At 70.5% G+C, this 56,705-nt stretch carries 52 protein-coding genes and 1 tRNA gene (2 of these 53 cut by a window edge); 16 read left to right on the top strand and 37 right to left on the bottom strand.

The genetic code is table 11. The annotated features are described in order from the left end of the window. Positions 1–1,053: the 5' portion of a tRNA 2-thiouridine(34) synthase MnmA gene (gene mnmA / locus AC3RXY_RS06070; RefSeq protein ID WP_491509997.1), read on the bottom strand. The gene continues 54 nt to the left of window position 1, outside the view; 1,053 of the gene's 1,107 nt are visible here — the first part of the coding sequence; it begins with the start codon at positions 1,051–1,053; its stop codon lies beyond the left edge, outside the window. Between the two features lie 115 nt (positions 1,054–1,168). Continuing rightward, the gene (locus AC3RXY_RS06075) at positions 1,169–2,323 is read right to left on the bottom strand and encodes a cysteine desulfurase family protein (protein ID WP_491509998.1); all 1,155 of its coding nucleotides are present in this window, start codon (positions 2,321–2,323) and stop codon (positions 1,169–1,171) included. A 99-nt stretch (positions 2,324–2,422) separates the two neighbouring features. Between AC3RXY_RS06075 and glgX the strand changes: the two genes are divergently transcribed. The 3 genes from glgX to glgB all read left to right on the top strand — a co-directional run bounded on the left by glgX (position 2,423) and on the right by glgB (position 8,902). Then, the gene (gene glgX, locus AC3RXY_RS06080; RefSeq protein ID WP_491509999.1) at positions 2,423–4,525 is read left to right on the top strand and encodes a glycogen debranching protein GlgX; all 2,103 of its coding nucleotides are present in this window, start codon (positions 2,423–2,425) and stop codon (positions 4,523–4,525) included. 109 nt (positions 4,526–4,634) lie between these two features. Next, entirely contained in the window at positions 4,635–6,710 is a 2,076-nt protein-coding gene (locus tag AC3RXY_RS06085) for an alpha-1,4-glucan--maltose-1-phosphate maltosyltransferase (protein ID WP_491510000.1), read from the top strand. A gap of 5 nt (positions 6,711–6,715) precedes the next feature. After that, complete coding sequence (gene glgB / locus AC3RXY_RS06090) at positions 6,716–8,902, top strand: 1,4-alpha-glucan branching protein GlgB (protein WP_491510001.1); 2,187 nt, start codon at positions 6,716–6,718, stop codon at positions 8,900–8,902. 42 nt (positions 8,903–8,944) lie between these two features. Here the strand turns inward: glgB and AC3RXY_RS06095 are convergent, their stop codons facing one another. Together AC3RXY_RS06095 and AC3RXY_RS06100 are read right to left on the bottom strand one after the other, a co-directional pair. Continuing rightward, positions 8,945–9,865 carry a tetratricopeptide repeat protein gene (locus AC3RXY_RS06095; RefSeq protein ID WP_491510151.1) on the bottom strand — a complete coding sequence of 307 codons (921 nt, stop codon included), beginning with the start codon at positions 9,863–9,865 and terminating at the stop codon, positions 8,945–8,947. Positions 9,866–9,870: 5 nt separating this feature from the next. Then, entirely contained in the window at positions 9,871–11,736 is a 1,866-nt protein-coding gene (locus tag AC3RXY_RS06100; protein WP_491510002.1) for a DUF8094 domain-containing protein, read from the bottom strand. Between the two features lie 173 nt (positions 11,737–11,909). Here AC3RXY_RS06100 and AC3RXY_RS06105 point away from each other — a divergent pair, with 173 nt between their 5' ends. Next, positions 11,910–12,959 (top strand): AI-2E family transporter, encoded by a 1,050-nt coding sequence (locus tag AC3RXY_RS06105; RefSeq protein ID WP_491510003.1) that lies wholly within the window; start codon positions 11,910–11,912, stop codon positions 12,957–12,959. Positions 12,960–12,997: 38 nt separating this feature from the next. On the opposite strand, the gene AC3RXY_RS06110 is transcribed toward AC3RXY_RS06105, so the two are convergent. The 9 genes from AC3RXY_RS06110 to rpsB all read right to left on the bottom strand — a co-directional run bounded on the left by AC3RXY_RS06110 (position 12,998) and on the right by rpsB (position 19,579). Beyond that, positions 12,998–13,729 (bottom strand): alpha/beta hydrolase, encoded by a 732-nt coding sequence (locus AC3RXY_RS06110; protein ID WP_491510004.1) that lies wholly within the window; start codon positions 13,727–13,729, stop codon positions 12,998–13,000. After that, entirely contained in the window at positions 13,726–14,013 is a 288-nt protein-coding gene (locus tag AC3RXY_RS06115; RefSeq protein ID WP_491510005.1) for an Rv1322 family protein, read from the bottom strand. Before AC3RXY_RS06115 ends, AC3RXY_RS06110 begins: the two co-directional genes overlap by 4 nt. A gap of 12 nt (positions 14,014–14,025) precedes the next feature. Continuing rightward, complete coding sequence (locus AC3RXY_RS06120; protein ID WP_491510006.1) at positions 14,026–14,715, bottom strand: aggregation-promoting factor C-terminal-like domain-containing protein; 690 nt, start codon at positions 14,713–14,715, stop codon at positions 14,026–14,028. A 47-nt stretch (positions 14,716–14,762) separates the two neighbouring features. Then, complete coding sequence (locus AC3RXY_RS06125; protein WP_491510007.1) at positions 14,763–15,317, bottom strand: DivIVA domain-containing protein; 555 nt, start codon at positions 15,315–15,317, stop codon at positions 14,763–14,765. Then, positions 15,314–16,324, bottom strand: coding sequence for a phosphatidate cytidylyltransferase (locus tag AC3RXY_RS06130; RefSeq protein ID WP_491510008.1), 1,011 nt, complete (start codon positions 16,322–16,324; stop codon positions 15,314–15,316). Before AC3RXY_RS06130 ends, AC3RXY_RS06125 begins: the two co-directional genes overlap by 4 nt. A 6-nt stretch (positions 16,325–16,330) precedes the next feature. Further along, on the bottom strand, positions 16,331–16,885 hold the full coding sequence (gene frr, locus AC3RXY_RS06135; protein ID WP_491510009.1) for a ribosome recycling factor: 555 nt from the start codon (positions 16,883–16,885) through the stop codon (positions 16,331–16,333). A gap of 67 nt (positions 16,886–16,952) precedes the next feature. Next, a complete protein-coding gene (gene pyrH / locus AC3RXY_RS06140; protein WP_491510010.1) occupies positions 16,953–17,669 on the bottom strand; it encodes a UMP kinase in 717 nt (238 codons plus the stop codon). A gap of 155 nt (positions 17,670–17,824) precedes the next feature. Next, positions 17,825–18,652, bottom strand: coding sequence for a translation elongation factor Ts (tsf, locus tag AC3RXY_RS06145; protein ID WP_491510011.1), 828 nt, complete (start codon positions 18,650–18,652; stop codon positions 17,825–17,827). Positions 18,653–18,697: 45 nt separating this feature from the next. Further along, positions 18,698–19,579 (bottom strand): 30S ribosomal protein S2, encoded by an 882-nt coding sequence (gene rpsB / locus AC3RXY_RS06150; RefSeq protein WP_491510012.1) that lies wholly within the window; start codon positions 19,577–19,579, stop codon positions 18,698–18,700. 309 nt (positions 19,580–19,888) lie between these two features. On the opposite strand from rpsB, the gene AC3RXY_RS06155 reads away from it, so the two are divergent. After that, the gene (locus AC3RXY_RS06155; RefSeq protein ID WP_498224480.1) at positions 19,889–20,413 is read left to right on the top strand and encodes a murein hydrolase activator EnvC family protein; all 525 of its coding nucleotides are present in this window, start codon (positions 19,889–19,891) and stop codon (positions 20,411–20,413) included. A 42-nt stretch (positions 20,414–20,455) separates the two neighbouring features. On the opposite strand, the gene AC3RXY_RS06160 is transcribed toward AC3RXY_RS06155, so the two are convergent. The 9 genes from AC3RXY_RS06160 to AC3RXY_RS06200 form a co-directional block, all read right to left on the bottom strand. Beyond that, complete coding sequence (locus AC3RXY_RS06160) at positions 20,456–21,364, bottom strand: tyrosine-type recombinase/integrase (RefSeq protein ID WP_491510014.1); 909 nt, start codon at positions 21,362–21,364, stop codon at positions 20,456–20,458. 106 nt (positions 21,365–21,470) lie between these two features. After that, positions 21,471–22,730 (bottom strand): DNA-processing protein DprA, encoded by a 1,260-nt coding sequence (gene dprA, locus AC3RXY_RS06165; RefSeq protein ID WP_491510015.1) that lies wholly within the window; start codon positions 22,728–22,730, stop codon positions 21,471–21,473. Beyond that, positions 22,727–24,259 carry a YifB family Mg chelatase-like AAA ATPase gene (locus AC3RXY_RS06170; RefSeq protein WP_491510016.1) on the bottom strand — a complete coding sequence of 511 codons (1,533 nt, stop codon included), beginning with the start codon at positions 24,257–24,259 and terminating at the stop codon, positions 22,727–22,729. The genes dprA and AC3RXY_RS06170 overlap by 4 nt, the downstream gene beginning before the upstream one ends. Continuing rightward, a complete protein-coding gene (locus AC3RXY_RS06175; protein ID WP_491510017.1) occupies positions 24,256–24,618 on the bottom strand; it encodes a YraN family protein in 363 nt (120 codons plus the stop codon). Before AC3RXY_RS06175 ends, AC3RXY_RS06170 begins: the two co-directional genes overlap by 4 nt. A 134-nt stretch (positions 24,619–24,752) precedes the next feature. After that, entirely contained in the window at positions 24,753–25,079 is a 327-nt protein-coding gene (locus AC3RXY_RS06180; RefSeq protein ID WP_491510018.1) for a DUF2469 family protein, read from the bottom strand. A gap of 60 nt (positions 25,080–25,139) precedes the next feature. Then, entirely contained in the window at positions 25,140–25,814 is a 675-nt protein-coding gene (gene rnhB, locus AC3RXY_RS06185; RefSeq protein ID WP_491510019.1) for a ribonuclease HII, read from the bottom strand. Further along, positions 25,811–26,551 carry a signal peptidase I gene (gene lepB, locus AC3RXY_RS06190; RefSeq protein ID WP_491510020.1) on the bottom strand — a complete coding sequence of 247 codons (741 nt, stop codon included), beginning with the start codon at positions 26,549–26,551 and terminating at the stop codon, positions 25,811–25,813. The genes rnhB and lepB overlap by 4 nt, the downstream gene beginning before the upstream one ends. A gap of 85 nt (positions 26,552–26,636) precedes the next feature. Beyond that, positions 26,637–26,984, bottom strand: coding sequence for a 50S ribosomal protein L19 (gene rplS, locus AC3RXY_RS06195; protein ID WP_491510021.1), 348 nt, complete (start codon positions 26,982–26,984; stop codon positions 26,637–26,639). 172 nt (positions 26,985–27,156) lie between these two features. After that, positions 27,157–27,639: an MFS transporter permease gene (locus AC3RXY_RS06200; protein ID WP_491510022.1), complete on the bottom strand. Its 483-nt coding sequence runs from the start codon at positions 27,637–27,639 to the stop codon at positions 27,157–27,159. Positions 27,640–27,712: 73 nt separating this feature from the next. On the opposite strand from AC3RXY_RS06200, the gene map reads away from it, so the two are divergent. Both map and AC3RXY_RS06210 read left to right on the top strand, forming a co-directional pair. Further along, the gene (gene map, locus AC3RXY_RS06205; RefSeq protein ID WP_491510023.1) at positions 27,713–28,495 is read left to right on the top strand and encodes a type I methionyl aminopeptidase; all 783 of its coding nucleotides are present in this window, start codon (positions 27,713–27,715) and stop codon (positions 28,493–28,495) included. Positions 28,496–28,575: 80 nt separating this feature from the next. Then, positions 28,576–29,934: an acyltransferase family protein gene (locus AC3RXY_RS06210; RefSeq protein WP_491510024.1), complete on the top strand. Its 1,359-nt coding sequence runs from the start codon at positions 28,576–28,578 to the stop codon at positions 29,932–29,934. Between the two features lie 16 nt (positions 29,935–29,950). Here the strand turns inward: AC3RXY_RS06210 and pepN are convergent, their stop codons facing one another. Beyond that, a complete protein-coding gene (pepN, locus tag AC3RXY_RS06215) occupies positions 29,951–32,449 on the bottom strand; it encodes an aminopeptidase N (protein ID WP_491510025.1) in 2,499 nt (832 codons plus the stop codon). A 239-nt stretch (positions 32,450–32,688) separates the two neighbouring features. Next, positions 32,689–32,761, bottom strand: a tRNA-Glu gene (locus AC3RXY_RS06220). Between the two features lie 153 nt (positions 32,762–32,914). Here AC3RXY_RS06220 and AC3RXY_RS06225 point away from each other — a divergent pair. Then, a complete protein-coding gene (locus tag AC3RXY_RS06225; RefSeq protein WP_491510026.1) occupies positions 32,915–33,568 on the top strand; it encodes an MBL fold metallo-hydrolase in 654 nt (217 codons plus the stop codon). 33 nt (positions 33,569–33,601) lie between these two features. On the opposite strand, the gene AC3RXY_RS06230 is transcribed toward AC3RXY_RS06225, so the two are convergent. The 8 genes from AC3RXY_RS06230 to AC3RXY_RS06265 all read right to left on the bottom strand — a co-directional run bounded on the left by AC3RXY_RS06230 (position 33,602) and on the right by AC3RXY_RS06265 (position 42,912). After that, positions 33,602–34,060: a hypothetical protein gene (locus tag AC3RXY_RS06230; RefSeq protein ID WP_491510027.1), complete on the bottom strand. Its 459-nt coding sequence runs from the start codon at positions 34,058–34,060 to the stop codon at positions 33,602–33,604. Between the two features lie 138 nt (positions 34,061–34,198). Then, on the bottom strand, positions 34,199–35,575 hold the full coding sequence (locus AC3RXY_RS06235; protein ID WP_491510028.1) for an MBL fold metallo-hydrolase RNA specificity domain-containing protein: 1,377 nt from the start codon (positions 35,573–35,575) through the stop codon (positions 34,199–34,201). 174 nt (positions 35,576–35,749) lie between these two features. Beyond that, complete coding sequence (locus AC3RXY_RS06240; RefSeq protein WP_491510029.1) at positions 35,750–38,257, bottom strand: DEAD/DEAH box helicase; 2,508 nt, start codon at positions 38,255–38,257, stop codon at positions 35,750–35,752. Between the two features lie 58 nt (positions 38,258–38,315). Then, a complete protein-coding gene (locus AC3RXY_RS06245) occupies positions 38,316–38,816 on the bottom strand; it encodes a phosphoribosyltransferase (RefSeq protein WP_491510030.1) in 501 nt (166 codons plus the stop codon). 86 nt (positions 38,817–38,902) lie between these two features. After that, positions 38,903–39,550, bottom strand: a complete 648-nt coding sequence (locus AC3RXY_RS06250; RefSeq protein WP_491510031.1) for an SOS response-associated peptidase family protein — start codon at positions 39,548–39,550, stop codon at positions 38,903–38,905. Between the two features lie 93 nt (positions 39,551–39,643). Beyond that, positions 39,644–40,483 (bottom strand): aldo/keto reductase, encoded by an 840-nt coding sequence (locus AC3RXY_RS06255; RefSeq protein WP_491510032.1) that lies wholly within the window; start codon positions 40,481–40,483, stop codon positions 39,644–39,646. A 159-nt stretch (positions 40,484–40,642) separates the two neighbouring features. After that, on the bottom strand, positions 40,643–41,785 hold the full coding sequence (locus AC3RXY_RS06260) for a M20/M25/M40 family metallo-hydrolase (RefSeq protein ID WP_491510033.1): 1,143 nt from the start codon (positions 41,783–41,785) through the stop codon (positions 40,643–40,645). Next, complete coding sequence (locus AC3RXY_RS06265) at positions 41,782–42,912, bottom strand: diaminopropionate ammonia-lyase (protein ID WP_491510034.1); 1,131 nt, start codon at positions 42,910–42,912, stop codon at positions 41,782–41,784. Before AC3RXY_RS06265 ends, AC3RXY_RS06260 begins: the two co-directional genes overlap by 4 nt. 239 nt (positions 42,913–43,151) lie before the next feature. Here AC3RXY_RS06265 and AC3RXY_RS06270 point away from each other — a divergent pair, with 239 nt between their 5' ends. Further along, positions 43,152–44,021: a LysR family transcriptional regulator gene (locus tag AC3RXY_RS06270; protein ID WP_491510035.1), complete on the top strand. Its 870-nt coding sequence runs from the start codon at positions 43,152–43,154 to the stop codon at positions 44,019–44,021. 19 nt (positions 44,022–44,040) lie between these two features. Here the strand turns inward: AC3RXY_RS06270 and AC3RXY_RS06275 are convergent, their stop codons facing one another. After that, positions 44,041–44,403 (bottom strand): DUF1801 domain-containing protein, encoded by a 363-nt coding sequence (locus tag AC3RXY_RS06275; RefSeq protein ID WP_491510036.1) that lies wholly within the window; start codon positions 44,401–44,403, stop codon positions 44,041–44,043. Between the two features lie 399 nt (positions 44,404–44,802). Here AC3RXY_RS06275 and AC3RXY_RS06280 point away from each other — a divergent pair, with 399 nt between their 5' ends. The 5 genes from AC3RXY_RS06280 (at position 44,803) to AC3RXY_RS06300 (ending at position 50,159) form a co-directional block, all read left to right on the top strand. Then, complete coding sequence (locus AC3RXY_RS06280) at positions 44,803–45,762, top strand: PhnD/SsuA/transferrin family substrate-binding protein (protein WP_491510037.1); 960 nt, start codon at positions 44,803–44,805, stop codon at positions 45,760–45,762. A 57-nt stretch (positions 45,763–45,819) separates the two neighbouring features. Further along, positions 45,820–46,701: a phosphonate ABC transporter ATP-binding protein gene (phnC, locus tag AC3RXY_RS06285; protein WP_491510038.1), complete on the top strand. Its 882-nt coding sequence runs from the start codon at positions 45,820–45,822 to the stop codon at positions 46,699–46,701. Continuing rightward, complete coding sequence (locus AC3RXY_RS06290; protein WP_491510039.1) at positions 46,698–48,530, top strand: PhnE/PtxC family ABC transporter permease; 1,833 nt, start codon at positions 46,698–46,700, stop codon at positions 48,528–48,530. The genes phnC and AC3RXY_RS06290 overlap by 4 nt, the downstream gene beginning before the upstream one ends. A gap of 76 nt (positions 48,531–48,606) precedes the next feature. Next, complete coding sequence (locus AC3RXY_RS06295) at positions 48,607–49,761, top strand: alcohol dehydrogenase catalytic domain-containing protein (RefSeq protein WP_491510040.1); 1,155 nt, start codon at positions 48,607–48,609, stop codon at positions 49,759–49,761. A gap of 176 nt (positions 49,762–49,937) precedes the next feature. Further along, a complete protein-coding gene (locus AC3RXY_RS06300) occupies positions 49,938–50,159 on the top strand; it encodes a hypothetical protein (protein ID WP_491510041.1) in 222 nt (73 codons plus the stop codon). A gap of 203 nt (positions 50,160–50,362) precedes the next feature. Here the strand turns inward: AC3RXY_RS06300 and AC3RXY_RS06305 are convergent, their stop codons facing one another. The 3 genes from AC3RXY_RS06305 to AC3RXY_RS06315 are packed head-to-tail and all read right to left on the bottom strand — an operon-like array spanning position 50,363 to position 53,988. Beyond that, positions 50,363–51,397 (bottom strand): ABC transporter ATP-binding protein, encoded by a 1,035-nt coding sequence (locus AC3RXY_RS06305; RefSeq protein WP_491510042.1) that lies wholly within the window; start codon positions 51,395–51,397, stop codon positions 50,363–50,365. Beyond that, positions 51,387–52,931: an ABC transporter permease gene (locus tag AC3RXY_RS06310; RefSeq protein ID WP_491510043.1), complete on the bottom strand. Its 1,545-nt coding sequence runs from the start codon at positions 52,929–52,931 to the stop codon at positions 51,387–51,389. The genes AC3RXY_RS06305 and AC3RXY_RS06310 overlap by 11 nt, the downstream gene beginning before the upstream one ends. 1 nt (position 52,932) lies before the next feature. Then, positions 52,933–53,988 carry an iron ABC transporter substrate-binding protein gene (locus AC3RXY_RS06315; protein ID WP_491510044.1) on the bottom strand — a complete coding sequence of 352 codons (1,056 nt, stop codon included), beginning with the start codon at positions 53,986–53,988 and terminating at the stop codon, positions 52,933–52,935. Positions 53,989–54,106: 118 nt separating this feature from the next. Here AC3RXY_RS06315 and AC3RXY_RS06320 point away from each other — a divergent pair, with 118 nt between their 5' ends. Together AC3RXY_RS06320 and AC3RXY_RS06325 are read left to right on the top strand one after the other, a co-directional pair. Further along, positions 54,107–54,700 carry a response regulator transcription factor gene (locus AC3RXY_RS06320; RefSeq protein WP_491510045.1) on the top strand — a complete coding sequence of 198 codons (594 nt, stop codon included), beginning with the start codon at positions 54,107–54,109 and terminating at the stop codon, positions 54,698–54,700. Further along, positions 54,697–56,034, top strand: a complete 1,338-nt coding sequence (locus tag AC3RXY_RS06325; protein WP_491510046.1) for a sensor histidine kinase — start codon at positions 54,697–54,699, stop codon at positions 56,032–56,034. Before AC3RXY_RS06320 ends, AC3RXY_RS06325 begins: the two co-directional genes overlap by 4 nt. Positions 56,035–56,046: 12 nt before the next feature. Here the strand turns inward: AC3RXY_RS06325 and AC3RXY_RS06330 are convergent, their stop codons facing one another. Next, positions 56,047–56,705, bottom strand: partial view of a PQQ-dependent sugar dehydrogenase gene (locus tag AC3RXY_RS06330; RefSeq protein WP_491510047.1) — the 3' portion only. It continues 481 nt past the right edge of the window; only the last 659 of its 1,140 coding nucleotides appear in the window; its start codon lies off the right edge, out of view — the gene reads right to left on this strand; it ends in the stop codon at positions 56,047–56,049.

Below are 56,705 nucleotides of genomic sequence, written 5' to 3' on the forward strand. Positions count from 1 at the left end.
CTGGCCGAGCACGCGCGTGCCCGCATAGAGCACCGCGCTCTGACCGGGCGCGACGCCGTCGAGCGGTTCGCTGGGGACGATCCGCACCGAGGTCTGGTCCGTCCAGGCACGCGCCGGCACGGGGTCGGCGTGCGCACGGATCTGCACGTGACAGGGGAAGTCCGCCGTGTCCGGAGCCGCCCCCGCCCACGAGAATCGCGAGCCGGACAGCTCACCCACCGCGAGGGCCTCTTTCGGTCCGACCACGACCGTGTTGCTGACCGGACGCACCTCCAGCACGAAGCGCGGCTTGCCGTCGGGCGCGGGAACCCCCAGACGCAGTCCACGGCGCTGGCCGACGGTGTATCCCTGCGCGCCCTCATGGGTGCCGACCACCGCGCCGTCCTGGTCGACGATCGCCCCGGGGGTCTGTTCGATACGCTCGGCCAGCCAGCCACGGGTGTCGCCGTCGGGGATGAAGCAGATGTCGTGGCTGTCCGGCTTCTGCGCCACGGACAGGCCACGCTCAGCCGCCTCCGCACGCACGACGGCCTTCGACGGAGTCGAGCCGAGGGGGAAGAGGCTGTGAGCGAGCTGCTCTGCGGTGAGCACCCCCAGGACGTAGGACTGGTCCTTCGCCTCATCGGACGCGCGGTGCAGCTCCGGCCCGTCCGCTCCCTCGACCAGGGTCGCGTAGTGTCCGGTGCAGACGGCGTCGAAACCGAGTTCGATCGCGCGCTCGAGGAGCGCGGCGAACTTGATCCGCTCATTGCACCGCAGGCACGGGTTCGGGGTGCGCCCGGCGCGGTACTCGGCGACGAAGTCGGCCACGACGTCATCGCGGAAGCGCTCGGAGAAGTCCCACACATAGAACGGGATCCCGAGGAGATCGGCCGCCCGCCGCGCGTCCATGGCGTCTTCGATGGTGCAGCATCCCCGCGACCCCGTGCGCAGCGTGCCGCCGGCGCGCGAGAGCGCGAGATGCACGCCGACGACGTCGTGCCCCGCCTCGACCGCGCGCGCCGCGGCGACGGCAGAGTCGACGCCGCCGCTCATCGCCGCCAGAATACGCATGCCCCCAGTCTACGAGCCCTCCCCGGGGCCACGCCCCGCCTCCGCGCGTTCGCGCTGCCGGTGCCAGCCCTCTGTCTGGGCGGGCGCCGCCCGCGGGCCCGGCACCGGCGAGAGGTCAGCGGGGAGCGGCGCGGTGGTAGGCGTCGCCGATGATCCGGGTCACGGCATCAACGTCGGCGCTGGTCGAGGTTCGGCCCAGGGTGATGCGCAGCACGCTCCTGGCCTCCTCGACGCTGCGCCCCATCGCCTGCACGACGTGCGATGGCTCTTGCACCCCGGCCTGGCAGGCGGAGCCGGTGGACACCGCGATCCCGGCCTGATCGAGCAGGAACAGCAGGCTCTCCCCCGTTGCACCGGGGAAGAGCACGTGCGCGTTGCCAGCGAGGCGTCGCACCGGGTCGCCCAGAAGCTCCGCGGCGGGCACCGCCGCACGGATACCGGACAGCAGCCGCTCGCGCAGCGCGCTGAGCCGCACTCCCTCGGCCACGCGTTCCGCCTCGGCGAGCTCGACCGCGACGGCCAGCGCAGCTGCCCCCGCGACGTCCGGCGTGCCGGGGCGCAGTCCGCGCTGCTGCCCTCCGCCGTGCAGCAGGGGGGCGAGGCCGGCGGTCCGCGCGACCACCAGCGCACCGGTGCCGACCGGGGCGCCCACCTTGTGCCCGCTCACGCTGAGCGCGACGAGCCCGATACCCGCCGATGCGGCGGCGCGCAGGTCGGAGAACGCCAGCGGCACGTGTCCCAGCGCGGCGATCGCGTCGAGGTGCAGGGGCACGCCGGCCTCGGCCGCGGCTGCCGCCAGCGCGGGCGCGTCGTTGATCGTGCCGCACTCGTTGTTCGCCAGGAGCGCCGTCGCGAAGGCCGCACCGGGCAGGGCCTCGGCGAAGGCGCGCGCGTCGATCCGCCCCTGCCCGTCGATCACCACGGGGCGCACCGCGGCGCCCCCAGCGGCGAGGGCCGCCACGGTGTCGATCGTGGCGTGGTGCTCGCCATCGGGGAGCACCACGGCGTCGGTGCCACCGGCTCTGGCCTCCCACAGACCGCGGATGGCCGTGTTCACCGACTCCGTCCCGCCCGAGGTGAGGACCACCTCGACCGGTTCGCAGCCGAGGACGCGCGCGATCCGCTCGCGGGCCTCTTCGAGCATCCGCCTGGCCGTCTGTCCCGCCCGATGCACCGACGAGGCGTTGCCTGTTTCCGCGGTCGCGTCGAGCCAGGCATCCCGGGCCTCGGGGCGGAGCGGGGCGGAGGCCGCGTGATCGAGATAGTGCACCCGTCAACTCTCTCACCCGGCGCTCCGGCGGGCATCCGTGCAGCGCTGAGACCCGGTCTGCCGCAGTGTCGGACCGCATCCCGTCATAGGCTGTTGCGCATGTGCCCGCACACCGTGACAGAGGAAACCGACGAGTCCGTCGCCACGCGCGCCTGCGGCCTGTGCAGCAGCGCGTACGACGACCTCGGGGTCGTCGTCCGCGACGGGGTCGGGACGCTGCGCGTCTGGTCCTCCGATGCGACGGCGATGGACCTGGTGATCTTCGACGACGAAGACCTGGACTGGATCATCGAGACCGTCCGCCTCGACCCCGTCGGCGACGGTGTCTGGCAGGCCTCGACCCCGCTGCTCGTTCCCGGCGCACGCTACGCCATCCAGGTGACCGGTCCACAGGGAGCCGGGAACTCCTTCAACCCGAACGAACTGCTGCTGGAGCCGTACACGCGCGGAATCGTCCGCGGCACCGCCCCCGACGACTGGCGCTCGGTCGTCGTCGACGGCTCGTTCGACTGGGGCGGGGTCGCCAAGCCCGCGATTCCGATGACGGACACCGTCATCTACGAGGGTCACGTGAAGGGTCTCACGAAGCGGCATCCCGACATCCCGCCGGCGCTGCACGGCACATACGCCGGTCTCGCGCACCCCGCGATGATCGAGTACTTCCACCGGTTGGGCGTCACGTCCATTGAGCTGCTCCCGGTCCACGCCTTCCTCTCGGAGCCGTGGCTGGCCCGCCAGGGGCGCGCGAACTACTGGGGATACAACACGCTCAACTTCTTCACCCCCCACGCGCCGTACGCCTCTCGGGAGGCCCGCCGCCAGGGACCTGATGCGGTGCTGCGCGAGTTCAAGGGCATGGTGAAGCTCCTGCACGAGGCGGGGCTGGAGGTCATCCTTGATGTGGTCTACAACCACACCGCAGAGGGTGCCGAGGACGGACCTCGTTCGAGCCTGCGCGGAATCGACAACGGACGGTACTACCGCCAGCAGGACGACGGCACCTACATCGACACCACCGGGTGCGGCAACACGCTCAACACCTCCTCCGATGCTGCGGCCCGCCTGGTGCTCGATTCGCTCCGCTATTGGTCGCGGGAGGTGCAGGTCGACGGGTTCCGCTTCGATCTGGCCACGGCGCTCGGACGCGACGAGGGCCACGCGTTCACTCCGGATCATCCGCTGCTGCGCGCGATCGCGACGGATCCCGACCTCGCCGATGCCAAGATCATCGCGGAGCCGTGGGACCTGGGCTTCGACGGGTGGCAGACCGGCAACTTCGGCGCAGGCTGGCACGAGTGGAACGACCGATACCGCGACCGGGTGCGCAACTTCTGGCTGAGCGACATCGACTATGCCCGCCGCGCCTCGACCCCTCCCGTCGGCATCGGCGGTTTCGCCACCCGGCTCGCCGGATCGTCCAACACCTTCTCGGATGAGCGCGGTCCGCTTGCGAGCATCAACTTCATCACGGCGCACGACGGCTTCACCCTGCGGGATCTGGTGTCGTACAACGTCAAGCACAACGAGGGCAATGGCGAGGACAACCGCGACGGAACCGACAACAACCGTTCCTTCAACCACGGCGCGGAGGGTCCGACCCCCGATGCGGTGATCGAGGCGACGCGCCGCAAGGCGATGCGCAACCTCCTGGGCACCCTGCTGCTGTCGGCAGGAGTGCCGATGCTCACCGCGGGCGATGAGGTCGGCCGGTCGCAGGATGGCAACAACAACGCCTACGTGCATGATTCCCCGCTGACCTGGCTGGACTGGGAGCCGCTCCCCTGGCAGGAGTCGCTGCGGTCCCATGTGGAGACGCTCACCCGCCTGCGCCGCGAGAACCCGGCGTTGCGCCCCACGCACTTCGCTCGCCTGGGGGAAACGCGTCCAGGGGCGAGCCAGATGTACTGGTACAGCAACACCGGCGAGACCATGTCGATCGACGAGTGGACCGACGCCAGCCGGCGCACGCTGCAGTACTTCGCGGTGGAGGAACGGGAGGACGACCCCAACCGCGTGCTGCTCGTCGTGCACGGCAGGGAGACCTCCGTCGACGTGCGGCTGCCCGAGGTCGAGGGCGTCCGTCGCTATGTGCCGCTGTGGTCGAGCTCGGAGGAGATCCCGCGCGAGACGGACGCCGTGTTCGCGCCAGGGGATGTGATCCCGATGGGCGGCACGTCGATGCGGCTGTTCCGCGCGGAATGAGCCGTCGGCGCCGTTGTGGTTGCCTGCGCCGGCCGGGTGGTCGCACCGAGGGACGATGTGCACCGCGCGTTCCCTTTTCAGCGCCCTCCCCGGGCGATAGGTTCGGGGTGTGGCAGCAGCATCCGACGTCGTCTCCCCGTCCGGCACTCTGAGGAGCCCGGCACGGATCCCGCTGCGCAAGCAGCCCCCGGCCGGGCCTCAAGCGCCGCCGGCCCGCACCGGGCGCATCCCGCTGCTGGACCCCGCGCCGGCGGCGCCCGCCGGTTTCGCACCGAAGGCGTTCCTCGGCGAAGCGGTTCCGTTCCGCGTGGTGGCGTTCCGGGAGGGACACGATGCCATCGGGGTGCATGTTCGTCTGACCTCGCCCGGTGGAAAGAAGTCGCTGCACCGGCTGACTCCGCTCGGGGACGGCAGCGACCGGTGGGAGGCGTGGATCGCCCTCGACGAGCCGGGAACGTGGTCCTTCCGCTTCGAGGCCTTCTCTGACGACTTCGCCACCTGGGCCCACGCCGCGGCGCTGAAGATCGCGGCCGGCGTCGACGCCGATGTCATGACTACATCCGGGTCCCTCCTCCTGGCCCGCGCGGCCGCCGAGAGAGACCGTCCCGCCGCCGAGCGCGCACGGCTCACGCAGGACGCAGAAGCCCTCGCTGCGGGGGACGTCGCGGCCGCGCTCCGCGCATCGACGGACCCGGCGCTGGCGGCGCTGTTCGCCGACCGTCCGCTCATGTCCCTGCCGAGCCGCACCGGCGCGCACACCATCCTGGTCGAGCGCACACGCGCGGGCGTCGGTGCCTGGTACGAGTTCTTCCCCCGTTCCGAGGGCGCGGTGCGCCACCCCGACGGAACCGTCACCAGCGGCACGTTCCGCACGGCGGCGGAGCGGTTGCCTGGCGTCGCGGGGATGGGCTTCGAGGTCGTCTATCTCGTTCCGGTTCATCCGATCGGAGAGACCAACCGCAAGGGGCGCAACAACACCCTCACCGCCCAGCCGGGCGACCCCGGCTCGCCCTACGCGATCGGCGCAGCCGCGGGCGGACACGACGCCGTCCACCCCGACCTCGGCACCCTGGAAGACTTCCGCTCTTTCGTGGCGGCCGCCGCGGCGCACGGGCTCGAGGTGGCGCTCGACCTCGCCCTGCAGGCTTCACCGGACCACCCGTGGGTCACGGAGCACCCGGAGTGGTTCACGACCCTCCCCGACGGTTCGATCGCCTACGCGGAGAACCCGCCGAAGAAGTACCAGGACATCTACCCGCTGAACTTCGACAACGACCCGGACGGCATCTCCCAGGAGATGCTGCGCATCGTCCGGCACTGGGTCGACCAGGGGGTGAAGATCTTCCGGGTCGACAACCCGCACACCAAGCCGCTGCGCTTCTGGGAGTGGCTGATCGCCACCGTGAACGCGGAGGACCCCGACGTGATCTTCCTGGCGGAGGCCTTCACCCGGCCGGCGGTGATGCGGGCCCTCGCCGCGGTGGGGTTCCAGCAGAGCTACACCTACTTCACCTGGCGCAACACCAAAGCGGAGCTCGAGGAGTTCCTGACGTCGGTCTCGCACGACACCGCCGACTACATGCGGCCCAACATGTTCGTGAACACCCATGACATCCTCACCGAGTACCTGCAGTTCGGCGGCAGGGCCGCCTACCGCATCCGCGCGTGCATCGCCGCGACCGCCGCTCCCACGTACGGGGTCTACGCCGGCTTCGAGCTCTTCGAGAACGTCGCCAGACCGGGCTCGGAGGAGAACATCGACAACGAGAAGTACGAGTTCGCGTTCCGCGACTGGGAGGGCGCAGAAGCCGCGGGCGATTCTCTGGCGCCGCTGCTGCGACGGCTCAACGAGATCCGTCGCGAGCATCCCGCGCTCCGGCAGCTGCGCAACCTCGCCGTGCACTGGAGCGATGACGACGCCGTCCTCGTCTTCTCCAAGCATCTGGACGCCGCGTTCACCGGAACCGGCACGGACGACACGATCATCGTCGTCGCCAATGTCGACCCGCACTCCGTGCGGGAGACCACGATCCATCTCGACACCGCCGTGTGGGGTGTCGAGCCCGGTCACGCCTTCGAGGTCGAGGATCTCCTCACCGGACAGACATGGACCTGGAGCGACCACAACTACGTGCGCCTGGATGCCTTCACGGAGCCGGTGCACATCCTCCGGGTGAAGGGATGAGGATCATGAATGCACTCGACGAGGCCCTGGTGACGGCGGTGGCGAACGGTTCGCACCATGATCCCCATTCCTACCTGGGAACCCATCAGGACGGCGCTGGCCGCACGATCATCCGCGTCAGGCGCCCCCTCGCGGAGGCGGTCACCGTCCTGCTCTCCGACGGCAACGAGCTCGGGCTCGATCATGTCGCCGACGGCATCTGGGAGGGCGGGCACGCCGGTTCCCCGCAGCCGTACCGCGTCGAGACCCTCTACGACAACGGCGAGGAGTGGACCACCGGTGACCCGTACCGCCATCGGCCCACCATCGGAGAGCTCGACCTGCATCTGATCGGCGAAGGGCGCCACGAGCGACTCTGGACGGTGCTGGGCGCGCATCCGGTGCTGGTCGACGGCGACACGGGAACGGCGTTCGCCGTCTGGGCCCCCCACGCCCGTGCGGTTCGCGTCGTCGGCGATTTCAACGGCTGGGACGGCGCCGGCCATGCGATGCGCTCACTGGGCGGCAGCGGGGTGTGGGAGCTCTTCATCCCCGATGTGCTGGCCGGGACGCGTTACAAGTACGAGATCCTCACCGACGCCGGCGCCTGGATCGACAAGGCCGACCCGATGGCGCAAGCCACCGAGGTGCCGCCGGCGACCGCGTCCGTCGTGGGCGTGTCCTCGTATGCCTGGGGCGACGGGGCATGGATGACCCGGCGCGCGGCCACCCACGCCGTCGCCCAGCCGCTCTCCGTCTACGAGGTGCACCTCGGGTCGTGGCGGAACGGGCTCGGATACCGTGACATCGCTGACCCCCTCATCGCGCACGTGCAGGCGACGGGGTTCACCCACGTGGAGTTCATGCCGTTGTCCGAGCATCCGTTCGGCGGCTCGTGGGGCTACCAGGTGTCCGGCTACTACGCCCCCACCGCGCGCTACGGCTCCCCCGACGACCTGCGCTATCTGATCGACCGCCTCCACCAGGCCGGTATCGGCGTCATCCTCGACTGGGTGCCTGGGCACTTCCCGAAGGACGCCTTCGCCCTCGGCCGCTTCGACGGCCACCCCCTCTACGAGCACCCGGATCCTCGTCGAGGCGAGCACCGCGACTGGGGCACGTACATCTTCGACTACGGGCGCAACGAGGTGCGCAACTTCCTCGTCGCCAATGCGCTGTACTGGCTCGAGGAGTTCCACGTCGACGGCCTGCGCGTGGATGCCGTGGCATCGATGCTGTACCTGGACTATTCGCGCAACGACGGCGAATGGGAACCGAACGTCCACGGCGGGCGCGAGAATCTCGAGGCGATCCGGTTCCTGCAGGAGGTCAATGCCACCGCCTATCGCCGCCACCCCGGGATCATGATGATCGCCGAGGAGTCCACCAGCTTCCCCGGGGTCACCGCGCCCACCGACCACGCGGGACTCGGCTTCGGATTCAAATGGAACATGGGCTGGATGAACGACTCCCTCGTGTACATCCAGCGGGATCCGATCCACCGCTCTCACCACGAGGGCGAGATGACGTTCTCGTTCGTCTACGCCTTCGGCGAGAACTACCTCCTCCCGATCAGCCACGACGAAGTGGTGCACGGCAAGGGAAGCCTGCTGTCCAAGATGCCGGGAGACCACTTCCACAAGCTCGCCAACATGCGCGCCTACCTGGCGTACATGTGGGCCCATCCCGGCAAGAACCTGCTGTTCATGGGGCAGGAATTCGGTCAGCTCTCGGAGTGGTCAGAAAGCCGTGAACTGGACTGGTGGCTGCTGGACCAGCCTTCGCACGAACAACTGCTCGGCTTCATCGGCTCCCTCAACCGCACCTATCGCGGTCATGCGCCGCTGTGGGAGCGCGACAGCGACCGTACGTCGTTCACCCGCCTCGGCGCTCCGCGCTGGAACCCGAACGTCATCTCGTTCGTGCGGCGCGACGCCCACGGCGGTCATCTGGCCGTTGTCAGCAACTTCGCCGGGACGCCGCTCACAGGCTTCGAGCTCGACCTGCCCCTGCCGGGGATCTGGGAAGAGGTCCTCAACACCGACGCCGCGGAACACGGTGGCCGCGGGGACGGCAATCTCGGCATCGTGCACGCCGCAGAGAACGGCGACGACGGGCAGCCACGGGCGACCATGACGCTGCCGGCGCTGTCGACCCTGTGGCTGCGATACCAGCGCGAGCCGCACCTGTATCCGAAGGTCGGCCGGGGCTGATCCGCCCCGGCCCGCGCCCGGAGCCCGGAACGCTCCGGGCGCTCAGAACAGCAGCGAGGTGAGGCGCGTGCGCGCCGGCTGGACGCGCGGGTCACCCTCCCCCACGAGACCGAACAGCTCGACGAGGCGCTCGCGCACGCGCGTGCGGTCATCGCCGTCCCGCCGGGCGAACAGATCGAGCAGACGGTCGAACGCGTCGCTCACGTGCCCGCCGGAGACGTCCAGGTCTGCGACGAGGAACTGCGCATCGATGTCGTCGGGGGCCGCCGCCGCGGCCGCGCGCGCCTCCTGCAGATCAACGCCCTGCACACGCTGGAGCAGGCGCACCTGCCCGAGGCCGGCGCGCGCCTCCTCGTCGTGCGGGTTCTCGGCGATGGCCTGCTCATAGGCCGTCACCGCGCCGGCGTAGTCGCCCGCCTCGATGGCGGCGTACGCCTGCGCGTGCAGCGGCGGCAGCTCCGGCTCTGCCGGTTCCTGCTCCGCTGCGTCGTCCCCGGTGGGAACCGTCCCGGTCACACCGTTCTGCGCTGCGAGCTCCAGCAGCTGAGCGAACACCTGACGCACCTGATCCTCCGGCACGGCACCGTTGAAGAGCGGAACCGGCTGGCCGCCGACCAGAGCGACCACCATCGGGATCGACTGCGCCCGGAACGCCTGAGCCAGCTGCGGGTTGGCGTCGACATCCACCTTGCCGAGCACCACGCGTCCGCCGAGCTCGGTGACGACCTTCTCCAGAATCGGGCCGAGCTGCTTGCACGGGCCGCACCACTCCGCCCACAGGTCGATGACCACCGGAACCTGCCGCGAGAGCTCGAGCGCCTGCGGGAAGGTGGCATCGGTGAGGTCGAACACGAGGTCGATGCCCGCCAGGCCCGCGCCGTTCTCGCCACCCGGCTGCGCAGCCGTCGAGCGGTGACGGAGAGAGGACAGATCAACGGCACCGCGCAGTGCGGCAGCGGGCATATCGCTCACGGGACAACCTCCACGGATAGAAGATCCTGCTTGACGGCCAGGAGCTGGATGGGTGAACTCGATCCCTGTGCCGGGATCGCGAAGAAGAGCTGGATGCCGTAGGTTGTGACGAATCCCTTCGAGGATTCCTCGACCCCGGTCAGGACCTTGGCCGGAACGTTGTCGGAGAGACGGATGTCGGCGTCGCTCTGCGTCGGCACGATGGTCTCGACGTCGCGCAGCGAGACGGCGACGACCGCGCCGCTGTCCAGGCTCGACAGACCGATCGGCGCGACATCGCTGGCCTCGAGGTCGAACGAGGCGGACGATGTCTCCGCGGCGCCGTCCGCCGTGAGCCGGTCGGTGACGGCCTTCCTGCTCTCCCGGATCGAGGCGGCGAAGTCGTTGGCGACCGGATCGAAGAGCGCCGCATTGGCGCTGTCGGGTCCCTCGTCCACCAGGTCGGCGAAGGCCTGGGCGACCTCGTCCGGCTGCACAGCCAGGAAGGCCGAGTCCGGGGGGGTCAGCTTGGCGCCCAGCCAGGCAGGCGGCAGGTCCGGCGTGAGCGCCGATGCCTGCATCTCGCCGATGTAGGACACCTGATACTCGCTCCAGGGGTCGTTCTGCACCACCAGCATCATCACCGGGGGCACGGTCTCCTCCTCGCCCGCTTCGACGAGCATCATCGTGGTACGCGGCCACGAGTCGTACGCCTGCGGAAGGAGGATCTCGATGTCACCGGACGGGATCGCCACCGGGGCTGCCTGTTCCGAGGCCCCGGCGCGCACCGCATAGTTCGTCAGGCGCGCGCGCAGGGGGTCGCCGGTGAGGCGGGTCGCGGCGAGATCGCCGTCGCCCGCAGCGTCCGCGTCGGCCACGGTCTGCGCGATGCGCGCGAGGATGACCTTCGCCTGGGCCTCCGTCATCGCCGGAGCCTGCTGGTTCTCCGGCGCGACGACCTCTTCGGTCGGTGTCGGCGTCGGCGTGGATGCGAACTGCGGCCACGCCTCCGCCGTGCATCCGGTGGCGAGGAGGGCTGTGAGGCCGAGGGCCGGCAGCGCGAGCGCCAGGCGCGTGCGGCGCACCGGTGCCGCGGCACGATTCGACGTTCCCTCGCCCAGTTCGCGGCGGTCTGCGGCCGGGTCGAGCTCGATCGGCTCTGTCGGCGGCAGCGGCGGCGGGCCCTTGCGGCGCGGGCCGCGGCCGCGCCGGGAATGCCGGATCGCCAGGATGTAGAGCACCAGGCCGACGAGAATCAGCACGGACCCGGCGACGATCAGCGGTCCGGACCACGGCGTCGCGTTGGTCAGCGGCCAGCGGACGGCGATGGCCGCCGGCGCCGGGGCGGTGCCGTAGGAGGACACCAGCAGGCTCATGCCGTCGGGAACCTGCAGACGCAGCTCCTGAACACCATCACCCGGATACTCCTGGATCCACAGGTCGGAGCCCGCAGGGTTGCGCCCGGTGACCGCGCCGTCCGCGGCATCTGCTGCGGCGCCGTCCTCCGGCTCCGCAGCGGCTTCCGCCTCCGCCGGGTCTTCCGGCTGTGCGACGACGGCCGCGGGAACCAGGGTCGCCTGCGGCACACCCTCCTCGTCGGTCGTGATCGCGTTGTACTCCGCGTCGCTGAGCCAGGCGGTCATGTCGGCGCTGCGGCCGAGAGCCACCAGGAACTCGCCGTCGCCACGGATCTCCAGCGTCTGGGAGCCGGGCTGGGTGCGCAGCACCTCGCCGTCGATGACCGTGTAGAGCGCGGGCTGCTCCACCGTGAGGTCCTGCTGCGCCTCGGACGGACCGAGGAACATCGGCGTGCGCTGGATCGCTCCCCCGGCGATCAGCAGCGCAGCCAGGACGAAGGCGGCCACAGCCCAGACGAAACGCACGAAAAGCCTCCTCGGCGGCGCGCCCCTCGGATGGCCAGCACGCTCGACCGTTCAGCCTAGCGAAGCCTCCTGAAAGTTGCCCACGAGGCATCGTGGCTGCGCCACCAGCCGGTCGCTGCCGGATTCGGCGGGTCGCTCCGGATAGCCTGGGTCGAGACCTCCGAGGAGAATCGATGAAGATCCACAACCCGTTCCGAACAGCGCTGGTCGCAACGCTCGGCGTCGGTCTCGGCATCGTGCTCATCGGGAGCCTGGAAGCACTGTCGACGATCCTCCTCTACGTCGGAACGGCGCTGTTCCTGAGCCTCGGCCTGGATCCGGTCGTGTCGTTCCTGGAGCGTCGCAAGCTTCCCCGCTGGGCGGCCGTCATCGTGACGATCCTCGGGATGCTCGGCATCTTCGCCTCGATCATCCTGATGGTGCTCCCGGTGCTCGCCAGCCAGGTCACGCAGCTGGTCGATCAGGTGACCCGCCTGCTCAGCCGACCGCGGGTGTGGAACGACATCCAGGAATGGATGCTGGAGACGTTCCCGAACCTCGACGTGGAACGGGTGCTCGACGAGGCGCAGACGTGGTTGCTCGGCAACCTCGACGCGATCACGTCCGGTGTGATCGCCGTCAGCGTGGGAGTGGCGTCCGGTCTGATGGGCGCGTTCATCGTGCTGATCCTGACCATCTACTTCACGGCATCGACGCCGTCGCTGAAGGCCGCCGTGTACAGCGTCGTCCCGGCGTCCAAGCGCAGCAGGTTCGTCGATCTCGCCGAGCAGATCACGGCATCTGTGGGCTTCTACGTCATCGGGCAGCTCACCATGGGCGTGATCAACGGCGTGCTCAGCGCCGTGTTCCTCACCGTCATCGGCGCTCCCTTCCCCGCCGTGCTTGCCGTGGTGGCGTTCTTCTTCTCGCTGATCCCCCTGGTCGGAACGCTGACCGGCTCGACGATCATCGTGCTCGCCTGCCTCCTGCCCGGGGTCGGGTCGCCCACCACCGCGATCATCGCGGCGGTCTACTACCTGATCTACATGCAGATCGAGGCATATGTCATCTCCCCGCGCGTGATGAACCGCGCGGTCTCCGTGCCCGGCGCCGTCGTGGTGGTCGCTGCACTCGCCGGTGGCGCACTGCTCGGGCTGCTCGGCGCCCTCATCGCGATCCCGGTCGCAGCGAGCATTCTGATCATCATCCGTCAGGTACTGATCCCGCGGATGAACGAGCGGTAGTCCCGCGCCCGCGACCACATCCGGTCGCGGGAACGTCGTCAGCGCGGCCAGCGAGTGGGCAGCGGCAGAGCGGCCGGGTTGACCGCCCGGACGATCTCATCGAGCACCCGTCTGGTCTGGTTCTCGCCCACCCACAGATGCTTGCCGCCGTCGACCGCGATGAGCTCGGCGTGCGGGATCGCCGCGAAACGCTCCCGCGCCTCCTCCGGCCGCAGGTAGTCGTCGAACTCCGGCACCAGGATCACCACCCGGCGCTCATCGCCCGCCCAGGCCGCCACATCCGCGGCGGTCGCGCGGTGCAACGGCGGCGAGAGCAGGATCACGCCCTCGACATCGTGCTGTCGGCCGAACTTCAGCGCGAGCTCGGTTCCGAACGACCAGCCCACCAGCCACGGCCGCGGCAGATGGCGCTCGCGAACGAGGTCCATCGCCGCGGCGACGTCGTCCTCTTCGGCCACGCCGTCGCCGAAGGCACCCTCACTGGTCCCCCGCGGCGAGCGGGTCCCGCGGGTGTTGAAGCGCAGCACCGCGAGGTCGGCCAGCGCCGGGAGCCGGGCGGCGGCCTTACGCAGAATGTGGGAGTCCATGAAACCGCCGGCGGTCGGCAGCGGGTGCAGGGTCACCAGGGTCGCCACCGGGGCGACATCGGCGGGTTGCGCGAGCTCGCCGACCAACGAGAGGCCGTCCGCCGTGTGCAGCACGATCTCTTCCCGCCGAGCGGGAAGCTGCCGCGGACCGCGGATCTCGTTGGCGGTGTCTTCGTCGGTCATCCGATCCTCCAGCAGTGCGTATGCCAGTGTCGTCGCGCGGCGAGGTCCGCCGCCTCCCCCATCACGCCGTCCGCGCTCCACACCACGACATGCGGTGTCCCGGGGACGATCGATGCCACACAGCCAGGACAGACGTAATCCTTGACCGCCCGCACGCCAGAGACTGGCTGCACGTACCACTCGCGTCCGCGACGCGTCTCGGTGCGTTTCCAGCCGGCGAGAAGCCGCTCGAAGGAGTCGTCGCCCGGGGGCTCCGGCCGGCGACGTCGAGGAGAACGGGGCATCGGGCTATCCGCCTACCACCAGTGGTTGTTGGACCAGAACTCATAGGCGCCGGCCCAGCTGCCGTACCGGCCCACCGCATAGCCGTTCGCCCAGCGCAGGTTGTCGACCGGATCGAAGCAGTTGCCGGGAACCTTGCCGCAGGGCAGAGCCTGCACCAGCCCGCTTGCCCCCGACGAGGAGTTGACGGCGTTCGGGTTCCAGCCGCTCTCCCGGCTGACGATGTAGTCGACGTACTGCCAGTCGTTCGGATCGATCCCGGCGGCGGCAAGCCACTCGGACGACGAGCCGCTCCCGGTGTAGAAGGGCGCATCGGAGCCGCCGCCGGAGCCGCCGCTGTCACCGTCATCGCCGCCGGACGACGTCGTCGCCGGCTCAGGGGTGGGCGTCGGTGTCGGCGTGACGTAGACCTCGAAGGCACCACGCGTGATCGGCTGGGACTCGGAGCCCTCCACGGTCACCGTGATCGATTGCACTTCCCCGGCGGCGATCGCAAACGCCGTCGTCGCCGCCTCGGCGGGCGGGGGCTCCAGCAGGGAGAGCCCGGTGGGGGCGATGATCGCGGAGGCGAACCCGACCACCGCGATGCCCGCGAGAACGCCGCGGATGCCACGGCGATGCCCTCCGGACGGCGCTGCCCCCCGCGATGCGGTCAGGGCATCGGGGCGAGGGGTGCGTGAGAAGGAGTCGTTGCCAGAAGTCACAGTGCACCGATTCTACCGCTCGAAAGCTGGGCGCGTCATGGATCCGGTCAACGCACGGCGAGAATGACGTCGATCGCCGCATCGAGCAGCGCGTCGACCTGCTCCTCGCGGTAGCCGCCGTGCTGCATCCGGAACGCCGCAGAGCGCAGCTGCTCGGCCGACAGCGGCGTGCCGTCGCGCAGATACAGGGCGATACGGTCCGCGACGTGGTCGACCTCGTCGCGGCGGTACCCGTAGGCGAGCCGGCTCGTGCGATCGAACCGTTCCCCGACCGGGCGTCCCAGATGATCGAGGATCTCCTGAGCACGCTCACGCGCGGCGCGCACCCAGGCTTCTGCGCCGAACTCGGCGACGGCCCGCCCCCGCTCGCGCCGCGCGAAGGCCTCCTCCACCCGGCCGAGGGCCGCGTCGACGGCATCGATGCGATAGCCGTCGCGCACGATCGGGAAGGCTATCGCACGAATCTCCGCCGCGGTCATCTGGCCGCTGTGCTCGAAGCTCTCCTTCGCGCGGGCGAGGAAGGCGTCGACGGCTTCCCGGTCGTAGCCGCGGGCACGGTCGTCGGTCAGCGGGAACGCCGGAGCGGCGGCCGGATCGCTCACATCGCCCCCAGGGGGCTCAGCAGGAAGTAGAGCGCCAGAGCGGCGACCACCGACGGCAGGATGCTGTCCAGCCGGTCGAGCACACCGCCGTGCCCTGGCAGCAAGGAGCTCATGTCCTTGATCCCGAGATCCCGCTTGAGCATCGACTCGGCCAGATCGCCCAGCGTCGCCGTCGCGACGATCACGATGCCGAACACCGCACCGGCCCACCAGGGAAGGTCCAGCAGGAACATGCCCAGCGCGATCCCCACGACCAGGGAGGCCAGCACAGCGCCGGCGAACCCTTCCCAGGTCTTCTTGGGGCTGATCCGGGGGGCCATGGGGTGACGGCCGAAGCTCAGCCCGCTCGCGTAGGCGCCCGTGTCCGCGGCCACCACAACGGCGATGAAGGACAGCACCCACCACTCTCCGCCGTCCTGGCGCAGCAGCACGAGGGCCATTCCGGCCAAGAAGGGCACGTACACCTGCACGAGACCGCTCACCAGGACGTCGGAGAGCACGTCGGAATACGCCCGGCCGTCGCGCTCGACCATCTGCGCCACCAGGCGCCAGACCACCACGAACGCCACGGCGGCGAACAGCATCACCCAGCAGAACCAGATCTCGGCGACATAACCGGAGACGATCAGAGCCGCTCCCGCGATCACCTGCGGGACGACGTCTACCCGATACCCGCCGCCGCGGAGGGCGCGCGCGAGCTCATAGGTGCCGAGCGCGCCCACCAGCAGCGCGACGACGACGAACGCCCACTTCACGAAGATCAGCGATGCGAGCAGCACAGCGCCGGCCAGGACGCCCACGAGGATCGCGCCGATGAGGTCGCGGCCGGTGCGTTGCTTGATGCGCTCGTTGGCCTCTTCGAACTGCTCACGGGCGTAGCTGACGTGCTCCTCGACGTCGAGACGAGCCGCGTGGAGCCGCTCGTGCAGCCCACCCGTATCGGGGGGGCTCTGCCTGTCAGCGACAGGTCCGTCTTGCGACGGATCGGGCCCGGGAGAAGCGTTCATCCGGATTCAGACCTCGAGGAGCTCCGCCTCTTTGCGCTTGAGCGCCTCGTCGACCAGGTCGACGTGGCGGCGGGTCAAGGCATCGAGGTCCTTCTCGGCGCGGTTCACCTCATCCTCGCCGACCTCGCTCTTGAGGGCGTCGAGGTCGTCCTTGGCCTTGCGGCGGATGCCGCGCAGCTGGACCTTGGCGTCCTCGGCCTTGGTGCGGACGAGCTTGACATACTCCTTGCGACGTTCCTCGGTGAGCTCCGGCATCGTCACGCGGATGACGTTGCCGTCGTTGCTCGGGTTGGCGCCGAGGTTCGGCATGTCCCGGATCGCGTTCTCGATGTCCTTGATCGCCGACTTGTCATACGGGGTGACCACCAGGGTGCGCGCTTCCGGGTTCGCCAGCGAGGCGAGCTGGGCCAGCGGGGTGAGCGTGCCGTAGTAACCGACCATCACCTTCTGGAACATCTGCGGGTTGGCGCGGCCCGTGCGGACCGTTGAGAAGTCCTCCTTCGCGGCCTCGACCGCTCGGTTCATGCGGGCGGTGGTGTCGTCGAGGACGTCCGCGATCACGGTGACTCCTTCTTGTCGTCGGGGGTACGGGGGAATTCTACCCGGGACGGCCCCGGGGAATGACGGCTCAGGCGGTGACGCGCGTGCCGATGGGGTCGCCCAGCAGCGCCTTGGTGATGTTGCCGGACGGTTCCATGCCGAACACGCGCATGTCCATGCCGTTGTCCATGCAGAGGCTGAAGGCGGTCGAGTCGACGACCTTGAGCCCCTTCTGGAGGGCCTCACGGTAGGTCACGCGCTCGATGCGCTCGGCCGATGCGTCGGTCTTCGGGTCAGCGGTGTACACCGCGTCGACGCCGTTCTTGGCGACGAGCACCTCGTCCGCGCCGATCTCGAGCGCACGCTGCGCCGCCACGGTATCGGTGGAGAAGTAGGGCAGGCCGGCGCCGGCGCCGAAGATGACGACGCGACCCTTCTCCATGTGGCGCTCAGCGCGCAGCGGCAGGTAGGGCTCGGCGACCTGGGTCATCGAGATCGCGGACTGCACGCGGGGGCTCGCGCCGGCCTGCTCGAGGAAATCTTGCAGGGCGAGGGCGTTCATGACCGTGCCCAGCATGCCCATGTAGTCGGCCCGGCTGCGGTCCATGCCGCGTTGGCTCAGCTCAGCGCCGCGGAAGAAGTTCCCGCCGCCGACGACCACCGCGATCTGCACGCGATCGACCGCCGCGGCGATCTCGCGTGCGATCTGGCTGACCACGTCGGGGTTGACCCCGAGCTGTCCCCCGCCGAACGCCTCCCCCGAGAGCTTGAGCACCACCCGGCGCTTCTTGTCTGCCTCCGTCATCGGTCCTCCTGTGGTCCGCTGCCTGGCCGGACGCGATCGTGTCCGCGTCGGTCAGGGATGCCCGTGTTGATCAAAGATATGCCACCGTCCGGCAACCCGCCCGGTGGCACGACGAAGGGGTTCGGATCGCGACGATCCGAACCCCTTCTGACGTGCTAGGCGCCGACCTTGAAACGGACGAAGTCCGTGACGGTGATGCCGGCATCCTTCGCGACCTGCGCGACGGAGACCTTGTTGTCCTTCGCGTAGTCCTGCTCGAGCAGGGCGACCTGCTTGATGTAAGCGGCGACGCGACCCTCGACGATCTTCGGCAGGGCGGCTTCCGGCTTGCCCTCGTTGCGCGAGATCTCGGTCACGATCTGACGCTCCTTCTCGACGTCATCCGCCGGAACGTCCTCGCGGGACAGGTACGACGGGTTGGCGAACGAGATGTGCTGGGCGATGCTGCGCGCGGTCTCCGCGTCGTCGCCGGTGTAGGCGACGACGACACCGATCTGCGGCGGCAGGTCCTTGCTGGTGCGGTGCAGGTACACCTCGACGTTGTCGCCGGTGACGGTGCGCACCTGACGCAGCTCGACCTTCTCGCCGATGATGGCGGCCTCGTCGGAGATGAGCTCCCCGGCGGTCTGGTCGCCGGCCGGAGCCGCGAGAGCGGCCTCGACCGAGTCCGCCTCGACGGCGGACGCGGCGTCCGCGACCTTCTCGGCCAGGGCGATGAAGCGGTCGTTCTTCGCGACGAAGTCGGTCTCGCAGGCCAGCTCGATGAGCGTGACAGCGCCCGCCTTCTCGCGAGCGACCACGAGTCCCTCGCTGGTGGAGCGGTCGGCGCGCTTGGCGTTGCCCTTCGCGCCCTTCAGACGGAGGATCTCGGTCGCCTTGGCGACGTCGCCCTCCGCCTCCTCGAGCGCCTTCTTGGTGTCAACCATTCCGGTGCCGAGCTGCTCACGCAGCGCCTTGATGTCGGCGATGGTGAAGTTGGCCATGTGTGGTGGCTCCTTGCTTCGTTTGTGTGCGTGTGTGCGGTCTGCTTAGTTGGCCTCGGCCTCGGCGGCGGCGACCTCGGAGGCCTCCTCGCCGGACGCGGCGGCGATCGCCTCGTCGTGGGCAGCGGCGCCCGCGGCGTCCGCGGGGGTCTCGGCGGCGGCCTCATCGGCAGCGGCGCCGACCAGGAGCTCCTGCTCCCACTCGGCCAGCGGCTCTGCGTCGCCGGCCTCGGGGTTGTGCTTCTGCTGCAGGCCCTCGGCGGCGGCGTCTGCGATGATGCGCGTCAGCAGGGAGACCGAACGGATCGCGTCGTCGTTGCCCGGGATCGGGTACTGGATGTCGTCGGGGTCGGCGTTGGTGTCGAGGATACCGATCACCGGGATGCCCAGCTTCTTGGCCTCGTCGATCGCGAGGTGCTCACGCTTGGCGTCGACGACCCAGAGGGCCGACGGGGTCTTGGTGAGGTTGCGGATGCCGCCGAGCGACTTGTGCAGCTTGTCGAGCTCACGCTTCTTGAGCAGGAGCTCCTTCTTGGTGAAGCCGCTGGACGCGACGTCCTCGTAGTCGAGCTCCTCGAGCTCCTTCATGCGCGCGAGACGCTTCGACACCGTCGAGAAGTTGGTCAGCAGACCACCCAGCCAGCGCTGGTTGACGTAGGGCTGGCCGACGCGGGTCGCCTGCTCGGCGAGCACCTCCTGCGCCTGGCGCTTGGTGCCGACGAACAGAATGGTGCCGCCGTGGGCGACCGTCTCCTTGACGAAGTCGTAGGCGCGGTCGATGTAGGACAGCGACTGCTGCAGGTCGATGATGTGGATGCCGCTGCGCTCGGTGAGGATGAAGCGCTTGACCTTCGGGTTCCACCGACGGGTCTGGTGTCCGAAGTGGACGCCGCTGTCGAGCAGCTGGCGGATGGTGACGACGGCCATGACCGTTCTCCTTGTTCTGGCGCCGGAGCGCCGTTGCGGTTGTTGTTCCTAGTGCCCGGCGCACGCCCGCCCGAATCGATTTCTCGATCAGGGACCGGTGGGAGTGGATGCCGCGAATACTCGCTATGGGCACGCGTAGTCATCCGAGATCTCGGATGCCCTGCCATGTTATCAGGCGGCGGGGCCTGCCGCGGTTATGCGGCGCCCTCGGGCGAGCGGCACGGGTCCACATGACAGAGCCGCACCGTGCTTTCCACGTCTTCCGGGATCGGGACGCTCGGGCCGTCGACGGCGGCGGATCCTGGGCGCATGGTCGCCTCGCACCGCTTCGCCGTCGCTGCCCTGGTCATCGCCGCCGTCTTCGTCGCGCCCGCCGCCGGAGCACCCTCCGCGGCGGACGAGGCGCCTGCTCCCGGCTCGGCCGGCGCCGGGTGGGTCTGGCCGGTGACAGGGCAACGCCAGGTGGTCGAGCGCTTTCGCGCGCCTGCGCATGCTTACGGCCCCGGCCACCGCGGGATGGACATCGGCTCGGTCGCCGGTGCGACGGTGCGTGCACCGGCGGACGCGAAGGTCGCGTTCCGCGGTACCGTCGTCGATCGCCCGCTGCTCACGCTCGACACCGGAGACGGTCTCGTCATCACACTGGAGCCGGTCGACTCCGCCCTCTCCCCCGGCGACGCGCTGCGGGCCGGGCAGGAGGTCGGCACCGTATCGCTCGGCGGTCATGCCCCGACGGGCGCACTGCATGTCGGGGTCCGCGATCACGGGCGATACGTCGATCCGCTTCCGCTGTTCGCGCCGATCCCGCGGGCGATTCTGCTGCCCTGCTGCTGACGACAGCGGGCTGCGGCGGTGACGCCGGTCCGCCGTGGCAGGTCAGGCGCGCGGGTGCGCCAGGCGGTAGCTCTCCTTCAGGCGCTCGGCCGAGACGTGCGTGTAAATCTGGGTGGTGCCGAGACTGGCGTGCCCCAGGATCTCCTGCACGACACGCAGGTCGGCCCCGCCGTCGAGCAGGTGGGTCGCCGCGGAATGACGCAGCGTGTGGGGCCCGACCGCGTCCGCCCCGACAACCGGGCCGAGTGTGCGCGAGACCAGGTCGTACACCGCGCGCGGTCCGAGCGGCCCACCGCGCACCGCACGGAAGAGGCGTGCCGGGTCGCGGGGATTCTCGGCGCGGGCGATGAGGGCGGGGCGTGCCCGGGACAGATAGGCGCTGACGGCGGTACGCGCCGGAGCACCGAACGGAACCACGCGTTCTTTCGACCCTTTGCCCAGCACACGGGCGGTGCCGCGGTCGAGATCCAGGTCGTCGATGTCGAGACCGCACAGCTCCGACACCCGGATACCGGTGCCGTAGAGCATCTCGAGCACGGCATGGTCACGCAGGACGATCGGATCACCACCGTCCGCTGCCGTACGCTGCGCGTCGAGGAGGCCGGCCACTCCGTCGGCTGAGGCGACCGGCGGCAGCGAGCGCCCGCGTTTGGGGGCGATCAGACGCAGACTGGGATCGTGCGGCACACGCTCGGACTCCGCCGCCCACGCGAAGAAGCCGCGGGCGGCCGCGGTGCGCCGCGCGAGCGTGGCACGCGCGTCTCCGCGCTGCGTCGCTGCCCACAGCCAGTCGCGCAGGGTCTGGAGGGTGACATCGGCGATCTGCGGGTCGCCGGCGGCCGCGGCGAGGTCGGCGAGGTCGTTGCGGTAGGCACGCACGGTCGCGGGCGACAGCCGCCGCACCGTGGCGAGGTGCGCGGCGAAGACGGCCGCTTCCTCTGAGACTCGCATGAATCCAGCATGCCCGCGAGCGCCGGCAGCGTGCCCGCGCCTCGCCGCCGGACGACCGGTCCAGGATGCCCGCTGAACGGCTGCCGCGCGCCGTGCTCACCGACGCTCACCGGCGGGTATCCCGGTGATCCCGCTGCCACCCGCCTGCGGTTCGGACAACGCCGTCGCCGAGGGTGAGCATCCCGAGCACCTCCGTCACCCGTGCCGGCGCCAGCCCGCTCCGCGAGGCGATCTCGTCGACCGGGCGTGCGATGCGGGTGCTCAGCGCGTCGAGAACCCGATTCACCTCCGGCTCCTCGGTGGTGGTGGCGTCCGATGCGACCGTGGTCGTCCAGCCGATGAGCTCCCTCACCTCGTCAGCGCTCGTGACGCACTGGGCGTCGTATTCGCGCAGCAGCCGATGACACCCTGCCGATGCGGCGGACGTGACCGGCCCTGGCACGGCCCCCAGCGGCCGTCCGAGCGACGCAGCGTGCCCTGCTGTGTTGAGCGATCCGCTGCGCCAGCCCGCTTCGACGACGACCGTCGCCGCACCCAGCGCGCCGATCAGGCGATTACGCGCGAGGAAGCGCCATTTGGTCGGCGCACTGCCGCACGGCGTCTCCGCCACGAGCGCACCCACTTCGGCGATACGGCCGAGGAGGGCGGTGTGCCCGGCCGGATAGGGGCGGTCGACGCCACCGGCCAGGAACGCCGTTGTGCATCCGCCGGCACGCAGAGCGGCACGATGGGCCGCGCCGTCGACACCATAAGCGCCTCCCGAGTGAATGCCGAGGCCACCGGCCGCCAGCTCGCCGGAGAGCTCCGCCGCCATGTGCTCGCCGTAGGGCGTCGCCGCGCGCGCCCCCACGATGGACACCGCGCGGCCGGCGAGCACGGCCGGGTCTCCACGGACCCACAGCAGCACCGGCATATGCGGTCCGAGGTCGGCGAGCGGTTCCGGCCAGTCGCCGTCTCCCGGCAGAAGGATGCGCGCACCGAGGCGCCCGGCCGCACGCAGTCCCGCGGCGATGCGGGCCACATCCGCCCGGGCACGCCAACGTCGCCGGCCGTCGGCGAGCGCGCGCCGCGATGGCGTGTGCGACGCCGGATCCTCCAGCCCGGACCACCCGAGCGCGCCGTCGATGCCGACGTGCAGCGCCTCGACGGGGCCGAGGTTCTCGATGAGCGCACCGGCGATGCTGTCGCCTGGCTCAGCCAGCACGTTCCAGCACAGCCGCGCGATCGTCTCGTCGTCTGCGGCGGGCCGCAGCGCGGCGGTGAGGTCCCGAAGCTCCGTGCTGTCCAGAACCGCGTCACCGGGCGGCTTCCCCGTCCGACGCGCTGGAGCCGGGCCGCCCGGGCTCGGCGAGGGTGGCGCCGTCATGCGATGAGTCCGCTCTTCAGGAACAGCGCGCGCCCGACGTGTGCCGGAGACGGTCGATCCGCCGCCGCGAGGTCGCAGATGCTCCAGGCCAGCCGCAGGGTGCGGTCATAGCCGCGCAGTGTGATCCGCCCGCGCTGCAGGGCACGGTCCAGCGGGTCGCGGGTCTCCGGCGGGAGTCGATGCGGCCCCTGGCGGAGCCAGGCTCCGGATACCTCCCCGTTGAGACGCCACGGGGTCTCCCGCCATCGCTGCGCGGCACGCTCCCGTGCCTCGATCACGCGGTCACGCGCCTGCGCGCTGGTCACCCTGACGCGCTCGTCGCCGGCGCAATCGGCCGTGCCGACCCTGGTCATGCGCAGCTCGATGTCGACGCGATCGCGCAACGGCCCGGACAGGCGTCCGGTGTAGCGGCGGATCGACGCCGGCGGACACACGCACTCCCCGGCGCGGACACCGTGCTGTCCGCACGGGCAGGGGTTGGTCGCGAGCACCAGCTGGAATCGCGCCGGGAAGTCCGCCGAGACACCGGAACGATGGATGGCGATGCGGCCGGATTCGAGGGGCTGGCGCAGAGCATCCAGCGTGGTCCGAGCGAACTCGCCCGCCTCGTCGAGGAACAGCACGCCGCGGTGCGCGCGGGCGATCGCACCCGGCCGGATCTGCCGCGATCCGCCGCCGACGAGTGCGGCAAGCGAGATGCCGTGGTGCGGGGCCTCGAAGGGCGGCTCCCGCTCGAGATGCCCGACGACCGCGCCGGAGAGCGAGCGCACGGACGCCACCTCCAGTGCCTCGTCGTCGGTGAGCGGCGGCAGGATGCCCGGCAGGCGGCGAGCGAGCATGGTCTTCCCCGCCCCGGGCGGACCGCTCATCAGCACGTGGTGGCCACCGGCCGCGGCCACCACCAGCGCGTCGATCGCCTCGTCCTGCCCGACCACCTCGGCGATGTCGCTCTGCTCGGCCGCGCGCGACGGCGCGACGTTGACGCCGACGGGCTCGAGCACCGGCACGTCGACATCTGCCCCGTGCAGCAGCGCGACCTCGGCGAGGCTCACCGCGGCGTGCACGTGGATGCCTGCGACCAGGCGGGCCTCCTGCTCGTTCGCCGCCGGGACCACGACGTGATCGAAACCGGCCTCGCGCGCCGCGTAGACGGCCGGGAGAACGCCGGCCACCGGGCGCAGCCTCCCATCGAGACCGAGCTCTCCGAGGTGCACCGTTCTCGCGGCCGATGCGGAAGGCGTCGCGGCGTGTCCGGTGGCGATCGCCGCGACCGCGATCGCCACGTCGAATCCGGACCCCTGCTTCGGCAGGTTCGCCGGCGAGAGGTTGACGGTCAGGCGCCGCGGCGGCAGTTCGAGTCCGCTGTTGCGGCAGGCGTTGTGCACTCGCTGAACCGCCTCTGCGATGGCCTTGTCCGGCAGGCCGATGATGCGGAACTCGGGAGTCTGGGCCGAGAGATCTGCCTCGACCTCCACCATGCTGCCCGCGAGCCCGCTCAGCGCGACCGCCCACGTGCGCGCCACGGTCATCGCACATCGCGGAGGTGCTCGAGGCGCCCGCTCGCCGGTTCCTCGCCGATGATGCCGATGACATGCAGCTGCACCTCGCGTCCGCGCGCATGCTCCGGGTGCATCCGCAACCACGCCATCGCGAGCCGCCACAGCCGCCGGCGCTTGCGGTGGTCGACGGCGGCCAGCGGGTGCCCGAACGCGGCGGTACGCCGGGTCTTGACCTCGACGATCGCGAGCGCACGACCGCGCGCCGCGACGATGTCTATCTCGCCGAGCTCGCACCGCCAGTTGCGGTCGAGAATGTCGAAGCCGATCGCCCTGAGGTGCCGCGCGGCCCTGTCCTCCCCGGCCCTGCCGAGGTCGTCTTTCGCTGCCATGCCCCCACTCTGGGGTCGCGACCGTGGGGCATGGACCTGGCTCCCGGGGCCCGTGCAGAACCTCTCAGAGCACGCGGCTGGGGACAACCCCGATCAGCGCGCTCCCCCTGTTCGGCCGCAGATGCCGAGCAGGCTCACTGGCCGTCGAGCGACAGCTCCTCCGGGAGCTCGAACTCACGGCGCTGCAGCTCCTCGACGTTGACGTCTTTGAAAGTGAGCACGCGCACCGCCTTCACGAAGCGATCGGCCCGGTAGATGTCCCACACCCACACGTCGGTCATCGAGATCTCGAAGTAGAAGTCGTGCTCGGTGTCTCGTCGGACGACGTTCACCTCGTTGGCGAGGTAGAAGCGGCGCTCGGTCTCGACGACGTACTGGAACTGCGACACGACATCGCGGTACTCCCGGTACAGGGCGAGCTCGAGCTCGCGGTCGTAGTCGTCGAAAGCATCCTCGTCCATGGTGCCTCCATCCTATGAGCAAGCGGACAGACCGGAGGACCCCGGTCAGAACAGGGCCGGTCAGAACAGGGCGGGTGCGTCGGCGATCGCCCACGACGCCCGATGATGAGGGCTCAGCCCGAGCGCCCGGATCGCATCGCGATGCGCGGCGCTGGCATAACCCTTGTTGCGTTCCCAGCCGTACTGGGGGAACTCCTCGTGCAGCGAGACCATGAGGTCGTCACGCGCGACCTTGGCGATCACGGACGCTGCGGAGACCGATGCGCAGTCGCGGTCGCCCTTGACAACCGCCCGCACACGGATGCGCTCCGGGTGCACAGCGGAGACGTAGTCATGATTGCCGTCGAGGACCACGATCGCCTCGGCCGCGGCGTAGCCGTCGCTCTGCACCGAGAGGATCGCCCGGGAGGCGGCGAGGCCGAGCGCACGCATGATGCCGACCTCGTCGATCTCGGCCGCGCTGGCCCACCCGACGCTGCTCGACCTGACCCATGCCGCAGCGCGCAATGCCAGGTCGTGGCGGCGCTTCTCCGGAACGAGTTTGGAATCGCGGAGGCCGTCCGGGATCGGGCTGTCGACGATCGCGGCGTCGACCACCGCGGCGCCGACCGCCACCGGCCCCGCAAGCGCCCCGCGTCCGACCTCGTCGAGCGCGATGATGAGGCGGTGGGTCTCCAGCGCGCGTCGCTCCCAGTCGAGCGTGGGCGCGGCCGCGCCGAGGGTGCGCTGGCTCACCCCGCCTCGCCCTCGTCCGGTTCGCCGACGCCGTTGAACACGCCGTGGTGGGTGTCGATCATGCCGAATCGGTCGAATGGCCAGGTGATGAGGAAGGCGCGCCCGACGACGTTGTCCAGCGGCACGAAGCCGTCACCCGGTTGGTCCTGGTTGTAGCGGGAGTCCTTCGAGCGATCACGGTTGTCTCCCATGACCCACAGCCGCCCCGCGGGGACGACCACATCGAACGGGTCGTTGGAGGCGCTCGTATCACCCGGGGGGAGCTTGAGATAGGAGAGCTCGTCGATCGCCGTGCCGTTGACGGTGACCTGCCCGAGGTCGTTGCAGCAGACCACGTGGTCGCCGGGAAGGCCGACGATGCGCTTGATGACGTGGTCGTCCGAATCGGCGGCCGAAAAGCCGATGAGCGTGAGGAACCACTCGCCGGCCTCCGCGATCGCCGACCGCTCCGGCGCACTCGGCCGGGGCATCAGCCAACCACCCGGATCACGGAACACGACGACGTCGCCGCGGGCGTAGCCGTTCCACAACGGGGTCAGCTCATCCACCAGAATGCGGTCATCGACCTGGAGGGTGTCCTCCATCGAGCCGGACGGGATGTAGAAGCTGCGCACCACGAACGTCTTCACCAGGAACGAGACCAGGATCGCGATCAGCGCGATCACCAGCAGATCGCGGAGGAACAACAGCACACCCGACCGGCGTCGCTGCGGCACCCGCTCGGATTCGCTCGTCATCGCACCCCTTCGATCGTTTTCGCCCCAGTCTGATACACCGAACCCCGGGGCAGTGTGACCCCGGGGTTCGCGTGCGGATGGCGCGTCAGTTGTCGCGCTTCTCCTTGATCTTCGCCTTCTTGCCGCGCAGCTCGCGCAGGTAGTACAGCTTCGCGCGACGCACGTCACCACGGGTGACGACCTCGATGTGATCGATCACCGGGGAGTGCACTGGGAAGGTACGCTCGACGCCGACCTGGAAGCTGATCTTGCGGACCGTGAAGGTCTCGCGCACACCATCGCCCTGGCGGCCGATGACGACGCCCTGGAAGACCTGGATACGCGAGCGGTTGCCCTCGGTGATGTTCACGTGCACCTTGACGGTGTCACCGGGGAAGAACTCGGGGATGTCCGAGCGAAGGGAAGCCGCATCGACGGCGTCGAGGATCTGCATGATCGTCTCTCTCTGCACCCGCCTCAGGTCGGCTGCATGGAAGGGTTCGGGTCTCTGTTGTGCGGTGGCGCCGAGGCGCAGGCTCCCCTGAGGCAGAGCCGGTCATGGCACAAGCGTCTATTCTGCCACGGATGACGGGCGATCGAAAACCGCGTTCACCGCTGTGTCGCGATCACCGCAGCCGCTTGCGGGCGTCGCCCTCGGTGACGACGAAGACATCGGGCTCGGACGCCGCCGCCGGGCCATCCGCTGACCAGCTCTGAGCGATGATCACACCGCCGCTGCCTCGGGCCTCGCCCCACAGCTGACGCAGCACGACCCAGAACAGCACGGCCCACACGAGGATGGCCGCCGACAGCGCTGCGCCGAACCAGCCGCGGGGGAACAGGCCGACCACGACGACGAGCGCGTGCCAGATCAGCAGCCCCGCCGCGTCCGACCAGGAGACAGCGCGCTCGACGCGCACCGACGGACGCGCCCGGATCAGGAACGCGAGCAGGAGCTGCGCGACGAAGACGCCCGGGACAGCGAGCAGGAACACGCCGAGGAACTCCCAGCCGCCGCCCTGGAAGATCCCCCAGCCGAGCAGCAGCCAGGCGGGCAGCAGCAGCGCGAGCGGGAAGAGCGCCCGGAAATACAGCTGACGGAACCACATGCCACGATGCTACGCCCGTGAGGGAGGAGAATGGACCGGAACAGCTGTCAGAGCACCGTGAAGGAGACGCCAGATGATCGAACTGCGCACGCCCGCCGAGATCGAGGAGATGCGGGCTGCGGGCCGGTTCGTCGCCGAGACGCTGGCGACCCTCCGCGAGGAGACGAAGGTCGGCACCAACCTGCTCGCGATCGATCGCCGTGCGCACGATCTCATCCGGCGCGCCGGCGCGACCTCGTGCTATATCGACTACGCGCCGTCGTTCGGCAACGGGCCGTTCGGCAAGGTGATCTGCACGTCGATCAACGATGCTGTGCTGCACGGTCTCCCCCACGACTACACCCTGCGCGACGGCGACCTCGTCAGCCTCGATTTCGCGGTCTCCGTCGACGGATGGGTCGCCGACTCCGCGGTGTCCTTCGTGGTCGGCACCGCCCGCGAGGAGGACCTGCGGCTGATCGACACGACCGAGCGCGCCCTCGCCGCCGCCATCGGCGCCGCAACGTCCGGCAACCGCATCGGCGACATCTCTGCGGCGATCGCGGCGGTCGCTCACGGCGACGGCTACGCGATCAACACCGACTTCGGCGGGCACGGCGTCGGCCGGGAGATGCACGGAGATCCGCACGTGCCCAACGACGGGCGCCCCGGCCGGGGCTTCCCGCTGCGACCGGGTCTGGTCGTGGCGCTCGAGCCGTGGCTGCTCGCCACGACGGACGAGCTGATCACCGATGCCGACGGCTGGACGCTGCGCAGCGCGGACGGCTCGCGGGGCGCGCACTCCGAGCACACCGTCGCGATCACGGCCGACGGACCGATCGTCCTCACCGACCGGTCGTTCCTCGGCGTCGACTGACCGCACGCAGACTGGTCGGCTGACCGCACGCAGACTCACCGCCTCACTGCCTCACCGTGCGCAGGCGGTAGCCTCTCCGGATGACACGGATGCCGTCGCCGCCGTCTGACCGCGACCTCACGCTCGACCTGGCCCGGGTCGTCTGCGTGGTTCTCGTGGTCTTCGTGCACATCTTGTTCACCGGCGTTGGACGCTCCGACGATGGAGCGATGCTCATCGAACGGACGGTGGAAGCACAGCCCTGGTTCGACGCCGCGAGCTGGGTGGCCAACATCATGCCGCTGTTCTTCGTGGTCGGAGGGTTCGCGGCCAGCGCCGGGTGGCGATCGACCCTCGCCCGGGGCGGCACGGCCGACGACTTCGCGCGCCTGCGGCTGGCGCGGCTCGCCCGCCCCGCCGTGCCGGTCTTCGTGTTCTTCACCGTGGCGCTCGGCGGCGCCGGGCTGGCAGGGATCGATCCGGTCCTCGTCGACACGGTCGCGATCGGCGTCGGCTCCCCGCTGTGGTTCCTCGCCGCCTACGCGCTCGTGCAGACGCTCGCACCGCTGATGATGCGGTTGCACGCCCGCTTCGGCGCTCTCGTCCCGGTGGTGCTGCTGGCCGCTGCCCTCGCCGTCGACGCGCTCCGTTACGACGTGGCCGCCGGAATGCTCGGTGTCCCCCGCCTCGCGGCAGAGGGCTACGGCTTCGGCTCAGAACTGCTCGGGATCCCGAACGTGCTGTTCGTCTGGCTCTTCGCCCAGCAGGTGGGCTTCTGGATGTTCGACGGCTGGTTCGCCCGCCGTCCCGCCTGGCAGCTGCTCGCCATCGTCGGGGCGGGATACGGCGTGCTGTGGGTGATGGTTTCGGTCGGGGGCTACTCGTGGAGCATGCTCGGCAACCAGTGGCCGCCCACCGCGACGATGGCGGTTCTCGCCGTGGTGCAGGCAGCCGCCCTCACGCTCCTGCACGCGCCGCTGTCTGCCCTGATGAGCACCCGCCCCGCCCAGGCGGTGGTGTTCCTGCTCGGCTCGCGGCTCATGACCATCTACCTGTGGCATCTGCCGATGATCATGGTGCTCACCGGCGTTCAGCTGCTCCTGCCGTTGCCCCTGCCGGCACCGGGGAGCCCGGCCTGGTGGTGGACCAGGGCGCCGTTCCTGCTGATCGTCCTCGGAGGCGTCTGGCTGCTCTCGCTGTGGGCGGGACGCTTCGAGCGCGTCGCCCTGCCCGCCACGCCACGCGTGCGCGGAACGCCCGCGACGGTCGCCGCCGTCGTGGTGTTCGTGCTGCCCATTCTGGGCATCACCGCCTACGGCCTCGATCTGTGGCTCGCCGCCGCGGCGCTCGGCGGAACCCTTCTCGCGCTGCTGCTGATCGGCGGCCCGCAGACCGCGCAGGCCCCGGAGCAGCACGTGGACGCCGCCCCGGGCCGGCCGAACAGGACGCCCGCCGCCTGAGCTCGCGGACGGCGGCTCAGGCGGGCTGCGCCGCTCGCACCCGCAGAGCGCGGTCGAGGTCGTCGCGCTGCTCGACCACCAGGCGGCGGAGGGCCGCCGGAGCGTCGCCGTGGGCCGCGAGCCAGGCGTCGGCGAGCGCCGTGGTGTCGGACGCCGGGAAGAGCCCCTCCACCAGTCGTCTGGCGATCTCGATGCTGCGTTGCGCCCACGCATCGCGGATCCGCGCGAAGAACTCCTCGTCGAACGCACTGATGAGGTCACGACGCGCGCCGGCGCGGAACCCGCCGATCGTCGCGTCGAGATGATCGTTGGTGAGCGACCGGTCGTTCCACGCCGCATCCCATGCGGCCGCTCGCACCGCCGCTGCCGGGCGGGCGGCAAGCGCGCGCAATGCGGCGGTGCGCCCGGAGGCGGTGTCGTCGCGATCGCTCTCGGCCGCCACCTCCGCCGGGTCCGCTCGCCCCACGGTCACCAAGGCCGTCAGCAGGAGCCAGCGGAGGTCGGCGTCGACCGGAAGCCCCGCGGGGCCCTGACCGCCCAGGATCGCGCGGACGTCACCGGCGCGGGCATCATCGAACGCGGAGGCCGCAGCGAAGGCCCGCGCCCACGACAGCTGCGCATCGCTCCCGGGGGCCGCCGCCTGGAGAGCCGCCCACGTGGCGTCCAGCCATGCGCGCCGCATCTCCGGTCGGTCGTCATCCCGCGCATAGGCTCCGACGGCGGCAGCGGCATTGGTCAGCACAGCCGCCAGCAGCGCGGCGTTCGGCTCGGCGGGCGCGTGGCGACGCACGATCTCGACGTACCGGGCCGCCGGAAGTTCGCCGTCGCGGGTGGCGTTCCACAGCGATGACCAGACCAGGCCGCGCGCGAGGTCGTCGTCGAGCGTCGACAACGCCGCTTCGACGGTCGCCAGCGACCGGTCATCGAGGCGCGCCTTGGCGTAGGTGAGGTCATCGTCGTTGAGCAGCACCAGGTCTGCGTCTGCGATGTCGACCTCCGTCCGCTCCGCGGAGATCGCGACGTCGATCTGTTCCCGCCGCACGAGGCGATCGTCCCGGAGGTCGTAGAGCCCGATGCGGAGGCGCTGCGGACGCGGCGCAGCCGCCCCGGCGTCCTGCACGAGCCAGCGACGGCCCGCCCGGTCGGTCTCCACGCGCAGCGCCGCGACACCGCTGGTCTCCAGCCATGCCCGCGACCACGAGCGCATGTCCTGCCCCGAGACCTCTTCGAGAACGTCGAGCAGGTCGTCGAGGGTGGTGTTGCCGTAGGCATGCGCGGCGAAGTAACGGCGCGACGCCTCGAAGAACGCCTCGGCGCCGACGAACGCGACCAGCTGTTTGAGGACGGCGGCACCCTTGGCATAGGTGATGCCGTCGAAGTTGAGCTTCGCAGCCTCGAGGTCGGGGATGTCTGCGACGATCGGATGCGTGGTGGGCAGCTGGTCCTGCCGATAGGCCCACGCCTTACGCCCGTTGGCGAACCGCGCCCAGGCGTCGGTGAAACGGGTCGCCGCGGAGGACGCATGCGATCCCATGTAGTCGGCGAACGACTCTTTGAGCCAGAGGTCGTCCCACCAGCGCATCGTGACCAGGTCGCCGAACCACATGTGCGCCATCTCGTGGAGGATCGTGTTCGCCCGCGCTCCGCGCTGAGCATCGGTCGCTGCGCCGCGGGTGACGTAGGCCTCGGTGAAGGTCACCAGCCCGGGGTTCTCCATCGCACCGAGGTTGTACTCCGGTACGAAGATCTGGTCGTACTTGCCCCACGGGTAGGGGAACACGAAAGCGTCCGTGAAGAAGTCGAGCCCCTGACGGGTCACCTCGAGGATCTCCTCGGCCTCCAGATGCTCCGCGAGCGAGGCACGGCACAGCACCCCGAGATCGACGTGCTGGTCGCCCCGCGACCACGTCCCCTCGACCCGTGCGTAGGGTCCGGCGGCCACCGCGGTGAGGTAGCTGGAGATCGGCAGCGTCCGGGCGAACTCGACCCGCTGCACCCCGCCGTCCTCGTCGATGTGCCGGGGCGATTGGTTGGAGAGCACCTGCCACCCCGCCGGGGCGGTCACGACGAAGGTGTAGGCGGCCTTCATGTCGGGCTGCTCGAAGCACGCCATCACGCGCCGGGAGTCGGCCGGCTCGTACTGGGTGTAGAGGTAGGTGCGGTCGTCCGCAGGATCATGGAACCGGTGCAGTCCCTCCCCGGAACGGCTGTAGGCGCCCGTGGACTCGACGCGCACCGTCGTCGGTCCCGCCAGGCGATCCAGGAGGATCCGCGCCCCGTCCCAGCGCACCTCGCGGTGCTCGCCGTTGACGGACACGCTCTGCACGTCTTCGCCGAGGAAGTCCAACCAGGTCTCCTGGTCACGGGCGTCGAACTCGAGCGTGGAGACGGTGGGAAACCCGGTGCGCTGCTGGTCTGGCGCGTCTGTCAGGTCCAGCTCGACGCGAATGCTGCGCACGGTGATCCCCTCGGAGCGACGTGCGGTTTCTTCCCGGGTGAGGTTCGCGGAGTCCATGCTCCCATCGTCTCAGCTCCCGCCACACGCCCGTCCATCGATCGGCGTGGGGTTGTTCCGGAGGCGCCCGATGACGCGGATTCTCCGCGCCCGCTTCTGCGGACGGCGGCGCCGCCTCGTCGGCCGCGCTGATCGGTTTCGGGGTCGTGCGGCGATGCTGAGTCTGCCGGTGATGGCCGTCCCCGACCGTGCGCACGGGAAACGCGAAAACCCCCGCCTGAGCGGGGGTTTTCTTGTTGTGACCCCAGCGGGATTCGAACCCGCGTTACCGCCGTGAGAGGGCGGCGTACTAGGCCGCTATACGATGGGGCCGTTTCGCGACAACTCAATAAGTATGCCATGGCTTCGCGGACGCGCCAAATCCGCGTGCACACCCCGGGCGCGTCGTGCGGAAATACCCGGTCACAGGCGATACGCCATCGCGGCATACTTGCCACGGCACGGGCGACGGCGTTGACTGGGGCCATGCGTGTCACCAAGTTCGAGCACTCCACCCTCCGCGTCGAGAAGGACGGTCGGAGCCTGATCATCGACCCGGGGGACTTCACCGCACCGCTCGACCGCCGAGACGACGTCGTCGGTGTCGTCATCACGCACGAGCACCCGGACCACTGGACGCCCGCGCACCTCGAACGAATCCTGGCCGCGAGCCCCGACGCCGTGGTCTTGGCGCCGGAGGGGGTGCGGCAGGCGGCGGAGAAGATCACTGATCGGTCTTTCGAGATCACCGTCGTCGCACCGGGAGATGCCGTCGGCGGCTTCGCGCTGCGCTTCTTCGGCGGCACCCACGCCACCATCCACGAGTCCCTCCCCCGGATCGACAATGTCGGGGTGCTCGTCGACGGGACGCTGTACTACCCCGGCGATTCCTACGCGGTCCCGGACGGGATAGCCATCGACACGCTCGCAGCACCGCTGGGCGCGCCCTGGCTCAAGATCGGCGAGGCGATGGACTTCGTCCTCGCGATCGCACCGCGGCAGTGCTTCGCTGTGCACGAGACGACGCTGTCGGAGACCGGCCGTGCCATGCACCGGGAACGGCTGCGGTGGGCGACGGAACAGGGCGGCGGCGCGTTCGTGCTGCTCGACACCGGCGAGGCGATCGACGTCCCTGCCTGAACGCCCCCGCGGGCCAGGCCGAGATGGGAACGGCTATCGGCGGCGCAGGTTCTGGTCGGCGTCGACGATCTGATCAGCGAACAGCTTGCGCAGGCGGCGCCGCGAGACTGGCGAGAACAGGGCGATCTCCACGCGTGCCTTCTCGCCATATCTCGACTCGAACGTCCAACCCGCCAGCGACGGCATTCGCGGGCGGGTGGGGACGTTCTCCACGATCCGCGTCAGGTCACCCCGCCGCACGCTCCACGGCGCCCGCCAACGCCGGGTGACGACGATCTCACGCCCCACGGTCACGCTCGTTCCCGCGGCGAAGTACGTTGCGATGCCCAGCGCCGCCAGGCCCACGAGCAGCGCGACGACGCCGACGGTGCGCGCGGTGCGCATCGTCATGATGGCCACCACGAGAATGCCCACGACGATGAACCAGTACCCCGAGAGGATGCCCCAGACACTGCCGCGGATCGTGAGCGGGCCGGAGGCGGGCGATGTCATGGACTCGATCCTAGGGCCGACGTCCACGCCGCTCGCACATGGGCACGTCGCTCGGGGCACTCGTCCGGAACGCGCCGAGCGAAGCGCGCATGTGCGAGCGACGAGCGCACCGGCGCGTGGGAAGGGCGTGGCATCGGCTCAGACCGCGAAGCGCTCCCCCATCTGCGGCACGCGTGCGCGCCACCCGAGCTCGTCTTCGACCCTCCCCCGCAGCGTGTCTGCCGCATCGGGCTCACCGTGGGTGAGGAAGGTCATCCGCGGCGCCTCGGAGACCGAGCGCATCCACGCCAGGATCTGCGTACCGTCGGCGTGCGCCGACATCGCGCTGATCGCATGCACCTCCGCGGCGATCGGCACATCGTCGCCGAAGATCCGCAGCACCCGGTCCCCGCGCTGCAGAGCCGCCCCCCGCGTGCCCCCGGCCTGGAAACCCGTGAGCACGATGGCGTTGCGCGGATCACGCCCGAAGGTATCGATGTGGTGCAGTACGCGTCCGCCCTCCAGCATGCCGCTCGCGGAGATGATGATGGCGGGGCCACGGCGCTGGTTGAGCAGCCGGGAGTCCTCGGCCGAGCGCACGAGCGTCGCCAGCTGATACATATCGCGGAACTCCTGATCGTCCACCCGGTGCTCCTCGCGATACCCGCGGTAGATCTCGCTCGCCTGAACCGCCATCGGGCTGTTCAGGAAGACGGGAGCCGCGGGGATGCGGCCGGCGCGGCGCAGTCGCGCGAGCTGCAGCAGGATCGCCTCCGCCCGCCCCACCGCGAACGCGGGGATGATCACGACGCCGCCGCGCTGCAGCACCGGATCGATCGCCGCCGCGAGCTCGTCCGCCGGATCGTGCGGCGCGTGGTCCCGGTTGCCGTACGTGGACTCCGAGATGAGCACGTCGGTAGGTTCCAGCGGCGCCGGGGGCAGCATGAGGGGGTCGTCCGGCCGTCCGATGTCGCCGGTGAAGTGCAGTCGGCGCCCCCGGTGCGAGACCTGCAGCTGCGCTGCGCCGAGGATGTGTCCCGCGGTGATGAAGCGGAACCCGACATCCTCGACGTCAATCTGGGCGCCCATCGGATACGACGTGAACTGCGCAAGGGCCCGATCGGCGTCGGCCCGGGTATAGAGCGGCTGCGGATCAGCGTGCCGTGAGCGGGCGTGCCGACGCCGGAAACGAGCCTCCTCCTCCTGCAGATAGGCACTGTCACGCAGGATCAGCGCGCTGAGCTCCACGGTGCCTGCCGTGGCATGGATCGGTCCGGTGAAACCGTCGCGGACGAGCTTCGGGAGGTATCCGGTGTGATCGAGGTGCGCGTGCGTGAGAACCACCGCGTGGATGCTGTTCGCGGCGACCGGGAACGGCATCCGGTTCCGCTCGCGGAGCGCCTTGTACCCCTGGAAGAGGCCGCAGTCGACGAGGATGCGTTTACCGCCGGCCTCGACGAGATAGCGCGACCCGGTCACGGTGTCGACCGCGCCGAGGAAGGTGACGTGCAGCGAAGCACTCGGGGACGATCTCATGGCGATCACCTGCCTTTGCTCAACGCTACTCCTCGATCGGCCGCCTGGTGGGGTGAGGGTGAGGCCGTGCCGAAGCGGCGAGCCTGGTGCTCTGACCCTACTCAGGCAGAATCGCGTGCGGAGGCTGCGGAACCGGGTTTCCGGCGGGGCCGCACGGTTTTCTCCTGAATTGGGTCAGAGCCGGATGACTTCCGTCACGCGGACGACGGCGCTGCCCTCCTCGGTCGACGCGGCGAGGTCGACCTCCGCGCGGATGCGCCAGTCGTGGTCGCCTGCGGGGTCGTCGATCACCTGCTCCACGCGCCACAGCGCGGCGTCGCGCTCATTGATCGCACACAGCGCCGGCGAGCGCGCCGGGCCCCCGGTTCCGATCGCATCGTGCTCGTCGTAGTACGTGTCGAGCACACCCGGCCAGTCGATGTGCGGGTCAAGCGCGGTGAGCTCGTCGTCGCTCTGCAGTGCCGCCAGCTGCACGCGGCGGAACATCTCGTTCCGCACCAGCACGGTGAACGCCCTCCGGTTCGCGACGACCGACGGCGGAGCCGGCGGCACGACGGCCTCGCCATCGGCATCGCGGCCGCTCGCGAGCGCCTCCCATTCGTCGACCAGGCTCGAATCCACCTGGCGCACGAGCTCGCCGAGCCAGGAGAGGATGTCGTTGAGCTCCTCGTCCACCGCCTCGGGCGGCACGGTATGGCGGAGTGCCTTGTACGCATCACTGAGATAGCGCAGAACCGTGCCTTCGCTGCGCCCGAGCCCGTACCAGTTCACGAACTCCGCGAACGACATGGCCCGTTCGTACATGTCCCGCACGACCGACTTCGGCGACAGCTCGAAATCACGCACCCACGGCTGGCTCGACGCGAAGGTCTCATAGGCCTGGGCCAGCAGGTCGGCCAGCGGACGCGGGTGGGTGATCTGCTCGAGCAGTTCCATGCGCTCGTCGTACTCGATGCCCTCGCGCTTCATCGCGGCCACTGCCTCGCCCCTGGCCTTGAACTGCTGCTGCGAGAGGATCGCGCGCGGGTCGTCGAGAGTGGCCTCGATCACGCTGATCACATCGAGGGCGTACGATCCCGTGCCGACGTCGCCGGAGGCTCCGCTCGGGTCGAGCAGGCCGATCGCGGCGAGGGCGAACGGCGACAGCGGCTGGTTGAGGGCGAAATCCGGCTGCAGGTCCACAGTCAGGCGCACCTCGCCGTCCGTGGTCTGCACGATCCCGGCGTCGCGGAGGGTGCGGAAGATGGAGATCGCCCGCCGGGCGAGGGCGTACTGGTCGGCGAGCGGCTGATGGTTGTCGAAGACCAGGGCACGCACGTCCTCGAGCGGATTCCCGCCGCGCGCGAGCACGTTCAGCAGCATCGCGGCGGTGATGCGCATCTGCGGGTGCAGCGCCTCGGGCTCGGCTTCGACCAGACGCTCGAAGGTCTGCACGCTCCACGACACGGTGCCGGCGGCGGCCTTCTTCTTCACGGCCTTCTTCGGTTTGCCGCCCTTGCTCTCGCGTTCATCCGCCTTGCGCTGCGCGACGGCGTTCTCGATGTCGTGCTCGGGGCCGAGGGCGATGACGTTGCCGTAGGGGTCGTATCCTGCCCGCCCTGCTCGTCCGGCGATCTGATGGAACTCCCGCGCGCTGAGGCGCCGCATCCGGGTTCCGTCGTACTTCACCAGGGCGGTCAGCAGAACGGTGCGGATGGGCACATTGATGCCGACGCCGAGCGTGTCGGTGCCGCAGATCACCTTCAGCAGCCCGCGCTGCGCGAGGGTCTCGACGAGCCTGCGGTAGCGCGGGAGCATTCCGGCGTGATGCACGCCGATTCCGGCGCGCACCAGACGCGAAAGGGTCTTGCCGAACGCGGTGGTGAAGCGGAAGCCTCCGATGGCCTCCGCGATCCGGTCGCGCTGTTCTCGCCCGGCGACGCGGACACCGGCCAGCGCCTGCGCCCGCTCCATCGCCTGCGCCTGAGAGAAATGCACGATGTACACCGGGGCCTCCGCCTCGTCGAGCAACCGCTCGATGACATCGTGCACGGGGCGCAGCTCATAGGAGAAGTGCAGCGGCACGGGTCGCTCCGCCCCGCCCACCAGCACCGCCTGGCGCCCGGTGCGGCGGGCGAGGTCGGCCTCGATCTCGCCCGTGTCGCCCAGCGTGGCGGACATCAGCAGGAACTGCGCGCCCGTCAGGAGGAGCAACGGCACCTGCCATGCCCAGCCGCGGTCGGCGTCGCCGTAGTAGTGGAACTCGTCCATCACGACCTGATCCACCGGTGCGGCGGCGCCCTCGCGCAGGGCGATGTTGGCGAGGATCTCCGCGGTGCAGCAGATCACCGGGGCGCCGGGGTTGACCGCGGAGTCGCCGGTGATCATCCCCACGTTCTCGGCCCCGAAGATCTCCACGAGAGCGAAGAACTTCTCGCTCACCAGCGCTTTGATCGGAGCCGTGTAGAACGTTCTGCCGCCCCGGGCGAGGGAGGCGGCATGCGCGGCGATCGCGACGAGCGACTTTCCCGTTCCGGTGGGCGTGGCGAGCACCACATGGGCCCCGGAGACGAGCTCGATCGTCGCCTCGTCCTGCGCGGGATACAGCGAGATCCCCTGCTCGGCGACCCAGGAGGTGAAGACGTCGTAGACGGCGTCGGCATCGGTGCCCGCTTCACGCAGACGGTCAAGGAAGGCGGGCATCCTTCGAGTCTGCCTCATCGCGCCGCTCACCGCGCCGCAGGGCACCCCACCGGAAACGTCACGCCGAGGGCAGGGCCCCGGTGTCCTCTTCGATCACGGAGCCGTTCTTCGACCAGGGGAAGTCGATCCACAGATCGGTCTCCTTCCACCAGTAGTCGGGCATGATCACCGTGCGGGGCTTGACGTAGATCATCACAGAGCGCACGTCCGCGCCTGCCTCGTGCAGCAGCCGCACGGCGAGTTCGATGGTGCGGCCGCTGTCGGCGACGTCGTCGACGAGGAGCACGCGCTTGCCCGCCAGGAAGCTGATGTCCAGGGCAGGGGGAAGCACCTCCGGCGCGTCGAGCACGGTGCCGACGCCGGTGTAGAACTCGACATTGAGCGCACCGCAGTTCTTCGCCCCCAGGCCGTACGCGATCGCGCCTCCGGGCAGCAGACCGCCGCGGGCGATCGCGACGACGACCTCCGGCGCGAACCCGTCTGCGACGATCTTGCGGGAGAGCTCACGCGTCGCCTCCCCGAAGCCGTCCCATGTAAGGGTCTCGCGGTCCTGGGTCATGGCATCTCCTCGGGTTCTCGACGATCCGCCGATGACGGTCGGAGCATCCACGATACCGGGGGCCGGCGGGCCGAACGCGCACGCGCTCAGAACAGCGTCTCCGCGCCCGTCGACGCGCTTTCGTGCCGGGGCGCTGCGATGATGCGCGCGTCCATTCCTTCCGCGGCGGAGGTCGCGGAATCGATGACGACGTCGCCCGGGGCGTCGGCGTTCAGCCAGGCATCGACAGCTCCGGGGGCGATGATCAGCGGCATCCGGTCGTGCACCGCGCTCACCGAGCCCGCTGCGGGACGGGTGACGATCGAGAAGCACAGCCGCTCGACGCCCTGATCGTCGATGCCGGGGCGCGTGACGGCGCCGAGCAGGAGGAGACCGGAATCGGGCAGGCCGAAACGCCACCAGCGTCGCGCGGGCTTCGCCATCTCGAACCACTGGGACGCCGGCACGAGCACACGGCGCGGGATCCGCTGCGCCGCCCGCAGCCGCTCGGCACGCGCGTTGATCGACGGATAACGCGCCGCTGCGCCGTCCTGGAGGAAGCCCCACCAGCCCGCACGCAGACCGACCGGGGTCACCACCGGGGCGAGGTTCTTGGCGTGGATCCCGGTGGGACGCTGGGTTTCGCCGCCCGACCGGTCGGCCCATACATGCAGGTCCTCCAGGAGCCGAGCGTCGAGATCCGCGCGATACTCCGCATCGGAGAACCGCGGGTCGATGCCGTAGCTCGCGCACATGAGAACAGCGTATGCGCGCCGGGTCGGCAGGGCGCCCTCAGCCCACCAGACCGCCAGGCCCGCAGACCGCCGGGAGCGCAGCCCGCCGGAGTGTCACTGCTCTTCGTGCCGCGCGGGGTCTCCGTCGAACAGCCGGCCGTCTGCACGTCCGAGCGCCGTGATCGCGTCGACCTCTGCGGCGTCGAGCACGACCTCCGATGCGGCGAGGTTCGCGCGCTGATGCTCGACCGAGCTCGCCTTCGGGATGGCCACCACACCGCGCGCGGTGTGCCAGGCGAGCACCACCTGGGCGGGTGCGATGCCGTGGGCGGCGGCGATCTCGGCGATGACCGGCTGGTCAAGGACGTCGCTTCCCCGGCCGAGCGGACTCCACGCCTCCGTGATGATGCCCCTGTCCCGGTTCCACGCGATCGCCTCCTCCTGCGGGAAGTAGGGGTGCACCTCGATCTGGTTGACCACCGGTCGCACCCCGGTGGCCGCCTCGATGCGTTCGAGGTGCTCCGGCAGGAAGTTCGACACGCCGATCTGACGCACCACGCCACGCTGCTGCGCGTCGACGAGAGCCTCCCACGCGGCGACATACTGATCGGTGTTCGGGTTCGGCCAGTGGATGAGGTGCAGATCGGTGACGTCGAGGCCGAGCCGCGCCCTACTCTCCTCGATGCTCTGACGGTTGACGGGTGCGGCGTGGTGACGGCCGGGCAGCTTGGTCGTCACGATCACGTCGGCGCGGTCGACGTCGGCGGCGGCGACGCCACGTCCCACGATCCCCTCGTTCTCATAGTTGAACGCGCTGTCGACGAGGCGGTACCCGGCGTCGATCCCGGCGGCCACGGCAGCAGCCCCCGCATCGCCGCGGAGCCCATAGGTGCCGAGGCCGATCGCGGGAAGCACGAAGCCGTTGTGGGCGGTGAACAGGGGCCGATCGGACATAGGGTCCTCCTGATGCGGGCGGGTGGGCGTCGCAGACAGCCTAAGCGTCTCGCCGACACCGGTGGCGCGGCGGAGCGTCGCGCAAGGAAACAGTCGCGCGAGGAAGCACGCGCGGGGCAGCGGCCGCGCCGCATCGCGCCTCCTCCGCTCAGGCTCCGCTCAGACGACGATCGCGCTGACGACGTCGTCGAGCACCGCGGTGACGGCGGAGAGCGATGCATCCTCCACCCATTCCTGGGCGGCGTGGGCTCCCCCGCCACGGACGCCGAACAGCACTGCGGAAACACCCGCATCGGAGAGCAGAGCGGCATCGGTCCAGAACGGCTCCCCGCGGAGGCGCGCAGCCTGCCCGGTGCGGCGTGTCACGGCGTCCGCCACGAGACCGACGATCCTGGCTCCGGCGTCGGCCTGGAACGGATTGCGCACGAGGCCCCCGCGGAGCTCGTACGTCGCGGGGGCGGCGACCGTACGGTCGAGGATGCCGCGCAGCTCCGCCGCGACGCTCGCTGCGTCCTCGCCGGGCAGCGTGCGACGCTCGAGCGTCACGGTGCACGATGCCGGATAGCTCGAGAGCTCTTCACCACCGCGGATGGTGGCGGCGTGCACGTTTCCCGTGGCGAGCAAGGGGTGCGGCGGGCGTTCGGTGAGCTCCCCGTCGTGCGCGGCGAGCGCGCACAGGAACGCGCCGGTGGCCGCGATCGCGTCGACGCCCAGGTCTCGACGTGACCCGTGCGCGGCTCGGCCATGCACCGTCACCTCGAACCACGCGAAGCCCCGGTGCGCGGTGACCACATCGTGCTCGGTGGGTTCGGCGACGATCGCATGGTCGGTAACAAAGCCGTGGCGGAGCACCTCCTCGGTGCCGGCGCTGGCGTGCTCCTCGTCTGCGACGAGAGCGAGCACGATATCGCCCCGGTGCGGCCGTGCGGCCACGCGCGACGCGGCGACCATCATCGCCGCGATCCCGGACTTCATGTCGTAGGCGCCGCGCCCGTGCACACGACCGTCCCGGTGAACCGGCACCAGGCCATCGCCGCCATAGCTGCCCAGGGAGACCGCGTCGAGATGCCCGTTGAGCATGATGCTCTCGCCACCGCCGGAGCCGGGGTGCACCGCGACGATCGACGGACGTCCTGGCACGTCTTCGAGGCAACGGCAGGTGAAGCCCCGTGCGGCGAGCCAGCCCGATACGTGCTCGGCGATCCTGCGCTCGCCTGCGCCGCCGGGCACCAGGGCGGGGTTGGTGGAGTCGATCCGGATCAGAGCGTCGAGGAGGCCGGCGGCCTGCGCCGCCCTGCTCATGGCATCGACGGGGGGTTGGCGGCGGCGCCCTCGGTGCTCAGCAGGACCACCACCGAGCCGGCATCGAGGCCGAGTACGGCGCGCACGTCGTCGATTCCGGCTGCGGCGCGGATCCCCGCGAGAGTCGACGCCCCGCAGGGTCCGGAGTCGACTCCGGCGGCGGCGAGTTCCGCCATCGCGGCGATCGCCTCGGCATCGGTGACGGTGATCGACGCGTCGGCTCCGTCGCGCAGCACCGGCCAGGCGAGCGCGGAGACGGTGCCGCAGTTCAGGCCCGTCATCGCGGTCTCCCGGGTGGGCACCGGCGTGATGTCGCCGCAGCGGAGCGCCGTGGTCACCGAAGCCGCCGTATCCGGCTCGACGACGAGAACGGCGGGAGCCGGATCGTCCGAGTGCAGTCGCTGCACGATCGCGTGCGCGAGCGATCCGACGCCGGCGGGCACCACGAACACGTGCTCCGAGCCGAGCCCGGCATCTCCGAGCTGTTCCTCGATCTCATCGACGAGGGTCGCGTAGCCGTCGACGATCCACGTCGGTACCGTGGTGTACCCCTCCCAGGAGGTGTCCTGCACGAGCACCGTGTGCTCGTCCGCGGTCTCCGCAGCGTGGGCGACGACCTCGTCGTATGTCCGGTCGAGCTCGGTGAGCTCCGCTCCCTCTGCACGGATCGCCTGCTTCGCCGCCGCTGAGACGCCGCGCGGCACAAACACCGTCGCCGGCAGGCCGAGCATCCCGGCGATCCGGGCCACCGCGCGACCATGGTTGCCGTCGGTGGCCGCGGACAGCACCACCCGCTCGCCCCCGAGCCGGTCACGGAGCGCGTCGAGCGAAAGGGTCTCGGTCTCGCCGAGCCGTTCGGAGAGCGCCCGGGCGACAGCATAGGAGGCGCCGAGGATCTTGAACGCCGGAAGGTCCAGGCGCTGGGACTCGTCTTTGACCAGGACCTGTTTGACGCCGAGCGACCGAGCGATCGACGGTACTGCGACGAGCGGCGTCGGAGCATAGCCGGGCAGCGTGCGGTGGAAATCGCGCGGCCTCGCTGTCCGCGGGGCCGCCCGCCAGGCGCGCGCGTCGGGGTTCGTGTGGCGGGCCCGGCCGTCGGCGGGGGTCGTGTCTGTCGCGCTCATCGCCCATCCTGTCGCGTGCGTGCTGCGGCGCCCCGTGGCTCGGAAAGCGCTCAGGGCCACACGCTAGTCCCACGGTCATGCGGTGATCGATAGCATCTTTTGCATCGGTATTCATGTTCATCTCTCATGTTTCCGAGTGACCCCGTCCACAGACCTCACCGTGACCCCACCCGCACCGTGACCCCACCGCGACTCTGCTCCTCTTCGACCGGAAATCCTCTCCCCACAGAACGGAACGCGTGTACGACCTTCATCGCCTGCGGCTCCTGCGCGAGCTGCACCATCGCGGAACGCTCGCTGCGGTGGCGAACGCCCTGGGTTACGACCCTTCGACGGTGTCGCATCAGCTCGGCGTGCTCGAACGCGAGGTCGGGGTCACGCTCCTCGAGCCGGCGGGGCGACGGGTGCGCCTGACGCCCGCGGCCGAGGTGCTGGTCTGCCACACCGAGATCATCCTGCGGGAGCTCGAGCGCGCCGCCGCCGCGATCGCCGGGGCATCCGCCGAGGTGGCGGGCACGGTGCGGATCGCCACCTTCCAGACCGCCGTGCGCTCGCTCGTGCTCGACGCGATGGACCATGTCGCCCGCGAGCATCCCCGGCTGGAGGTGCTGTTCACGCACGTGAACGCCGGGGCGGCGATCCCGGCGCTCGTCGCGCGCGACTTCGATCTCGTGCTGTCGGAGTCGTATCCGCACGCTCCGCGCCCGGTGCACCCGGGAGTCGACACCGAGGTGCTGTTGCGCGATCCGATCGATCTGGCCGTCCCCGCCGGGCGTGCGGCGGACGGGATCGTCGACCTCGCCGATGCGGTCTGGGTGATGGAGCCGGCCGGCACTCTCGTCCGGGCGTGGTCGACCGCGCTGTGCCGCACCGCCGGCTTCGAGCCGCGCGTCGCTTTCGAGTCGTCGGATGTCTACCTGCACCGCGAGCTGGTGGCGCGCGGCGCGGCCGTCGCGTTCCTGCCGCGGATGGGGGTCGAAGACCATCCGGGGGTCCGGCGGCTGCCCTCCGGGCAGTCCCGCGAGGTCACCCTCTCGTTGCGCACCGGCAGCGCCGCCACTCCCGCGATCGCCGCGGTCCGCGACCTGCTCCGCCGCCGCAGCCGCTGATGCGGCGGAGCAGCAGCGCTCAGCGGAACGCCATGCGCACCAGGTCGCCGACCTTCGCGATCGTCGCGTCGTCGAGTTCGTCGAGGAACCACGCGCACGGGCGCAGGGTCGTGCCGTCCTCCCGATCGGCGGTGGCCTTCTCGCCCAGGCCGAGCGACATCAGGCCGTCGTCGAGACGGAAGAACACCAGCACCGGGGTGCTGCGGCCGGTGGCGTAGCCCGGCATGCCGTAGTACAGCCGCGGCTTGAGCCGCGGCCCGGCGGCGAGGATCGTGTCGTGCAGACGTGCGCCGATCGCCGCGTACGGCTCCGGGAAACCGGCGATCTTGTCGAGCACGGCAGCGAGATCCTTCTCGCTCTTGTCGGTCCGGGTGAGGGACATGGGGTCGACCTTTCTCTCGCGCCGCATTCGCGGCATGGCGAACACAACCGCCCGGCGGTCGCCGGGAACGGTTGCGCAATCTCCACCGCGGACGTGTCCTGACCTGCGCCAGTCCTCTCCGCGAATGTGTCAGACGGCGAGGCCGTCATCGACTGCGCGAGGGCACCGGAGTGCCGTGGCTCAATCTAGCAGGCGCGTGTCCGCCGGGCCCGGGGTCCGGCGGCACCGACTGTTCACCCAGGCGTTACCGACCGCCCCCCGGGAGGTCAGCGCCTGGAACACCTCGGGTACGTAGCCTCGCTGACGTCCGTGTACCGGACACCCGTGACAGAACGGGAGCGGGGCCGCACCGCCTCGCCCGCATCCGCACCAAGACAGCCTCAGAAAGGTCGCACGACCATGCGTCTCACCCCTCGCCGTTTCGCCGCCATCGGCGGAGCCATCGCCCTCATCGCCGCCCTCGCCGGCTGCTCCAGCAGCGCTCCGGAAGCTGAGAACACCGACGGCGGCTCTGCCGAGGCCACCGCGGCCCCTGCCGCGGGCGCCTTCGCCTCGGGTGACGAGAACACGCTCGTCTTCGCCACGCTCCCCGACCACGAGGGCGCCGAGCAGGACGCGCAGCCCATCGCCGACTGGATCGCCGAGATCACCGGCAAGGACGTGCAGTTCTTCCAGGCGACCGACTACACCGCTGTCGTGCAGGGCCTCGCCGCCGGGCAGATCGACATCGCACAGATCTCCGCCTTCACCTACTACCAGTCGCAGGCCGCGGGCGCGGACATCGTGCCGATCGGCGCGCAGATCACGTCCGAGGGCGCAGAGCCCGGCTACTACTCGGTGGCCGTGAAGAACCCGGCCTCCGACGCGAAGAGCGTCAAGGACTTCGCCGACCAGCCGGTCTGCTTCGTGAACCCGACCTCGACCTCCGGCCGCGCCATCCCGGTCAGCCAGCTCATGGAGGCCGGTGTGACCGTCTCGGCCGCGAACACCGTCTACGGCGAGGCGCACGACCTGAACGCGGTCAAGATCGCCGAGGGCACCGACTGCAAGGTCGGGTTCGTCCAGGACATCGACGCGGAGCCGCACCTGGCCTCCGGCGACCTCGTCGAGGTGGACCGCTTCCTCGTGCCCGCTGCGCCGATCGTGATGCAGGCCGCCCTGCCGCAGGACATCAAGGACGAGCTGACCGCAGCGATCGCCGGCAGCACGCAGCAGTCGCTGGTCGACGCGGGCATCGAGCTGAACGCGTTCCTCAAGGACGGCTGGTTCGGTTTCGGCAAGGTCGACGACGCCTACTACGACACCATCCGCACCGTCTGCGAGCAGATCGCCGATGAGGTCGAGGCCTGCCAGCTCTGAGCGGCCCGGCACCCCACCCGACCACGCACCAGCCCGCAGAGAACTGAAGGCACCGTCATGACGAACAGCGACACTCCCGCCATCCGGATCACCGACCTGGAGAAGCGATTCCCCGGCACACCGGCACCGGCCCTGTCGGGGGTGTCGCTGTCCGTCTCGACCGGCGAGATCGTGGTGCTCCTCGGCCTCTCCGGGTCGGGCAAGTCCACGCTCCTGCGCCACATCAACGGCTTGGAGACCCCGACCTCCGGGTCGGTCTTCTCGCTCGGAGAAGATGTCCCGGCGCTCTCCGGTCGAGCGCTGCGCAGCCTGCGCGGACGCATCGGATTCATCTTCCAGCAGTTCGAGCTGGTGGGGCCGCTCACCGTGCTGGAGAACGTGCTGACCGGCGCCGTCTCTGCGCTGCGCGCCCCCCGGGTGGGCACCTGGAGCTATCCGAAGGAGCTCCGGCTGCGCGCACTCGGGCACCTGGAACGGGTGGGACTTCTGGAACGCGCCTACCAGCGCGCCGACACCCTCTCGGGCGGCCAGCAGCAGCGCGTGGCGATCGCCAGAGCGCTCATGCAGGAGCCCGAGATCCTCCTCGCCGACGAGCCGGTGGCCTCCCTCGACCCGGAGTCGAGCGGTCAGGTCATGGGCCTGATCCGCGAGATCGCCGCCGAGCGGGGCCTCACCGTGGTGTGCAGCCTGCATCAGGTCGATCTCGCGCTCAGCTGGGGCGACCGGATCGTGGGTCTGCGCGCGGGCGAGGTCGTGCTCGACACCACCACCGAATGGCTGTCGCGCGAGCAGGTCATGGAGATCTACGGCCGCGTCGCGACGACCACCAGCGAGATCACCGCGATGGAGACCGAGCTCGCCGAGGCGCGCGAGCAGCTCATCAACGCGGAACGCCTCGCCGCCGACCCGCACCCCTCCGGCATCGAGGACGCCCGATGACCTCCCTCGCGCCTGAGCGCCGCGCCGTCTCGGCCGAGCGGCAAGGCGAGATCCCGCGCCCCCGCCCCCGGTTGTCCTCCCTCGTCTCCGCGGCGGTGATCACCGTCATCGCCGTGCTCGGGGTGTGGTCCTTCATCGCCCTGGACTACAGCTTCAAGAGCCTCGAGACCACCGCCACCAACCTGAACCGCTTCCTCGGGATGGCCACGCCGATGCAGTGGCCGGGCTGGAACGTCGTGGGCGCGCGGCAGCCAGACGGCACCACCGTCTACGTCACGGAGTGGGTCGGGTTCGGCCCCATCGTCGACACCCTGGGCAGCATCGCGATCACCCTGGCGCTCGTGATCGCCGGGACCGCGCTGGCCGCGGTGCTCTCGGTTCCCGTCGCGTACGGCGCCGCACGAAACACCACGCCAGGCCGCGCGGTCCTGGTGATCTGCCGCGGCATCGGCGTCGTCATGCGCGCGATTCCCGACGTGGTCTTCGTGGTGTTCCTGGCCTTCCTGTGGTTCAACTCTGGCACGCTGCCCGCCATCGTCGCGATCGCGCTGCACTCGGTCGGCATGATCTCGAAGATGTTCGCCGACGCGATCGAGCAGATCGACGAGGGACCGCGTCTGGCCATCCGCGCTGCGGGCGGCTCGAAGGGCCAGGAGTTCTGGTCCGGCGTCGTTCCCCAGGCGCTCCCGGCCTGGATCGCGATCGCACTCCACCGCGCGGACATCAACCTGCGCGGCACCGTCATCCTCGGCGTCGTCGGTGTCGCGGGCCTGGGATACGACCTCGACGAGGCCCTGCACGCGGGACCGGCCGGCATGCGCCGTGTCATTCCCATCGTCATCATCATCATCGTGCTCTGCGTGATCTTCGAGATGATCTCGTCCGTGGTGCGCGCCCGGCTGCTGGGCGTCCGGCCGACCGGCCGCAGCGTCGGAGACACCCTGCTGCGCGCGGTCGCGAAGCGTTCGCCGCGCGCCGCCAGAGCCATCGACCGCACGGACGCCGCCACCGACCGGCATACCCGCATCGAGGCGGCGCTGCACCGCCCCTGGGACCGCCGTCGCATCAGCTCGGCCACCGGGATCTGGATCGGTGTGCTGATCGTGCTGCTCTCCTTCGCCTACGCGAACCCCGACTGGTCGCGCATGTTCGACGCGTGGCGCTGGGATCAGGTGTCCAACCCGGCGCTGGACCGCGCCGTGTGGCCGCCCACCTTCGGCTCGCGCGATGTGGCGACCGTCCTCGCCGCCGTCATGACCACCCTGCAGGTCGCCTTCGCCGCGACGCTCATGGGCGCCGTGATCTCCGCCGTCGTCGGGCCGCTGTCGGCGCGCAACGTCGCCCCGAACGGCGCCGTGCGCAACTTCTTCCGCGGGGTCACCCTGTTTTTGCGCGCGATACCCGATCTCGTCGTGGCGATCCTGTTCATCATCGCGACCGGCTTCGGTCCGCAGGCCGGTGCGCTCGCGCTCGGCATCGGCGGAGTCGGCCTGCTCGCCAAGCTCATCGGCGACTCGATGGAGGAGGTGCCGCACGGCCCGGAGCGCGCCCTCGCGGCCGCCGGCGGAAACCGTGTGCAGGTGTTCTTCTCCTCCACGCTGCCGATGTCGGTGCCGGCGCTGGTCAGCCACCTGATGTACCTGCTCGAGCAGAATGTGCGCGCGGCGACGCTGCTGGGCATCGTCGGCGCCGGCGGCATCGGCTTCCTGCTGCTGAACGCCTTGCAGGGACGCCACTTCGACCAGGTGCTCGCGTATGTGCTCGTGATCATCACGATGGTGATCGTGGTCGAGACCGCCTCGATCCTCATCCGCCGCGCCCTGAAGTGACGACGACCGCTGCGGGGGCCGGCGCGCCCCCGCAGCTCCCGCTCTCCCGCCCGACCTCTTCGACGGAAACGAGACCATGACCGACCTGCTGACGACTCGCAGCGGCGCGATCGTCCTGCCCCAGATGGATCAGTCTCCCGAGGCCCTCGTGTTCCGCGGGGTCGCGGAGGGTTTCGACCGGATCGCGGTCCCCGCTGTTCCGCTGTGCGAGGGCGATGCTCTCGTGCGGGTCGAGCTCGCCACCGTCTGCGGATCGGATCGCCACACCGCAACAGGACATCGCATCGAAGCGACACCGGTCGTTCTCGGTCATGAGCAGGTCGGGCGCATCGTCGCCCTCGGTCCCGGAGAGCCACCGCACACGGTCGACGGCCATGCGCTCCACGTGGGCGACCGCGTGGTGTGGGGCGTGGCGGTGTCGTGCGGCTCGTGCCGTCGCTGCCGCAGCGGCCTGTCGAGCAAATGCCTCGACGTGCGCAAGTACGGTCACACGCGCATCGAACGTGGGTGGGAGCTCAACGGCGGCTTTGCGACCCACGTGCACGTGATCGCCGGTTCCGACATCGTGCGCGTCCCCGGCGGCGTGCCCGCCGAGGTCCTGGCGCCCGCCTCCTGCGCGACGGCGACCGTGGTCGCCGCGCTCGACGCCGCGGCGGCCCGCCGACCGCTCGGCGGGGAGATCGTCGTGGTGAGCGGATGCGGGATGCTCGGCCTCACCGCGGTGGCGATGGCCAGAGACGCCGGGGCGGTGGTCGTCGGCATCGACCCGGACCCGGCACGGCGCCTCGATGCCACGGCCTTCGGGGCCACGGCGGTCGCCGCTCCCGGAGCGAAGGCCCTGCGCGCCGCGATCGCCGAGGCCGCTGCGTCTGACCCGCGCTGCGCGGACGCTGCCGGGTTCGGAGCCGCGCTGGAGATGTCCGGCGCGGACGACGCCCTGCCGCAGCTCATCGACGCGGCGGACGTCGGGGCGACCGTCGTGCTCGTCGGCAGCGTCTTCCCCGCCGCCCCCGCACCGGTCCCGGCCGAGCGGATCGTGCGCGGCATGCTCACGATCACCGGGGTGCACAACTACCGCGGCGAGCACCTGGAGCGCGCGGTGAGCTACCTGCGCACGGCGGATCACCGCTTGTTCGCCTCTCTCGTCGGCGAGGTCGTCTCCCTCGCCGACGCACCTGCCGCGATCGCCGCTCCCCCGGCGCGCGGCGCGCGCACCGGCATCCGCCCCTGACGGCGCGGCGCGGGGCGCCCGCGACGTCCACGAAGCGATCGGCGTGGGACGCCCGGCGAAGACCCGAGGTCATCTCTGACCGACGCATCCCCGGCTGATCAGGGACCGCGTCGAGGATCGGCGCGAGAGGTGCGCGATCCTGCCTCGGCTTCGCGCCGAGGGGAGGGAAAGCCGTCATGAACGCCGCCCAACCACGTCACCGTGCTCCGCTGCTCGTCGCCGCCATCCTGGCGCTTCTGCTCGCGCCGGGGTTCACCATCTCCGACGCCGGATTCCAGTGGTTCTGGGCGGATGCCCCGTGGATCGCCGCGGTGCTGCTGGTGCTGGCTGTGGCGCTCGGCGTCGTCCATTTCACCGTGCGCTCGCGCCGAGGGCGGGTGAACGCGACCGAAGGATAGACGAGGACGGCTGCTGCGAGCCCGCATCGGTCCTCGCAGCGACCTTGCTCCCCGTCCTCCTGCGGAGACGGCATCGGCGCCTCGACGGCGCCGGCTCGACTCCGAGAGCACGATCATCGCGCTCCGGACCAGGCCAGAGCTGCCTCACGCGGCCGGCGTCGCCCTCTGCACACCCGGCACACCGCCCTGGCAGGGCGTCCTGATCACGCCCCGGTCTCCGAGCGCTCCGGCGCCAGAGCCCGCGCCTCACCGCGCACGCCGATCCTGACGGCGGCGCCGACCGGCGGCACCGGCTCGGCCATGCGGCGTGCCCGCACCGTCGCACCGGTGTCCAGGACGAGATCGAGCATCGTGTCGTGCCCGAAGTACCGGATGCCGCCGACCACCGCCGGAACTCCTCCGACGACGCCGAGGTCGACCTGTTCCGGGCGCACGAGCACCGCCACCGGCCCGGGCGCGGACGGCTGATGCCGCACCGCACCGATCGGCGTGCGGGCATCACAGCCATCGGAGACCGCGTCGAAGACGTTGGCCTCACCCACGAATCGCGCCGTCCAGGCATCGACCGGGGCGCCGTACACCTCGCCCGGTGTGCCTTCCTGTCGTACCCGTCCGTCCGCGAGCACGATGAGCCGGGCCGCCAGCGATAGCGCCTCGGCCTGATCGTGTGTCACGAGCAGGGCCGTCGTGGCCGTCGCGGCGAGCGCCGCCGTCACGCCGTCCCTGACCTCTTCGCGGAGCGAGGCGTCGAGCGCCGAGAAGGGCTCGTCGAGCAGGACGAGCCGCGGCGACGGCACGAGCGCCCTGGCGACCGCCACGCGCTGCGCCTGGCCGCCGGAGAGCTGATGCGGCAGGCGCGATGCGTAGCCGCCCAGGCCGAGCAGATCGAGCATCTCCGCCACCCGCGGCCCCCGCCGCGCGGCGCGGGTGAGCCCGAAGCCGATGTTCTCTGCCACGGTGAGGTGCGGGAACAGCGCACTGTCCTGAGGCACGAGGCCGATGCCGCGACGCTCGGGCGGCAGCGGCCCGAGGTCCTGCCCGCCCAGCAGGATGCGCCCGGTCGCCTGCCGATGGAGGCCGGCAACCGCGCGCAGCAGCGTCGTCTTGCCGCTGCCGCTCGGTCCGAGCACGGCCCCCAGCTCCCCGGCGGGGATGCGCAGCCGCACCGCGTCGAGCACGGTCGCGCGCCCGCCGCGCCCGTCGTGCCACGCGGTCAGATCGGCGATCTCAAGATCCATGCTTCTCCCCTCGGGACAGCAGATATGCGGGAATGCTGGCGACCAGCACGAGGGCGATCGCAGAGGGCGCCGCCGCGGCGTACGCCGTCATCGTGGTGTGGCGCCAGAGCTCGGTGGCCAGGGTGTTCGCACCGATCGGGAGCAGCATGAGCGTCGCGGGCAGCTCTTTCATCGCGGTCACGGCGACCAGCAGGCCGCCCACCGCGATCCCCGGCGCCGACAGGCGCGCGGTCACGCTCGCCCAGACGCGCACCGGCCCGCGTCCGAGGCCTCTGGCCACGTCCTCCAGGCTCGGGGGCACCTGCGCGATCGCTGCCCGCGCAGAGCCGATGGCCTTGGGCAGGAAGATCACCGCGTATGCGAAGCACAGCGCGAGAGCGGACTGATACAGCGCCGGCGCGACCGCGAGCGTGAAGAACACCAGGGAGAGCCCGACGACGATGCCGGGAACACCGTGTGCGATGTAGGCGGTCGATTCCAGCAGCATCACGATCCGCCCGCGGTAGCGCGCCGCGAGCGCGGCGATCGGGAGCCCGAGTGCCACCGCGAGGAGGGCTCCGCCGATGCTGAGCCCGAAGGTCGTCGCGGTGCTCTCCCACAACCGCCCGATGTCGACCGCGACCGCACGGCTTTCCCACGCACGACGCGTCAGGGCCGTCGCGGGGATCCCGAGCCCGACGAGAGCGACGGCCGACATCCCGATCACCGCCAGGAGCCGCGGGAGGGGGGCGACGGTCGGCGTCGCGCGCACCTGCCCGGCCTCCGGTATCGCGCCGCGGAGCGCGCGACGGCGTGCGATGCGTTCGGCGCCGACGAACAGCAGTGCCAGGACCACCAGGACACCGGCGGTGGCTGCGGCGAGGGTGCGGTCGATACCGCCTTCGAACGCCGCGTGCACCCCCCAGGTGAGCGTCTGCACGCGCAGCAGCGATGGCGACCCGAAGTCGGCCAGCGTGTACAGGGCCGCCAGGAGCGCCCCGGCCAGCGCGGCCGGGGCGATCTGCGGGAGAGTCGCGGCACAAAACGCCCCGATCGGACTCCGCCCGAGCATTCTGGCCGTCTCCTCCGCTCGCCGGTCGGCGAGCCGAAGGGCAGCGACCACGGGCAGTGTCACGTACGGCACGCACGCCAGCGTCATCACCCCGGCGAGGGGGAGGAATCCGTTGAGTCCCGGCCAGGTGGAGATCCAGGTGAAGGCAGTCACGTAGGAGGGAATCGCGAGGGGCAGCGCCGCGAGAACCGGCCACAGCGCCGGGAGGGGCAATCGCACGCGGGCCAGAGCCCAGGCCATCGGCACGCCGATCGCGAGACAGGCCGCCGCGACGCACAGCGAGAGACCGAGCGAGGTGAGCGCGAGGCGCAGGGTGCGCTCGCGCAGGAGGGCGCCCAGAACCGTCGCCGGGTCTGCGTCAGCCAGACGCACACCCAGGTAGACGAGCGGAAGCGCCGCCGCAGCGGCGCTCACCATCCCGAGCAGGAGCAGAGACCGGGGAGGTCGCCGCAGCGGCGACCTCCCCGCGGAGGGAGAACTCACGTCAGATCAGACCGACCTTCTGCAGCAGCGCGACCGTCCCCTCGAGGTCGGCGAGTTCGGAGTAGTCGATCTTCGGGCCGTCGAGCTCGGCGAGCGTCGGCACGTCCGCCGGAGACGGGGCGCCAGGGATCAGCGAGTACTCGCCGGTCTCCTCGACGAAGTAGGTCTGGGCCTCTTCGGAGACGAGGAACCGGAGGAACTCCAGCGCCTCCTCCGACTCCTCCGCACCGGCGAGGATGCCGGCACCGGTGACGTTGACCAGCGCCGAGACGGTGCCGGGTGCGCCGAACTGCATCTGCGCCCGCATCGCGTCCGGCCCGCCGGCCTCCGCGGCGGCACCGACCCAGTAGTAGTGGTTGACGAGACCGACGTCGAGGGCGCCGGTGTTGACAGCCTCGAGGATCGGGTTGTTGCCGGGGAAGACCTGCGCTCCGCCGGCGATCAGACCGTTGAGCCATTCCTCGGCGGCGGCGTCGCCCTCGATCACGCGCATCGCGGTGACGAAGGACTGGAACGATGCGTTCGTCGGGGCGAATCCGACCCGGCCGTTCCACTCCGGCTTGATGAGCTCGTGGACGTCGGTGGGAACGGCCGCGGCGTCGAGCTTCTCCGAGTCGTAGATGATCACCCTGGCGCGGCCGGTCAGCGCGACCCACGAGTCGTCGGACGCCGAGTACTGGGCCTCGACGGCACCGGTGATGTCGTCGGGCAGATCGACGAGCAGGTCGGCGTCACGCAGGGCGCCGAGCGCGCCGGCCTCCTGCGAGAGGAACACCTGCGCCGGAGTGCGCTCGCCCTCCTCGAGAAGCTGGGCGGCCATCTCGATGCTGTTCGCATAGCGCACCTTGACGGTGATCCCCGATGCCTCCTCGAACTTCTCGATCAGGGGGCCGATGAGGCTCTCCGAACGGCCGGAGTAGACGATCAGCGAGCGGTCGCCGTCGGCCGCGACGGCCGGCTCGGCGGTCGCGGCGGGATCGGACGCGGCAGGACCGCAGGCGGTGAGGACGAGGGCCGATGCCGCGACGGCGGAGAGCAGGGCGAAGCGTGAGCGCATTTTTCGCATGATGGCAGTGCGTGTCTTTCGTGCTGTTGATGCTGTGGACATGGTGATGCCGGCCGGCGCTCCCAGCCTAGGAATGGTAAGGCTGCCCTTAGCTCCCTAGAATTGGGGGGTGTCCACCTCCGTCCTGATCGTCGACGACCACCGGACGTTCGCCGATCTCATGCGCCTGGGCATCGACGCGCAGCACGATCTGCACTGCGCAGCCGTCGCGCACAGCGTCGCCGAGGCCCGGCGGGTGGCTGCGGCCGTGCCCTTCGACGCCGCGGTGGTCGACCTGTCGCTGCCCGACGGCGAGGGCGCGGTGGTCGTCGCCGACCTGGCACGCGCCACTCCCGGTGCGCGCATCGTGGTGCTCACGGCTCATCCGCGCTCCGATGCCGCGCGGCAGGCGATCGCCGCCGGCGCGCACACGGTCCTGGCCAAGCAGGGCCGCCTGGACGAGGTTCTGGAGGCGCTGCGGGCGCGTCGGATACTCCCCGCGCCCCGACCGGACGACGACCTGCTCACGCCGCGGGAGCGCGAGGTGCTCACCCTCCTCGCGGGCGGACGCGATCCGCAGGGGATCGCCGTCGACCTCGCCCTGTCCGTGCACACCGTGCGCGATCACATCAAGGCGATCCTCGCCAAGCTCGGTGCCCGCACGCAGCTGGAGGCGGTCGTCGTCGCGGCCCGGCGCGGCATCGTCCTTCTGGATCCGCGATGACGCGCACCGCGGCGCCGCCGGGCCGGGCCGGGCGTCCTCCGCGTCGGATGTCGGCGCGCCGCGCACTCGCCTTCCACGCCGCATCCACCGGCCTGGTCGCCGTCGCGGTCGCCGCGACCTCTGCGGTGCTCACCTCGGCGATGGCTCTGGAGGCGGCGCGCGGGAGCGCTGCGACGCTGGCCGACACCGTCGCGCACGCTGTCGCTGCCCACATCGCCGCCGTGGACGTGGCCGCGCCGCGGGAGGAGGCACGCGAGGCGGTGCTCAGCGAGCTGTACTCGTTCATCGATGCGGGGGTGATCACGCGGGCGAAGATCTGGCAGGTCGACGGCGACGAGGCCGTCGTGCTGTTCTCCGACGAGCCGCGCATCGAGGGGGCCCGCCGGCCGTTCGACCCCGCGCTCGCCGAACGTCTCGATGAGGGCGAGGTGGTGGTGTTCGACGTCCCGGACGATCCGGAGCACCGCTACGAATATGGTCAGGGCGAGCAGCTCGAGGCCTTCATCGGCTTCACGGACGCCTCAGGAACCCCGATGCGTCTGGAGCTGTACATGCTCTCGGCTGCACCGCAGATGCGACACGACATGCTCTGGGCCACGCTGCCTTCCTCTGTCATCGGTCCGCTTCTGCTGGGCGCGGCCACTCTCCCGCTCGCCCTGCGTCTGGCCCGACGGCTGGAGCAGCGCGATGCCGAGCGCCAGGCTCTCCTGCAGACCGCGCTCGCCGCCTCCGACCGGGAACGCCAGCGTCTCGCCGCCCGTCTGCACGACGGGATCATCCAGGATCTCGCGAGCGTCGGACTCGCGATCGGAAGCATCGAGCAGACCGGCGACACCGAGCGCATGGCCCTCCTCAACCGCGCCGGCGACCTCCTCGACTCCGATATCACCGCACTGCGGAGCCTGCTCACCGAACTGGCCCCGCCGCGCACCGACGGCTCTCTCGCCGAGGCGCTGGATGACCTGGTCGCCGACCTGCAGACGCCGCACACGACGATCGGGCTGCAGACCGCAGCGGGCATCAGGGTGTCGAGGGAGACGGGGGCCCTCATGTACCGCGCCGCGCGGGAGCTCGTGCGCAACGCCCTCGAGCACGCAGCGCCGCGCACGGTGTCGGTCGAGCTCGCCGGAGACGAGGGCCGCATCCGGCTCGACGTCCGCGACGACGGCCACGGCTTCGACGTCGACGCGCCGCCTCCCGACGGGCACCTCGGGCTCCGCCTCATCCGCCAGGCCGTCGTCGACAGCGGCGGGGCCGTCGAGATCGTCTCGGACGACTCCGGCACGCACGTGCGCGTGCTGCTCCCCGATGCCGAAGAGCCGCGCCGCGGATGACCGCCTGACCCGCTAGCCGACCTTCCCGGGGAGGACCGCGATCACGCGGTCGTCGCCGTCGCGCGGATCCCCGCGACCGTCGGTGTTGTTCGTGACGAGCCAGAGCGCGCCGTCCGGCGCCACCACAACATCGCGCAGGCGCCCGTACGTGCCCACCGCCTCCTGATGGGACGCCGCGGGGTCGGCGACCGGCACGACATGCATCCGCTCGCCCCGCAGGGCTGCGATGTAGATGACCTCGTCGACGATCGCGATACCGCTCGGGCTCGCCTCCCCCGGCGTCCACTGCAGAACAGGGTCGACGTAGTCAGCCACCCCGGCGATTCCCTCGACCTCTGGCCAGCCGTAGTTGGCCCCGGCACGGATGACGTTGAGCTCGTCCCAGGTGTCCTGCCCGAACTCGGAGGCGAACATCGTGCCGTCCGCGCTCCACGCGATGCCCTGCGGGTTGCGGTGGCCCCGGCTGTACACCGCAGAGCCGGGGAACGGATTGTCCGCGGGAATGCCGCCCTCGGCCGTCACCCGGAGGATCTTCCCGCCCAGCGAATCCACGTCCTGGGCGAGCGCGGGATCGCCCGCGTCCCCGGTGGTGATGTAGAGCATGCCGTCGGGCCCGAACGCGATGCGTCCGCCGTTGTGGTTCCGAGCGGACGGGATGCCGCTGACGACGA

The organism is Microbacterium longlingense (assembly GCF_058349825.2).

Excerpts from the sequence above, each read along its gene's own strand:
- glgX (WP_491509999.1), top strand. The coding sequence starts at position 2,423 with ATGTGCCCGCACACCGTGACAGAGGAAACCGACGAGTCCGTCGCCACG.
- glgB (WP_491510001.1), top strand. The coding sequence starts at position 6,716 with ATGAATGCACTCGACGAGGCCCTGGTGACGGCGGTGGCGAACGGTTCG.
- AC3RXY_RS06095 (WP_491510151.1), bottom strand. The coding sequence starts at position 9,865 with ATGCCCGCTGCCGCACTGCGCGGTGCCGTTGATCTGTCCTCTCTCCGT.
- AC3RXY_RS06105 (WP_491510003.1), top strand. The coding sequence starts at position 11,910 with ATGAAGATCCACAACCCGTTCCGAACAGCGCTGGTCGCAACGCTCGGC.
- AC3RXY_RS06110 (WP_491510004.1), bottom strand. The coding sequence starts at position 13,729 with ATGACCGACGAAGACACCGCCAACGAGATCCGCGGTCCGCGGCAGCTT.
- AC3RXY_RS06115 (WP_491510005.1), bottom strand. The coding sequence starts at position 14,013 with ATGCCCCGTTCTCCTCGACGTCGCCGGCCGGAGCCCCCGGGCGACGAC.
- AC3RXY_RS06130 (WP_491510008.1), bottom strand. The coding sequence starts at position 16,324 with ATGAACGCTTCTCCCGGGCCCGATCCGTCGCAAGACGGACCTGTCGCT.
- pyrH (WP_491510010.1), bottom strand. The coding sequence starts at position 17,669 with ATGACGGAGGCAGACAAGAAGCGCCGGGTGGTGCTCAAGCTCTCGGGG.
- tsf (WP_491510011.1), bottom strand. The coding sequence starts at position 18,652 with ATGGCCAACTTCACCATCGCCGACATCAAGGCGCTGCGTGAGCAGCTC.
- rpsB (WP_491510012.1), bottom strand. The coding sequence starts at position 19,579 with ATGGCCGTCGTCACCATCCGCCAGCTGCTCGACAGCGGCGTCCACTTC.
- AC3RXY_RS06155 (WP_498224480.1), top strand. The coding sequence starts at position 19,889 with ATGGTCGCCTCGCACCGCTTCGCCGTCGCTGCCCTGGTCATCGCCGCC.
- AC3RXY_RS06160 (WP_491510014.1), bottom strand. The coding sequence starts at position 21,364 with ATGCGAGTCTCAGAGGAAGCGGCCGTCTTCGCCGCGCACCTCGCCACG.
- dprA (WP_491510015.1), bottom strand. The coding sequence starts at position 22,730 with ATGACGGCGCCACCCTCGCCGAGCCCGGGCGGCCCGGCTCCAGCGCGT.
- AC3RXY_RS06170 (WP_491510016.1), bottom strand. The coding sequence starts at position 24,259 with ATGACCGTGGCGCGCACGTGGGCGGTCGCGCTGAGCGGGCTCGCGGGC.
- AC3RXY_RS06175 (WP_491510017.1), bottom strand. The coding sequence starts at position 24,618 with ATGGCAGCGAAAGACGACCTCGGCAGGGCCGGGGAGGACAGGGCCGCG.
- AC3RXY_RS06180 (WP_491510018.1), bottom strand. The coding sequence starts at position 25,079 with ATGGACGAGGATGCTTTCGACGACTACGACCGCGAGCTCGAGCTCGCC.
- lepB (WP_491510020.1), bottom strand. The coding sequence starts at position 26,551 with ATGACGAGCGAATCCGAGCGGGTGCCGCAGCGACGCCGGTCGGGTGTG.
- rplS (WP_491510021.1), bottom strand. The coding sequence starts at position 26,984 with ATGCAGATCCTCGACGCCGTCGATGCGGCTTCCCTTCGCTCGGACATC.
- AC3RXY_RS06200 (WP_491510022.1), bottom strand. The coding sequence starts at position 27,639 with ATGTGGTTCCGTCAGCTGTATTTCCGGGCGCTCTTCCCGCTCGCGCTG.
- map (WP_491510023.1), top strand. The coding sequence starts at position 27,713 with ATGATCGAACTGCGCACGCCCGCCGAGATCGAGGAGATGCGGGCTGCG.
- AC3RXY_RS06210 (WP_491510024.1), top strand. The coding sequence starts at position 28,576 with ATGACACGGATGCCGTCGCCGCCGTCTGACCGCGACCTCACGCTCGAC.
- pepN (WP_491510025.1), bottom strand. The coding sequence starts at position 32,449 with ATGGACTCCGCGAACCTCACCCGGGAAGAAACCGCACGTCGCTCCGAG.
- AC3RXY_RS06225 (WP_491510026.1), top strand. The coding sequence starts at position 32,915 with ATGCGTGTCACCAAGTTCGAGCACTCCACCCTCCGCGTCGAGAAGGAC.
- AC3RXY_RS06230 (WP_491510027.1), bottom strand. The coding sequence starts at position 34,060 with ATGACATCGCCCGCCTCCGGCCCGCTCACGATCCGCGGCAGTGTCTGG.
- AC3RXY_RS06235 (WP_491510028.1), bottom strand. The coding sequence starts at position 35,575 with ATGAGATCGTCCCCGAGTGCTTCGCTGCACGTCACCTTCCTCGGCGCG.
- AC3RXY_RS06240 (WP_491510029.1), bottom strand. The coding sequence starts at position 38,257 with ATGCCCGCCTTCCTTGACCGTCTGCGTGAAGCGGGCACCGATGCCGAC.
- AC3RXY_RS06245 (WP_491510030.1), bottom strand. The coding sequence starts at position 38,816 with ATGACCCAGGACCGCGAGACCCTTACATGGGACGGCTTCGGGGAGGCG.
- AC3RXY_RS06250 (WP_491510031.1), bottom strand. The coding sequence starts at position 39,550 with ATGTGCGCGAGCTACGGCATCGACCCGCGGTTCTCCGATGCGGAGTAT.
- AC3RXY_RS06255 (WP_491510032.1), bottom strand. The coding sequence starts at position 40,483 with ATGTCCGATCGGCCCCTGTTCACCGCCCACAACGGCTTCGTGCTTCCC.
- AC3RXY_RS06260 (WP_491510033.1), bottom strand. The coding sequence starts at position 41,785 with ATGAGCAGGGCGGCGCAGGCCGCCGGCCTCCTCGACGCTCTGATCCGG.
- AC3RXY_RS06265 (WP_491510034.1), bottom strand. The coding sequence starts at position 42,912 with ATGAGCGCGACAGACACGACCCCCGCCGACGGCCGGGCCCGCCACACG.
- AC3RXY_RS06275 (WP_491510036.1), bottom strand. The coding sequence starts at position 44,403 with ATGTCCCTCACCCGGACCGACAAGAGCGAGAAGGATCTCGCTGCCGTG.
- AC3RXY_RS06280 (WP_491510037.1), top strand. The coding sequence starts at position 44,803 with ATGCGTCTCACCCCTCGCCGTTTCGCCGCCATCGGCGGAGCCATCGCC.
- phnC (WP_491510038.1), top strand. The coding sequence starts at position 45,820 with ATGACGAACAGCGACACTCCCGCCATCCGGATCACCGACCTGGAGAAG.
- AC3RXY_RS06290 (WP_491510039.1), top strand. The coding sequence starts at position 46,698 with ATGACCTCCCTCGCGCCTGAGCGCCGCGCCGTCTCGGCCGAGCGGCAA.
- AC3RXY_RS06295 (WP_491510040.1), top strand. The coding sequence starts at position 48,607 with ATGACCGACCTGCTGACGACTCGCAGCGGCGCGATCGTCCTGCCCCAG.
- AC3RXY_RS06300 (WP_491510041.1), top strand. The coding sequence starts at position 49,938 with ATGAACGCCGCCCAACCACGTCACCGTGCTCCGCTGCTCGTCGCCGCC.
- AC3RXY_RS06305 (WP_491510042.1), bottom strand. The coding sequence starts at position 51,397 with ATGGATCTTGAGATCGCCGATCTGACCGCGTGGCACGACGGGCGCGGC.
- AC3RXY_RS06315 (WP_491510044.1), bottom strand. The coding sequence starts at position 53,988 with ATGCGCTCACGCTTCGCCCTGCTCTCCGCCGTCGCGGCATCGGCCCTC.
- AC3RXY_RS06325 (WP_491510046.1), top strand. The coding sequence starts at position 54,697 with ATGACGCGCACCGCGGCGCCGCCGGGCCGGGCCGGGCGTCCTCCGCGT.